This window comes from Bradyrhizobium sp. SZCCHNS3002 (genome assembly GCF_032377435.1).
Taxonomy (GTDB): domain Bacteria; phylum Pseudomonadota; class Alphaproteobacteria; order Rhizobiales; family Xanthobacteraceae; genus Bradyrhizobium.
In genome coordinates this window covers 1-57671 of sequence record NZ_JAUHHY010000017.1, presented here as the reverse complement: position 1 = coordinate 57671, position 57671 = coordinate 1, and the positions used below count along the sequence as shown (strand labels likewise).

Here is a 57671-nt window from a genome sequence, read left to right as displayed (position 1 = left end):
ACGTGTTCGCCTCCAACCATCTCTTTGCTGATGACACGCCGATCCCAGTGCTCGATCCTGGACGCGGACGAACCAAAACGGGACGGCTCTGGGTGTACGCGCGCGAGCAACGACCCTGGAGCGGACCTGAACCTCCGGCAGCCATTTATCTGTTCGCGCCGGACCGCAGAGCCGAACGTCCAGCCGCACATCTGGCCGCCTTCAAGGGCATCCTGCATGTCGACGGATATGCCGGCTTCGAGCAATTGGCCGACAAAGAGGGCATCACGCTCGCAGCGTGTTGGAGCCACTCGCGACGCAAGTTCTACGATGTGGCCGAAGCCACGGCGTCCCCCGTGGCAACTGAAGCCCTGCGTCGCATCGGCGAGCTCTATGCAATCGAGGCGCACATCCGCGGCCAATCGCCCGACTACCGTCTTGCCGAACGCAGGACCTTCTCCAAGCCGATCGTCGACGCTATGAACGTCTGGCTCGATGCGCAGCTCCGCCTGGTCTCCGGCCGCAGCACGCTTGCCGAGGCGATCCGCTATGCGCTCTCGCGCTGGCACGGCCTGACGCGCTTCCTGAACGATGGCCGCGTCGAGCTCGACACCAATCCGGTCGAGCGCGCCATCCGCCCCGTCACCCTCGGCCGCAAGAACCACCTGTTCGCCGGCAGCGATGGTGGCGGACATCGCTGGGCGGTCATCAGCTCGCTGATCACGACCTGCAAGCTGAACGAAGTCGAGCCCTACGCATACCTGCAGGACGTCCTGCAGCGAATGATCGACGGACATCCCGTCAACCGCCTCGATGAGTTGCTGCCGTGGCGCTGGAAGCTGGCTGATCATGTCAAGACCTGAGGCATGTGCAGCGGCCGGACGCTTACATCGGGCGCTTCTCCGCCTTCTGCTCCGACATGATCGTCTCCTCTGCTTGATATTATACGGCTGCACACGAGCGGTCGACAACATGGCATTGGTCCGGCTTTCGTCGTGATCTCGGGGTGATGACATCTGGTGGTCCATCCAGGAGTTCGTGCTCAACCCCGCCTGCCAAGCGGGCGCACATGTCGTCGTCAGGATCGCGGGGCAACACAGACACAGTAGCGCGCTCGACGTCTCAATCGAGCTGTCGTCGCCGGCAAGATAGCGTGCTCTCCGCATCCGCTTCGATCCACCAAATGCCTCTCCGCCGATCGGCGGAAGCTCAGCCAATCTTCTGTCGTCGCGCCGTCGGGTTGCTAAAACTCGGTTCAGCGGCACTTTCATCTTCGGCTGCGAACCGGAACACAGATCCGTCGATCCACATGCGATGCATGACCACCGCCAGCTTACGCGCAACGGCCACCACCGCGCGCTTGTGGCCACGCTTGGCTGCGATCCGGACACCCCAGGCCTTGATGCCGCACCATTGCTTGGAACGCACCAGCATTGCGCTCGCCGCCTCGTAGAGTACGGTGCGAACCTCCCCGTCGCCGCACTTCGAAATGTGCCCTTCGATGTCGATCGATGTGCCCGTCTGTATGCGCCGGGAGGTCAGCCCAAAATGCGCCCCTACGGTCTTGGACTTGCTGAACCGGTGCGGATCGTCGATCGCTGCCTTGAAGGTCAAAGCAGTCACGGGACCAACGCCTGGAATGGCGCAGAAGCGCCGGCAGAGCTCGTCCCGTCCGACCATTTGAACCAGCAAGTCGTGCAGCCTCTTGTACTCGGCCCATAGTGCTTCCCAGGCCCGTAACATGCATTCCGTTATGCCCCCAATCAGACTGTCATGAGCCACCAGGTCTCGCACCCGCGCCGTAAACGACGCCCGCTGAACCCGCGGTCCAACCAACAGACCGAACACCTTCAGCGACTGTCTGATTTCGTTTTCGATGTCGAGCAGCTTGCGCTTGAGCGTCCGCCGGTGACCGAGGAGCAGCCGTAGTTTATGGCTCTCCGGGCTCTTGACGTGGACCGGTCGATACCAGCCCGCCCGCACCAGATGCGCCAGACCGCGCGCGTCATTCTTGTCGGTCTTGTTGCGCTGCGCCTGCAGGGCCGCCGCTGCCTGCCGTGCTTCCAACAGCACCATGGGAAGGCCCAGGGACACGAGCTCACGGTGCAGCCAAGGTGCTACACTGCCTGCTTCATGGCCGACCTTGTCGAGCCGCGGCAGATACGGCGCAAGCGCTTCAAAGATGATCGCCGGATCGGTCAAAACGCTGGCTTCGAACACAATGGTGCCGTCGCGGCTGTTCATGACACAGATCGCGGTCTTGGTGCTCGAGGTGTCGAGCGCTGCTGAGAGTTTCATCGGCGGACGTCCTCTTCGGCGAATCAATGTTGATCCACCGCAATGCTGCGCCTTTGCCGTCAACACTGTCTCGCCTTGCGCGCGCCCGATTACGCCGACACTTTAATCGGCCGGGTGTAAGCGTCCGGTCTCTGCACACCTTCCCCCTCGTGTGTTGTCGTTCCATTTCGAGTTCTCTGCTGCTGTGGAGAATCTCCGGTGGGACCCAAACATTTCGAGAACAGAGCGCGCCGCGAATGGTGGTCGCTGCACATCGAAGCGCGGCGTCGCAGTGGTCTCGGGATCCGCAAATACTGCCAGCAGCAACGTCTGACCGAGAACACGTTGCGGCGTTGGCTGAAGCGGCTGGCCGGCAACGAGACTGCGCTTAAGCTCGAGAAATATCAGACGGAATTGCGCCGCGGGCGCGCCCGGGAAGAGCGAGAAAAGGCGCTCCGAAGGCAGAAGCAGCGCAGGTTCACTGTCACTTCGGATGTGCGCAACCAGGCGTCGCAGGCGTTCTGGGCGATGCATGTCGAGGCGCTGAACTGGAGCGGAATGGAGCTCCGCGCCTATGCCGCGGCGATGCAGTTGTCGCCGCATTCGCTGCGCAAATGGCGCGACCGACTGGCCACTGGGGAGGTCACGATCGACTGGCGCGCCCATCTTCATCCCTCCGCCCGTCCCGCCGTTAGCACTAGTGCTAGGAACTCACAGCCCGAACGCCGCTTGACAGCCGCCGAAATCGGCGATCCGGCGACGCCGCCGGCACCGGTTCGCCGCTTCTTCAGTGACGAGGAAAAACTCGCGATCGCCAATGAAACCGAGCTACCTGGCGCCAAGGTCTCTGCCGTCGCGCGCAAGCACGGCATCGTCACCGGGTTGCTGTTCCGCTGGCGCGCGCAGTTCGGCATCGCGCAAAAGAAGCGATCCAAGCTCGCCCGTGTTGTGCTGCCTGACGACATGCCCGCCGCACGCGCCCTGCGCGATCTCGCGCGTCCACCGGAGGGCATGGTGGCCGTCGACCTCGCTGACGGACGGCGTGTCTTCGCTCCCGCCGGAAGCGATCCGGATGTGGTGCGGACGCAGATCGAAAGCGGAGATGCAGCGCAATGATGTTCGTCCCTGCGGGCGTGAAGGTGCACCTGGCGCTCGGCTACACCGACATGCGCAAAGGCATGGATGGGCTCGCAATGCTGGTGCAGGACACGCTCAAGAAGGATCCGTTCTCCGGTCACTTGCTTGCCTTCCGCGGCAAAAAAGGCATCGATCCTGAAGGTCCTGTTCTGGGACGGAAATGGGCTTTGTCTGTTCACGAAACGCATCGACCAGGGTGGCTTCGGATGGCCAGTGATGGCGGCCTATGATGGCTCGATCACGCTCACACCGGCGCAGCTTGCGATGCTGATCGTAGGCATCGATTGGCGCGCGCCAGAGCGCATCTGGAAGCCGGCGATTGCAGGATGATCTGCAAAATGTAGTGATGAACTGAGTTGCGATTCTTCTACGAGGAGGCCGGTTCGAGTACCATCGGACATGCAGCTCGATCTCACCAATCTCCCGTCCGATCTTGAGCTTCTGCAGCGCCTGGTGCGCGACATTGCCGCTGCGATCGACCATCGCGACACCGAGATCGAGCGGCTCAAATCCATCATCAGACAGCTGCAGCGAATGCAGTTCGGCCGCAGCTCCGAGCGCATCGACCCCGACCAGCTTGCACTCGGTCTGGAGGATCTCGACAGCGACATTGGCCGCGTCGAGGAAGCGCAGCCGAAGTTCACACCGGAAGCCAACTCTTCGCCGCGACGCCGTCCGCTGCCCGATCATCTGCCACGCGAGGACGTTCTGCTCGACGTGCAAGACAGGGTTTGTGGCTGCTGTGGTGGAGCTCTCCATCTGATCGGCGAGAGCGTCAGCGAGATGCTGGATTGGGTCCCGGCGCAGCTTCGCGTCGTGCGCACAACCAGACCCAAATACGCCTGCCTAGCCTGCAACAAGGTCGTGCAAGCCGGCGCGCCGGAGCGGTTGATCGCTGACGGTCTGGCGACGCCGGCGTTGCTCGCGCAGGTGTTGATTAGCAAGTACTGCGATCACCTTCCGCTCTATCGGCAGTCGCAGATCTTCGACCGTCATGGCGCCGATCTCTGCCGCTCGACGCTCGCAGGCTGGGTTGGCGGCGCATGCTGGTGGCTCGAGGCCTTGCACGAACGGCTGTGCAAGAACGTGTTCGCCTCCAACCATCTCTTCGCCGATGACCCGCCGATCCCGGTGCTCGATCCTGGCCGCGGACGAACCAAGACGGGGCGGCTCTGGGTCAACGCACGCGAACAGCAACCATGGAGCGGCCCCGAACCTCCGGCCGCTATCTACCTGTTCGCACCCGACCGCAAGGCCGAGCGACCGGTCGCACAGCTTGTTGCCTTCAAGGGCATCCTGCATGTCGACGGATATGCTGGCTTCGAGCAGCTAGCCGCCAAAGAGGACATCACGCTCGAAGCTTGTTGGAGCTACTCGCGACGCAAGTTCTACGATGTGGCCAAAGCCACGGCGTCTACCGTGGCGACAGAAGCCCTGCGCCGGATCGGCGAGCTCTATGTCATCGAGGCGCGCATCCGCGGCCGATCGTCTGACTACCGTCTTGCCGAACGCAGGACGTTCTCCAAGCCGATCGTCGACGCGCTGAACGTCTGGCCCGATGCACAGCTCCGCCTGGTACCCGGCCGCAGCACGCTTGCCGAGGCAATCCGTCATGCACTCTCGCGCTGGCACTGCCTGACGCGCCTCCTGAACGACGGCCGCGTCGAGCTCGACACCAATCCGGTCGAGCGAGCCATCCGCCCCGTCACCCTCGGCCGCCAGAACCATCTGTTCGCCGGCAGCGATGGTGGCGGACATCGCTGGGCAGTGATCAGCGAGCTGACCACAGCCCTGCGATGGCCGCCGCCGACGGACATTCTCGGCCGGCGAGGTCGCGATCGATTGGAGCGCTCATTTTCATCCCTCAGCCCGTCCGGCGATGCCGGCCAAGTCCAACGCACCCGCGTTGTTATCTTCCGGGAACGAGGCTCGCGATCGCGAGAGAAGCCGAGCTGCCCCGCGTCGAGGTCTCTTCCGTAGTGCGCAAGCACGCCATCGTCACTGGGCAGTTGCTCCACTCGCACACACAGTGCGGCGTCGTACAAAAAGCGCCATGCAAGCTCGCCCGTGTCGCGCTGCGCCCTGTGCGATCTTGTACGTCCACCCGGAGAGCATGATGCTCGTCGACCTCGCTAATCGATCACCTATGTCCTCTCCTGCTGGCAGAACAAGGGCCCTGCGCCGGATCGGCGCGCTCCATGCGATCGAGGCGCTCATCCGCAGCCAATCGCCGGCCTACCGTCTTGCCGAGCGCCGGACGTTTTCAAGCCGACTGTCGACGCTCTGAACGTCTGGCTCGATGCACAGCTCCCCTGATCTCCGGCCGCAGCCCGCCTGCCGAGCGATGGCACCGCCACGCGCTTCCTGAACCGTGGTCGGGTTGAGCTCGGCACCGATCCAGTCCGGTGCGCGATCCGTCCTGTTACGCTTGGCCGCAAGAACCACCTGTTCGCCGGTAGCGACGATGGTGAACGTCGTTGGACAATAGTCGCCTCGCTCACCCCACCTTATAGGTTGAACGACGTCTTGCCGCGGATGATCAACGGAGATCCCGTCAATCGCCTCGACGAATTGGTGCTCGAAGCTCGGTGATCATGTCAAAACCTGAGCATGTGTAGCGGCGGCTCAGTCGCGACGCTGACTTCACACGCGACGGTGCCGCCGCGGCAGCTCACATCGCATATCGCGGTCTTGGTGCTGGATCTCAGGTGCTGGCAAGAGATTATCGGCGGACATCGCCCTCGGCGAACCAAGTCCCCCTGCTGCGCCCTTATGGCAAAAACTATCCCGTCTTGCCTACGCCTGGTTACGGAGACAGAGTCGTCTTGGGTCTCTCCGCCTGCGTCTTCGACACGATCGTCGTTCTGCTTTGTGGCGCGCTTTTCCATCGATCCGACGAACACCTCACCGGCATTCTTGCCCCGTCGATTCCACCGTCAGGTTGTCACCGCAATTAATTAGCGAGGGTACATCGGTCATTCGCTGCGCTGGTGCGCGAGCTGGTCGATGCCATGCCGCGTGCAACGGCTGCGGCTCCAGACAGATCGCTGGTAAGCCCCGACTTGTCATCTCCGCATTGATAGCGAAGACAAGATCCCGAACTGGTCGCTGACCCGCGGTAGACGGCTCGGCTACAGCGGCAGCGTTCCCTCCACTTATTCACCGCTGCATCCTTCAGCAGCTCAGCTGCCTATATCCCGAACCACGCAACTGGCCGTCTATTCTAGCAGTTGTCCGATCGGATCGCTCGGCCTATCCTGTCTAGTACATCGAAAGCACTCCGCATCCACCGATCTGTTGCAAGCCATCGTCGGCACTGGAGACTTCGCGTGTTATCCTCCCAATTCGGTGATCGTCATTTCATGCAATTGTCGCTCGCACTCGGGCGACTTGGATTGGGCAGGACTTGGCCTAATCCCAGTGTCGGCGCACTCGTGGTCAAAAACGGCGCGATCGTCGGTTGCGGTAGCACTCAGCCGGGTGGCCGCCCCCATGCAGAGCCGGTTGCGCTCAAACAGGCGGGGGAGGCCGCTCGTGGTGCGACACTCTACGTTACCCTGGAGCCATGCAGCCATTTCGGTACATCTCCACCTTGCACCGACGCTATTATAGGTGCTGGCATCTCAAGGGTTGTGGCCGCGATCGAGGATCCCAACCCCGTCGTAGCCGGACAGGGATTTGCGAAACTGAGGGCCGCCGGCATTACGGTCGTTACTGGCATCAACCTCCACGAAGCTGCTTATTGCCACGCCGGTCATTTTCGGCGCATCAGGGATCATCGCCCCCACGTCATCCTGAAATTGGCACTGTCTTCTGATCACAAGATTGGCGCTTCTGGTGGAACGCCTGTCGTCATATCGGGCCCGTCGGCTCGCGATCGTATACATCTTTTGCGCGCACAGACGGATGCAATCTTGGTAGGTATAGGCACCGTTCTTGCGGATGATCCGCTGCTTACATGTCGATTGCCCGGAATGGAATCATGTTCCCCGGTGCGCGTGGTTCTCGATAGTAATGGGTGCATTCCTGATCGAAGCCGCCTTGTAACCTCTGCTCAACAGACGCCCCTTTGGGTTTTCACCTCTGATCGCAGCAATATTGACACCTCCAATCTGCAAGCAGCCGGCGCCACGATCTTCACGGTACGCGCAGCGAGCGGCTCTGGGCTCGATCTTCTTGCCGTACTGCATGTTCTCGCAGACAAAGGCATAACCCGTGTGCTTGTCGAAGGGGGCAGCCGCGTCGCCTCGTCCTTCGTTGCCGCCAACCTGGTGGATGAAGCATGGCTATTGCACGGAAAACGCGCAATCGGCGGTAACGGGATCGATGCCCTTGCTGAGTTGCCGCTCGAACAGATAACGTGCTCCCGAAACTTCCAGATCCGACATCGTGAGTCGTTAGATGCAGATCTCCTAACGATTTACGAGAACACCCAACGTCTACTTTAATCCAGTTAGCGCTTGACCTTGCCCCCAAGTTTTATCCAGGTCTGAGTTCGTTCGGACGGTTGGATGTGCTCATGCGGGCGGCGGGAGCTGGCGCGGAGCCTTCGACACAGCGCAGCGCCAGATCCCGACGCGGATTGCAGGTGGATGCGAACTCGGATGGCGTCTTCCATCCGAGTTGGGAGTGTGGCCGACCGTCGTTATAGTCGGCCTGCCAGCATCGGAGCGCAACGCGGGCCTGGGCGAGCGAGGTGAACAGCGTCTCGTTCAGCAGTTCATCCCGCAGGCGGCCATTGAAGCTCTCGATGAAGGCGTTCTGCATGGGTTTGCCCGGCGCGATTAGTGCCAGGCGATGCGGCTCTGATCGGCCCATGTCAGGATGGCACTGCTGGTGAGTTCGCTGCCATTGTCGCTCACCCACCATCTTGGGCTTGCCGCGCTCGGCGACCAGCCGGTCCCGCTCCTGAGCGACCCGGGCGCCCGAGAGTGAGGTGTCGGCCACCAACGCCAGGCACTCGCGGGTGCAGTCGTCGACCACGGTCAGGACGCGGAAGCGCCGGCTATCGGTCATCTGATCCGACACGAAGTCGAGCGACCAGCGATCATTCGCGAGCAGCGGCACCTTCATCGGCGCTCGTGTGCCGAGGGCCCGCTTGCGGCCACCTCTACGGCGCACCGTGAGCCGTTCCTCCCGGTACAGCCGGAACACCTTCTTGTGATTGACCAAGTAGCCCTCTCGCTTGAGCAGGACGTGCAGGCGACGATAGCCGAAGCGGCGGCACTCCTGGGCGATCGTCCTCATGCGCTGCCGCAGTCCGGCATCATCGGCCCGGCTCGTCTGATATCTGACCGTCATGCGGGAACAGCCGATGGCTTTACACGCCCGCCGTTCGCTCATCCCGTGAACGCCCACGAGATGCGCGACAGCTTTCCGCTTGGCCGCGGGCGTTACCACTTCTTTCCCAGGAGATCCTTCAGCGCGGCATTGTCCAGCATGGCGTCCGCCAGCAGCCGCTTGAGCCGCGTGTTCTCGTCCTCCAGCGTCTTCAGCCGCTTGGCCTCCGAGACGTCCATTCCGCCGAACTTGGCCTTCCATTTGTCAATTGTGGCGTCGCTCACGCCATGCTTGCGGTACAAATCGGCGACCGGAACGCCAGCCTCGTGCTCCTTCAAAATCCCGATGATCTGCTCTTCCGTAAAGCGGCTGCGCTTCATGCTCTGGTCCTCGTTGGGGCCAGAACGAACTTAAAACTGGATTATGCCCGAGGGGCACGGTCACGCTCCCAAATGTTTGCTTCACCCCAGATCGGCCCTTAATAATATCGTCCTTGCTCGGCCCTACGAATCCAACTGTGGCCTACACCACGTTTTTCAGACCTATCATCACTTTCGGGCAACTAATATCCCTCCCCAACATCATACGCGCCCTTTCCTGAAAAGCCTGCGACCGCTAAAACACACCGACGAACCAGCAACTTAGCCGCATACGTTTGCCTACATATGGGTCGATTGCGGCGTGTTTGGATGGCGTCGCCCTATGACACTCGGCGGATAGGCATTCAGCCCGGCGATATCTGATCCAGAGGTTCACATATCGCGCGGTGTGCTCTTCCACCAATGCGAGCTTAGTAAGCTAAGGCGTTTGCGCTTCAAGTCGCGTCTCCTTCCACTCCGGAGACAGCCCTCTTGCATCACCCTTTCGACCGACTACGACGACATAGCGTCCTGTAGGATCAAGTGGCCGCTGAATAACCGAGAGTCCCGCGCTGGCAAGCAATTCCTCAATCCACGGGGTCGGATGCAGCCCACCGTGTGTGGTGTTCAGCATCATATGCATCGAAAACCCAGCTGCAGCCGCAGGCGAGATCCCGTCGGTATTTAGAAGCTGAGTTGCGACCACGAGTAGCCCTCCGGACCTGAGGACCTCGACTGCTCGATAAATCAAGTCGCGGACCGTCGCAGGCTCGAAATAGTGGAGACAATCGTTCAGGAGTACGACGTCGGCCAATACACCAGCAAAGCTAGCGGGCAGCGTTATATCCTTTGCCCGGAACGCACACCGTTCCGAACAGCCAAACTCACGGAACGTCTCCTTTGCAATCCGTTCTGCGCCGGGATAGTCCCACACCTCGCCCGTTACTTCTGGTTCTGCTCGGGCAAGCGCCGCGAGATAAGTTCCATGACTCCCAGCCATATCGATCACATGCTTCGTCCCTAACGGAAACGGCAAGGAGAGAAACGACGGCAGGTTGGCGACCGCTAGATTGCGCATTGCTTGATGGAACGCTTCGTTCGCCGCTTCGTCACCATTGAGCTTGTGTTCCTGGTGCCATGGCAGCACGTCTGTTGACGAAAGCGTCTCACCGATCCGTGTCCAAGTGCTCCATTGCCTGCGCTGATGCTCGACTACACCTCCCATATATCCATCGCGCGACCTCACGAGGCTTTGGTCCGCCACTAACGAATTGTGATAACGCCCCATATCGTCCTTCGATAACAGTCCGTTTGCCACGAGTGCATTGAGAAAGATCACGGCTTTACGGGGTACCCACCCCATGCTTGCGGCCAACACATCAGCATGATGCGGTTGGCTTGTTAGCTCAAACAACCCGACGGAATGTGCAAAATGCAACAGCGCTGAGTCATGAAATTGATCGACCATACGGAAGAGATCACTAGTCCCCAATTGCTTGCTGTCCATTCTAGATGTCCTCCGCCAGTCGAAACGAGATGGGATAAAGAGGCAGCCCTACTGGTCCATGGCGTCGCTGGCACCTCGCGAGATCCTGAAACCTTGTAAAGGCTCCACCACGACAGACCCGGTAGTTTCTAGCTGCGGCCAGGGTCGCAAGATCGTCTCCGATCGTTGTGCCGCCCGGATATGCTGCGTAGAAGTCCGATGTCCATTCCTCAACATTGCCCGCCATATCCAGCCCCCCAAAGAACGAAGAACCTTTTGGAAAACAGCCGACGGGTGTGGTCATAAGCAATCCGCTCTCGAGAGTGTTCGCGCAATCTTCAGCGAATTCTCCCCAAGGGAACGCACGACCGTCTGGACCGGCTGCCGCGTATTCCCATTCGGATTCCCGCGGCAGACGAAAACTACGCCTCGTAGTACGTGAAAGCCACTCGGCGTACGCCATTGCCGCTGTATCGCTCACCGAGTAAACGGGATGATTTGAAAGCGCTGGATTAAAGCGGCCAAATGCCCAAGAGGTCGGCACCTCCGGATACCCCGTCTCTCGCAGAAAGGTCGCGAATTCAATGTTTGTGACTAAGTATTTTCCAATCCGATACGGATCCAGTCGGACGACGTGCCGAGGTGCTTCCTTCGCAATCCATTCTTGTTTAACACCACGCTCCTTGTAGCGATCGGCGACGACGCTGACTAATTTAAGCGGAAGGCCAATACGCACCTCACCCCCGGCAATATCGATCATCTCAGGATCGGCGCCCCTGATTCTGGGATCTCCTAGAAGTCCCAGAAAAAGCCCGGCAGCGAGTCGCATTTCAAGAGAGGCTTCGCACGTCTCGATGATTGAAATGAGTTCCGACGGAGATGCTCCATAAATCTCCGCCCCGACGTGAGTGAGTTGCTCAACCTCTGGCGCTAAGTATTGCTCCGGCAAGCCCATCGCGGCCCGGGTCGGCATAGCATTGATTTCTTCCGCTATCGCGGAGAACGCCTCTTTAATCTTCATTTCGACTACACCTAATCGAGGCTTGGCAGCCTGATGACCCACTATCATGTCGTCGCATATCTACAACGCGAATACGCTATCCCGACACAGCTCACCTCATAGGGTATCCTGTCGTTGACATATCGAATATGACAGCGTCATGCTTCCTGCCTTTACTATCGCCGTAGCGACCGCGGCACTCTCATTTCCACTTGCTCTATCGCGCCCTCGTCCGACCGTGCCACGACTTGCGACCCAATCTGCCCCACGGCGGTTATGCCACAAAGGCCCATAGTCGTACTGAGCTCCTTCTTAATAATGTCGATCGCCTTCGCTACGCCACGCTGACCACCCGCGCCAAGACCGTATATATACGATCGCCCTATCATGCATGAACTCGCTCCTCGCGCGAGCGCCCGCATCAAGTCCTGGCCGGATCGAATACCACCGTCGAAAACAATCTCGATCTCCGACGCAACCGCGTCAGCGATATAGGGCAGCACTGAAATTGACGACGGCGCCCCGTCAAGCTGACGCCCCCCATGATTGGACACGACCAAGGCATCGACCCCGGCATTTACTGCTGCACGGGCATCCTCGACATCTTGAATACCCTTAAGCACTAGCTTTCCCGGCCATATAGAACGAAGCCACTCGACGTCTTTCCACGTCAACGACGTATCGAACTGAGCGCTTAGCCAGCCTGGTATCGACATAGATTCACGCGCGCCAGGTAGGTGGCCGACAAGATTACCGAAATTTCGGCTCTTTCCACGCAGGACACCTGCCAACCAGGCAGGCCTCGACATTACGTCAGCAATCATTCGCAGGTTGAGCCGCAGCGGTACCGCCATTCCATTTCTAATGTCAGCGTGCCGCTGTCCCATGAGTTGGCAATCAACAGTCAGAACAAGCGCCGAACATCTCGCCGCGAGCGCTCGATCAACTAACGACTTGCAGAAGCCACGGTCTCGCATCATGTACATTTGAAACCAGAACGGACCCTGGACATTCTCAGCTACGGCCTCGATTGAACATATTGACATGGTCGATAAGGTAAATGGAATTCCGGCCTCTTGAGCGGCACGGCAGGCAAGAACCTCACCATCCCGATACTGCATCCCTGTTGCACCTACGGGGGCTAGTATCAGCGGTAAGCTCGCCTTTTCCCCCAAAATTTCCGTACTCAGCTGTCTGCTAGACGTGTCGACTAAAACACGCTGGCGAAACTTAATACGTTGAAGATCATCGCGATTCGCGCGAAGGGTCTCCTCCGCGTAGGAGCCCCGATCCGCATACTCGAAGAAGGCGGTTGGCACTCGCCGACGGTGCAACTGTCTTAGATCCTCAATGCAAGTGATGTTATTCATGGGAACCCCTGGGCGGCAGCGGACTCGCGATCTCGGCAAGCCAGCATCACTGAACTTGAGTTAGAAACGCCACACGATCCTGGGCATCGGGCGCCCCTGCACTTAGATCACCACACGTCGTCCCTCGATCAGCGGAAGCCACGCCGGCGGCGCGACGCGTAAGAAGTCAATCAGGGTTCGCACAACGTACGGCTGCTCAAGCGAGCTCCGTTCAGTCGCAGACCATCGCATAGCCGGCGTAATCTGCTGTACGCCATCGTATATCCAGCCACGTGTTGACCTCTCCAGCTCGTTGAGCGCTTCGGCCAAAAGCGCAAGGTCGCGCCTTGGCCGCGGAATAGCTGATCTCTTCGCAACCCAGGTCTCATACCGTTGGCGCACTTCGTACCGTTCCCCTCCAACCAGCAGCAGCGTTCCTGACTCGCAACGATTGTGGAAGGAGATACTGGACAGACCAGAGTATCTGAGGTTCGTCTCTGCTGTAGGCACGGCTTCGACTTCAACTAATTCGAATATGGTAAGATCCACCTCCGGGACAACGATGATGCTGATCTTCCCTTCATTGAAGAGACGCTCGGTCCTCGAGAAGACCTCTTCCTCCGGTCCCCAAGCCGCCTCGTAGCCGCCAACGCCACCGACGATGCTCGGAAGCTCGGTCAGGAATTCACCGAATAGTTCGACATTTGTCTTGTCGACCGGCTGCTGCAGTTCCGCCGCCCGCTCCTGTCGATCAGCAACAAGCGCATTGATCGTGAGACTCATGCGCCTCGTGAGCGGATCGTGCCCACGGTTGAAGTCACCGTACTGAGCGATGCTGAGTAATTGGCCTCGATTCCTCTGCGCCCACTCCGGACTGAGCGCTGCAATGATCCCAACGAGCCCATCAACATCGAAATGATCGCTGGTGAAGCAATCGCATGGCATAGGCTCGCCCGCGTCCAGATAACGGAAGACACTGTCTGCCGATAAATCCGCGCGATACCGCTCAGGAGTATTCGCAGAGGGCCAGTGCGACAGAGTGAGGATCGTACCGGCGTTTTCAAAGGCATCGATCGAGACATTCCGCATCGCTGCGGAGGCTTCAAATGGAACATACGTCCCCTTGCCGAATCGTACCGGCAGGACAACATCTGCCGCGCTGGTTCGGTTCGGGAGTGGCAGAGTGGGCGCCATACCTGATGCGCCCATTTTGCGACGAACAATACCAGACGACTCGGTCGATGGCTCATAGCGCAGCCGCACCAGCGCACGCCGCCGATAGTCCAGACTACCGTATGAGGCCACGGTACATTGCCCAGCGATGCATGTCCCAAGATCGAAAAACTGGTTTTCGATGACGATAAGAGCCCGCCCGGCGACGTAGCGCACATCCATATCGAGCAATGCTGTAGCGACATCCTCGTCGACCAGCAGCCTTGCGCAATCCACCCTGCTGAGCGCTGTGCGATCTGATTCCTCTGACATGTCTAAGCCGATCGTAGTTGGCTAGCAGCAAACGATCTGCCGTGCTCGATCGCCGCCAATTCAGGTGAGTACACCTCGATCATAAGCCCGTCAGGGTCCTCGAAGTAGAGCGCCCATCTGACGCCATCTTCTCCGGCGTGAGCTCCAGGCGCCGGCCCGTTCCCCTTGACGAATTTCACTCCAAGAAGCGCAAGCCGCGCCTCAAGCTCTCGCACACCCTGGGCAGTGGTTCTAACACCAAAGTGAAACGATGGAGGGTATAGAACTTGTTCCACCTCCTCGATGAAAAACTCAAAACCAGCGAGATCTGTGACTGCCTTTCGGGGGCCCAAATTATACAAATGCCGCGCTCCCAGGGTCTCCGAGTAGAACTTAATAGCGTTCGGTAGATGTCGCGTCATAATGTTCAAGTGGTTTACGCGTGGCGTATGTAGATCGTTTCCACCTGAGACATCCGATACGACTTCCCGAAAGAGTTTTGCCGTGGCAGCGAAGACGACGAACTCTCCGATCATCTGCTCAAGCCGCAGACCCGCCTCCGACTTTATTTCGCCGTCAGAAGAGACATCGTCCGGCAACACGTCGACGGTTCTCGGAAAGCAAATTGCGTGCGCATCGAACGTAAGGCTCGTCATCAAATCGCGCACAGCCAGATGGCTACGCGGCGATCCCTGCCCGACTACGAAGGCAACCGGCTTACCGGCGAATGCTGCAGACGTTATCTCAACCACCGCCTTTGCGCTGCCGCTCGGTCCGAAGCAGTAGATCGGCAACAGAATTACAATGCCGTCCGATGTCGATATCTGCACGCGCAGCCTCTCGTATTCTGACGGATATCGGTCAAGTTGACGATTATCCGCCCATACGGCTGGCAATGAACGGATATCGACTTCGATGACCTCGCACTTTCGCTCTCTCAATCGGCTCACGATGATCGGCCCGCACTGCCGGCTGCAGGAGACCTCGCTGGCGGACAACGACATGACTACAAAGCTTGACATCTACTTGGCCCTCCTAGCTATTGGTGCTGCTGGGTCGATATTCATTTGCAATACTCTCGATGCTCGACGATGCGTCGCGCCGGACGCCGTTCCGTGTCAGACACTCACACGATAGATCTCACCATCGTACGAGCTTGCTGCAAATTCGCTGCCCGCTACTGCCGCTATGGACGACACGCCAGCAGCGGTAGGCCGGGACACGTGACACCAATCTTCAGCCGCCACATCAAAAATCGCCACCATCCCACCGTAGCTTCCAGTGGCTATCCATCTGCCGTCGCTCGACGCAGATACGCACTTGATCGAATTTTTGTGGGGCGTGTCATGGATAACTGACTCGCCACCGCTCCAGATTCGAAGCTTGAGATCCCGTCCGACACTAGCAAAGCCAGATTCGCCCAGCGCCGTGCAACCGTTAGCAATGCGGCTGTGTGCTCTGGTTATTCTGGCCAAGCAGCTGAAGTTCTCAATCGAATGAAAGCTGACGTCAGCGGTCGCGCAAACCGCAAATATCTTGCTCGACGAACAGGCCACTCCCTTGATGGCGTTGCTGTCCAACTGCACCGTCGCAAGGTAACGGAGTCCTTCGGCTCCGAGGCGGAATATCAGTCCTTCACCGGTATATGTGCCTATCACGGCGTGCGGCTCACCATTGCGAATGAAGGCGGCGCCGCAATTCAATGGAGATCTATGTTGGTAGAGGACCTTCCCCGTCTTAGCATCGAACAGCTGCCCGAGCTGGCCACCGGTGACGAGCCGCTGACCAACCGGTAAAAGGAAGTTGCAAAGGCTACCCATCGACGCCAAGGGCCTTCCGTCGGCCATAACCACGCCCGCATCACCGACTGTATATTCCACGCCTTCTACGACGCGAACAGCGTTAACGCCGGCAGGTGCCTCAACATTGCTAGTATCCCACTCGCGCGATCTCAAATCATATGAAGCAAAGGTTGATCCAAACGTCGCCGTTACGAGCCGCCGGCTATCGAGGAAGGCGCAACTACGTGGCCACACGACTGCCGGTATTTGGCTGCGACTCCGTTCTCTCAGCGTCCCATCCTCCTCTACACTCCAAAACGCCGCCTGCCGATCATAGCTCATACTGACCAACAACCCTGTCGCCTGACTCCAGACGAGGCGCTTGATACCAGCCTCGTGAGCCTGAACCCGGCCTGCTGAAGGAGAAACTGTCACGATCTCTCCATCATCGTTACCCGCCAAAATCACCCCCCGATCCGTGATAACGACCGTGTCCGTTTCGACGTTGTCGAGATCAACCGTATTCAACAGGCTCCCAGTTCGCGGATCCCAGCGACGCACCGTTCCGTCGTCGCTACTCGACACCAACGTTCCTGTCTTCGGCTCCCACACTACTGAAATGACATCCGCTTCATGCCCCTCAAACACATTAAGAAGAGCTCCATCAAGGCCAAAGCTGCGAATTTTATAGTCGCGCGAGCAAGTCACAACCATTTCCGCTTCATCAAGAAAGATTGCCATCTCGACATCATCCCGATGGTCACCACACACCGCCCGAAGGCGCATCGTCGGCACTTCCCAAATCCGTGCGGTGTAGTCACTGCTGGCGCTAACGAGGAGATCACCTCCACGATTAAACTGACACTGGTTCGCTAGGTGGTCGTGCACACCTCTCGCGGTCGATCTTCCAGGACCCGCATCCCACAGTATCACCTGATTGTCATATCCCGCCGTCGCTACATATCGCCCTCGGGATGTCGAAACTCCACTGATCGGTCCGCTGTGCTTGATCATTCGGCTCTCCTGATCATTAGCCTTACTGTTCAACCTAATTCGATCGCATGCTTGTTGTTTGCCTTCGCGACTAAGTAGCGACGGTTGTACGACGTAATATACGCGGGTGTACCTACTCGCTCGACAACGCGCACTCCATTATTCTCAAGCTGACACACCTTGTCTGGATTGTTCGTAATAAGCCTCACCGATTTCACGCCTATTGCTCTCATCATTTGCGCTGCCGGCGCGTAGTCACGCATATCGTCACGGTAGCCGAGGAACCTGTTTGCCTCGAATGTGTCGAGCCCCTCGTCCTGCATTAGATACGCCCTGAGTTTTGCATACAGACCGATTCCACGCCCCTCCTGCCGCAAGTAGGCGAGGCAGCCGCCGTATCGCGTCAGAAGCTTTATCGTGCCTGCCAACTGTTGACCGCAGTCACAGCGAAGAGACGCGAATACATCTCCGGTCAAACATTCTGAATGAATACGAAAGAGCGGCACTGACTCTGGGTCGACTCGGCCAAAGATGATCAGTACGTGCTCTTTTTCATCACCGAGATTGTCAAAGCTGACAAACGTCGCTCTCACGGCTTTGCCGCCGATCGGGATCTCGACCTTATCCCGCACGCAGACCTCAGTCGGCATTGACACCTCCCATTCGTCTTCTGTTTGGCGACGCGGTCGATGCGCGTGAAACCCACGTTTCGCATCACCCGTCTAACATCGTCGTAACGATGCTAATTGGTCCAATCTTATCATAGCTACGCTGGTCTCTTAACTACCAACTCGCTACATATTTTTGCCCGATCGACACGACCATATCTGCTGCGGTTGATGGCCGACATACTCGCAGTGATTTACGCGATGCATTTCATACACCGCCTTGGTCTCGCTCAGCTTTCGCTCCTGCCATTTGACGTCCGGCTCGATTCGAAGCCGCCACCCCCACATATGGAACGTAAGCCTCCAGTGACGGCCGCCTTGCGCCGGAGCTGAAGCTTGTTGACGCTATAGGACTAGTCCCGGAGCTAGTGCTATTGCCAAAGCGGAAGTGGAAGTGATCACGTCGGAGCGACGACGGCGGCATTGGTCGCGGGCTGACAAGGAGCGGATCGTGGCTGCAGCTTTGCAGCCGGGTGCGACGATCCTGAGCGTGGCGCGAGCGTTTGGGGTGCATTCCAGCCAGGTGTTCCGCTGGCGCCAGCAGCTGCGTGGCAAGGAGGCGCTGCCTGGCTTTGCCGCCGTGACGATCGCTGCCGATCCGCACGCGGCGGCAGCCCGCACGCAGGGGCTGATAGAAGTCGAGATCGGAACCGAGACGAGGACCCGGATCAGCGGCCCGGCGGATGTCGCGACGGTGACGGCAGTGGCCTCGGCGCTTCGGGCGGGATCGTGATCGCGATTCCAATTCCCTCCGGCACCCAGGCCTGGCTGGCGACGGGCCATGCCGACATGCGCAAGCATTTCGACGGTCTGGCACTGCTCGTTCAGGAGACGCTGAAGCGCGATCCGCATGGTGGCCATCTGTTCGTGTTCCGCGGCCGCTTTATCTGGCCACAGACGGTGGATGGAGCGGTGACGATCACGCCGGCGCAGCTCGGTTATCTGCGCGAAGGCATCGACTGGCGGCATCCGCAGCGAACGTGGCGCCCGGAGGCTGTTGGTTAGCGCTCGAACGCGACGGCGTTGATGCACGCCGGTCGGAGCTGTGATTCCATCTCCTGCGATGATCACAGCCGATTCGTTCCTCGATGATGTAGCGACGCTGAAGGCGCTGGTGCTCGCGGGCCAGACCGAGCTCACCAAGGCGACGGCCGCCCAGCTCGCGGCAGAAGCCAAGGCACGCAATCTCGAAGCCCCGGTCCGCGCCTGCGCGCTGCTGATCGAGCAGATGAAGTTCACGATCGCCAAGCTCAAGCACGTGCAGTATGGGCCCTCATCGGAGCGCGCTTTGGTGCTCGATCAGCTCGAGCTCGAACTTGCCGATCTCGAGCAAGATGCTGCCGAGGCTGAAGCTGCCGCACAGACGGCAGTCGAGCGGGCCAAGGCCGAGAGAGTCGACATACGTCCGTTCGAGCGCCGGCGTCCCGCACGGCGGCCGCTACTCGAGCACTTGCCGCGCGAGCGCATCGTGCATCCTGCACCGGCCAATTGCCCATGTTGCGGTAGCGACAGGCTGCGCAAGATCGGCGAGGACTTTACCGAGACGCTGGAACTCGTGCCACGGCAGTGGAAGGTGATCCAGCACGTGCGCGAGAAGTTCTCCTGCCGCGCCTGCGAGGCGATCACGCAGCCGCCGGCGCCGTTCCCGCTGACGTGCGGGACCGCGTCTGCCGGCGCACATCCTGTTCGCCAAATACGGGCTCCACCTTCCGCTCACCCGGCAGAGTACGACCTATGGGCATAAGGGCGTGGCGCTCGACGTCTCCACGCTGGCCGACTGGGTCGGCGCGACAGCTGCGACCCTGACGCCCCTGGTCCAGGCGATCAAGGCGCACGTGCTTGCAGGCGAGCGCATCAATGCCGACGCCACCACGGTGCCGGTTCTGGCCAAGGGCAAGACGCGCACGGGGCGCGTGTGGACCTATGTGCGCGACGATCATCCCTTTGCCGGGCACGCACCGCCGGCAGCGATGTTCTTCTACTCGCCCGACCGCACCGGTGCGCATCCCGAGGCGCACCTGGCCGGGCTATGCCGTGCCGATGCAGGCGGGCGCCAATGCCGGCTTCAACCGGCTCAACGAAGCCTCGCGCAAGCCCGGCCCGATCATCAAGGTCGGCTGCGGCGCGCATGCACGGGCGCAAGTTCTTCGAGCTTGCGCGGCTTAAGAAGGCGCCGATTGCGATCAAAGCCATTGCGAGATCGACGCGCTGTTTGCGATCGAACGCGAGATCAAAGATCTGTCGGCCCAAGAGCGCGAAGCCGTGCGTAACGAGCGCAGCCGTCCGCTGGTCGACGAGCTTCACGACTTCCTGCGCGAACGCCGTACCAAGCTATCCGGCAAAAGCGAGACCGCCAAGGCGATCGACTACAGCCTCGAACGCTGGGAGGTGTTCACGCGCTTAATCGACGACGGTCGCCTGTGCATGACCAACAATGCGGCCGAACGCGAGCTGCGCGCAACAGCCGATGGCTTTACACGCCCGCCATTCGCTCATCCCATCAACGCCCACGAGATGCGCGACAGCTTTCCGCTTGGCCGCAGCGGCCGCCTGAGCCGCGTGCTCTCGTCCTCCAGCGTCTTCCGCCGCTTGGACTCCGAGACGTCCATTCCGCCGAACTTGGCCTTCCATTTGTAAATGCTGGCGTCGCTCACGCCATGCGTGCGGCACAAATCGGCGACCGGCACGCCTGCCCGGCCCGATCTATCGTTCGCTTTTTTGTCGGCACGTCCTGTTCATTGAAGCGCCAACCCTCGTGTACTTTGGAAAAGACGCCAGCGATCTTCGTTGTAAAATTCGGCTCCCCGATAAAATTCTGATCTGTAAACGCCCTTCTCACGCGAGCAAAATCCTCGTCTGAAAGCTCGCGCGCGAGGATTCCTATCGCCTGTTCTATCGAAGCCATTAATACGTCGTGTCCGGGACGCAATGTCTCGTCTGTACCCGGCGTTGATACCTCACTCATCGGGAGTTCCGCGGTCCCGTTCGAACGAGCGTCATTGCTGGCCCGATACCTCTTAAGTTCACTACGCAGCTTGCTCACGCTTAGTGTCTCTCCCGCCTCAGCGCGTTCAATTGCGGCACGTGTGATTTCGAGTGGAGTGCTCGATGACGACAACAAATACAGTATGACTGGCGGCAAACGCGCAACGCTTGCGCTTTTGTCAGCAGCCCACTGCGCTACTCGCATGTATGCTTGAGCGGTACGAGCCGGCATGCCAACTTCGCTCTCAACCCACACGATGAATGATCCGTGAGAAAGATACCTCTTCGCACCAAGCAGCGCCTTTCCGATCTGGACAATTGAGCTTGTGTACTGTCGACGAATACGATCACTCTCACCTAACAGGAACGTAGCCACGGATTTCGGCAACTGTGCATAGTCAAATCGTGGGCCAGCCTGACGTCCGCTTTCTATGCAGACTTCTGTTTTTTGTTCGAAGGACGTGGTCAATGCTCTTCCTGGCATCTGAAGCACCAGTGTCGTTCAGCGTCTTGGTATTTTCATACTCCTCTTAAACCTACTGGGCTGGAACATACAAGCCACCACTTCTGGTAGTCCCCCTAACATTTTCGCATGCCGGGAAACGTCTCCTCCACAAATCATCGCCCGTCCCGCCGGGAGCAGAGCAACTGTTCTGACGTTCCGCTTGAGCTCAGCCGGCTCCTACTAGTGCTGTGCGAGGCCGATCAAGACACGCCACAGACCGCAACTACTTACGGCAGACAGAAAGGTAATTTTGCGCTTGGACGCCTAGCCCCTGTACGCTACCTTACGTTGATACGGTGGGTCGCACGGGGAAAACCATCACATGGATCAATCTCAAGATAACTCCGGCGGGACGATCAAAGGCCCGCCGCGTGTCACGGTAATCAACCAGCTCGGATCGGCGGTTCACTCTGCACTCGAAGACCACTGGTCTCGCCCCAATCTCATCGACGATTCCTCCGGCTGCGATCCGTGGGAGTTCCGACGCGACGCAACCGTTCTCTTGACGCGACCGCAGGCCGGCTGGCGGACGGCTCCGGCTCAAAAGCCTCAAGGTTGGCCATTCGCATTACGTTGGGTGCAAGTGGCATCCACGGCGCTCGACTTCTTCCCGGGCTGGATTCTTGACGTGCCGCTGGTGACGGTGGGACGCGGAATTGCTGCTATCCCAATAGCGGAGTACGTCATCGCGGCCATTCTCCTGCAGGAAAAGCGACTTATTGAAATTCGAGTACGTACACCAGAGAATTGGAGGCCGGCGTCCTTGGGATCGCTGTGGGGGAAAACAATCGGAATCGCTGGATTCGGATCGATCGGCCAAGCGGTCGCAGCGCGTCTTGCTCCGTTTGGTGGCTCCATAAGGGTGCTTCGACGGAGCTCGCGCGACAATGCCGACCGAAATGTCGTTTCGGTGTCGGACATTGGAGCTCTGGTTGAGGGGGCAGATCACCTGGTAATAGCCTTGCCGCTAACAGACAGTACAGTTCATCTGATCAATCGCGAGACTCTCCGTAAAGCAAAGCCGACATTGCACATCGTCAACGTCGCCCGAGGTCGCATAATCGACCAAGTTGCATTGCTTGAGGCTCTTGATGCCGGGCGAATTGGGGCAGTAACACTAGACGTCTTTGATCCCGAGCCGCCACCCGCGGGTGATCCAGTTTATCGTCACCCCAACGTTTACTTAACGCCACATATCTCCTGGTCCGGTGGCGATAGCGGACGGTTATTGACTGAGAAGACGCTCGCGAACTTCAACGCCTTTGTGTCCGGTATGCCCCTCACTGACGTCTTTGATCGAGCTATCGGCTACTGACTGACGACACGTCGGAGCAACGCCTGATAAACGGCGCTATTCTTAGAATCTGCAACTTCCGACTAGCGACGAGCACGGAGTCGGGCGAGGACTGCTGATGAGACCATCAATCACGCGGCGATCCCTTGTTGTCTGCGCTGCCACGACCTCTGCAGTAGCGATTTACTCGCCGTACATTCGCACAGCCCATGCGGCGGGTAAGCTTTCGGTCGGGCTATGGCAACATTGGATCCCTGGCGCCGATAACGCCTCCACAGAACTCGTTAGGGAGTGGGCCGAGCGAGAAAAAGTTGATGTTCAGATCGACTACATTACGAGCCAGGGAGGCAAGGATCGTCTAACCATTGCGGTAGAAGGCAGAGCCAAGACCGGCCACGATATTCTGCAAATGCCAACCTGGTGGCCGATTGCAAATGCTGAATTGCTCGAACCGTTGAACGATTTAATGGATCACTTGATAGGGCAGAATGGCCCAGTGAACGACGCGGCGCGCTACCTAGGACATCAAGGTGGAAAGTGGCTTGGCATTCCGACCTGTGTAGGTAGTCAGATTAAGGGCCCCTGTTCTCGAATTGATTTAATGAAGAGATACGCGAACATCGATGTTCAGGCAATGTACCCACCAGGCAGACCGCCAGAAGCGGCCGCGTGGAACCTCGAGACGTTTCTGGCAGCGGCAGAGGCATGTCATAGGGGCGGCTACCCCTTCGGAATCGGAATTGGGGAAACGCCGGACAGTATCGACACTGCTGGGGCAATCTTCCATTCTTTCGGTGCTGATCTTGTTAATGCGCGGGGTGACATCACAGTCAGGACGGATTCGGTTCGGGAGGCGGTCGAGTACTATAAGAAGCTGATTGGCTTTTTGCCTCCCGACGCCGCAGCCTGGGACGATGCATCAAACAATAAATGGCTTATATCCGGTAGAGGCGCGCTGATCCTGAATCCGCCGAGCGCCTGGGCGGTCGCCAAGCGGGATGCAGCCCATATCGCAGAATTGTGCTGGAGCCACGGATTTCCAGCTGGGCCCAGAGGTCGGTTTGCTCCTTATTCGCCGTTCTTTTGGACGGTGTGGCAATTCTCCAGGAACAAGCAGGCAGCAAAGAGTCTGCTGGCATATCTTTCGCAGAAATCATCAGTCGAAAAGATGGTCGTCGCAAGCGGCGGCTTCGACTTGCCTGCCTTCAACAACATCAATGATCTAGATATCTGGAGGGACATCGGGCCGCCGTCGGGAACGCTCTATCATTATCCGAATCCTCACCACCATCAGATCCTCTCGGTTGCTGCGTCGCCCGCGCCGCCCAAGATAGCCCAGCAAATTTACGCGGGGGCTGTCCAAGTAAAGATGTGCCTTCGCCATTTCCAAGGAGAGCCTATGGAGCAGACGCTCGCCTGGGCAGAGAGTGAGTGCGAGGGGTTTATGAGGAATTGATATGATACGATCCGAACGCAATTAGAAACGTTTACGACTAGCGTTCGTCCATTTAGCCGCATCTTACCTGTCCAGCTGTTTACGCGACATTCGAGTATTGGCCGCGTGGAATTTAAGTTTGACTGTCCGGAAGGACGCCGTCCGAGGTGGCCTTCTATGAAAGCCGCCGTGGTCCAGCTAGTAAGGCAGCGCCCTCCTGAAGAGTTGAATCTGCCAGCTGGAAATGGAACGTGTGCACCTTCGCATTCACCACCGTGATCCACTAGCGCGCGTTGAAGGTCGTTTCTTGATAGGCCTCAATACGTCAAAAAGTCGCTTGGGCTGCCACGAACCAGTACGACGATATAGTTCCACATCTAACCCAGTGTCCTCTCGTTGCCTTGCGTCCAGCTCCATCAAAGTAGCGAGTTCGCTGCGCTTCCGGCACCAGGTCTTCAGCGCACCCCAAACGTATACTCGCATAGCAGGCTCTGCTTTCTCTCGCCGTCTAGTAGGCGAACTTAGAGGTAGCTAACGGAGCGCCTTGCCATCGACGCTCTCCTACCAGGCGTCCGGAAATAACGAGCGGTTCCACCGGACATCCCGCATCGCACGATTGGCACTAACCTCTTGAGCTGATAAGCTAGACTTGGCCGCGTTCCCCGAACCTTGAACGGAGCGATGTTGACGAGATATCCGTACATCCACCGCTGCTGCTCATTCTTGCGGACTAGGAGAACGGACGCCTGGTCCTTTGAACCAGCAACACCGCCACCAAACCGACCTATGCGCGTGCGAGCTGAGGTTGTTGCGAACAGGTCAATCGGCGCGGTAGGATACGGGCAATGCGGTCGTTCACCCTTCCACCCTGGTCGTCTCGCAGCTAGACGTTGGACGTCCTAATTTAGATAGCATAGTGTTTCTAAATTCGATATGAGTCAAGACAACACACGCTCCCAGGATAGAATCCTTTTTCATCTGAAGACCCGCGGCCCTCAGACGGCAGCAGGGCTCGGGGCAATGCTCGGCATCACTCCGGCTGGCGCACGAATGCACCTCGTGAATCTTGTAGATGCTGGGTTAGCAGAGACCGAGAGCCAACGTGAGGGGCGTGGACGACCGAAGCAATACTGGAAGATAACGGAGCTCGGCCACGCCCGTTTTCCGGACCGTCACTCAGATCTGACTATCGAATTGGTGCACTCGATACGGAACGTCTTTGGTGACCGCGGGCTGGAACAGCTGATCGAGCACCGTGAGCGCGCCAGCATTGCGAATTACCAAAAGCTGATCGGATCAAAGCGGTCCCTCAAACAGAGACTGGAAGCTTTGGCACAAATACGAACAAACGAGGGTTATATGGCCAGCGTCTCCGAGATGCCTAACGGAGACCTGCTGCTTATTGAGAATCACTGCCCGATTTGCGCGGCGGCCGCCGCGTGCCAGGGTCTGTGCCGTTCTGAACTAGCCGTGTTCCGAGCGCTTCTCGGGGCCGAAACAAAAGTAGATCGGGTAGATCACATTGTGGCCGGCGCTCGTCGTTGCGCCTATAGTATATCGGGTCGCTCGCATATCGGGAAAAAGTCTTAGTTGGAGGTTGCACCCGGCGGGACGGATTGCGCAACTTTCGAGCGAAAACCGGGACCCTTGCCATTTTCTCTTGTGCCAATTGACGTCGTGGCACGCAGCACGGATCGAAAATGCCCGAAGCTAGGTCTTGAGAAAACGGAAATTGACGAACCCCACCATTCAAGCCGCACGCAGCTTACGCAAGTGAATTGCTGTCGCAGCGGCTAATACCGCAGACACGACGAAACTCGTCGGCACCCAGAACGCCGCCTCCACCATACCGTCGTTGGAAATTGCGCTTGTGAGACCACTAGCGTTGGCGACGATTCCCGCGATTGCCCCACCCAAGGCAAATCCCATCTGTTGGATCGTCGGTACCGAGGAAGCTGCAACTGTCTCGTCGCCCGCCTCAGCCCCTTCCATAATGCGTTGCGCGACAATGGGCCAGCACTGACCTATACCTGCCCCAAGCAGGGGAATTGTTGCGATCAATAGCAGCACGGTGGAGCCTGGCGCGAGCCAACTCATCAAGACCAGACTCAATGCCATCATCAGAGGACCAATCACTATCAAGCGATCAGGCCAAGGACCTGACGCGCCAGCACTGATCATGGACGCAACCGTCCAAGCGAGGGAAGCGGTAGCAACCGAGAAACCGGCAGCAAGCGGATCGAACCCGTGAATCTGTTGGAGAAACATCGGCATATAGATCTGCAGGGGACTGAAAGCAATACAAAGCAGCAATCCTAACCATAGGCCTACACCTGTTTGAGCACGCCACGAAAAAGCGTTTCTTGGTAGCATTGGTGTAGGCGCATGGCGATTCAGCCGCAACATTGCTGCAAGCGAAATCATAGCCAAGACAAGAAGCCCTAGTTTCGAAATTAGGGAGCTAACAACCGACGCAAAGGACGTCGCAGCTATTGAAACGCAGATTAGGACCACGCGCGCCGTAGGTACGCGGGAAGCGTGAGACCGATTGATTGTCGCCGGCAGGATAATGAAGGCGCCAATTGCTAAAGCGGCGGCAGCGACCAAGGTTGCGACAAACGCGGCACGCCAACTGCCGAATTTGGTGAACATGCCGCCGACCAATGGGCCGACCATCACGGACACGCTCCAGCTGGTCGACATCAATGCGACTGTCCTTGACCAGAGCCCCTGGGGAAAAGCTCCACGGACAAGGACATAGGCAACGGCGGTTTCTAACCCACCGCCAAATCCTTGAATCAGCCGGCCAACGACGATCCAGACCATTGCCGTCGCCGTGGAGCATAGAAGTGCTCCGAGGCCAAAAGTTAATACCCCAGCGCAATAGACCGTACGAGTACCAATGGCGTTCGCAAGCGCTCCGGCGGAGGTTGCCGCGACGATAGATGAGGCCAGATACGCGGTGGTCGGCCAACTGATCATCGCGACGCCACCAAGTTCACCGACGATGGACGGAAGCATCGTGGCCAGCATGAGAACGTTCATGGACTGTACAAGGACGCCACCAAGTAGGATGCTCAGAATAGGGATCCGTTTCCAGGTAAGCAGTGATTGCCAGCTCCGGCCGTCCAATTCTTGCCGCATGCCAGTGACCTTTCTTCAGCAAAAGCGATTGCCAACGCCCGGCACCACGACCATTTTAATTACCATTTTGTTTCTAAAATAACCGAATAAGTCAAGCGACAATAGCAGCGAAAGATAGTGTGCTGCTCCGGCCAAAAATGTTGAGCGGATGAACGGCCGCACGCAGTGGGCTTTTACTCACCTGAGCGCATCTTATCAGCGCGCTGGGCCGCCGGATCTCTTCAAGAGTGAAGATCACCATGACAGATATGGGCGGACGACGCGAACGGGGAGTCAAGAGGTGTCACCGCAGAAATTGCAGCTCGTCTGGCGGGTGAGTTCATACGGAAGCTCGAGGCCTCCGCCGAATCGCAAACGAACCTGAGCAGTGAGCTATCGAGGTGCGCTCAGTGTCGAAAAGTCGCCACGGCCTGCGGAAGGCGACCGGCCGCAGCTTGGCGGAGGCCGGCGCGACGGCATAGATGATCATGTCCATGGCCACACCACTCTTGCAGAGGCTGAGCGATACACTGAGGAGGCTGACAGGCGAGCCTTGCGGTCGATGCCCTGGCCCGCCTTGAAGGACACAAGGCGAACGACTTTCCCCAAACGCAATCTGCCGGTTTGGAAAACGACCAAAAACTCAAGAAAATCAGCGGGGAAAGGCAGAGCTGGCGCTCCCAAGGGGAATCCGAACCCGTGTTTTCCCGAGGGCTGGCCCAAGTCGTGCGATCGATAACGCCAGCGAAGGAGCGAGCGGCCCCGCCCTGCCGGCTGATCGCTTTCAGAAGATGTGGCTATCGGTGGCGACCAATCGATTTGACTAGGAGCAAACACCGCCCTCCGCCCAATCCGCGCTTTGTTAGGTGCACCGACCTTTGAAGCTTGTTGATAACGGCAAGACAGAACGACCTGTCCCTTGATTTGTCCCTCAAACCACGATCTTGCGAAATAATGCATAGAAATCAATTCGTCAGGAGTTCAGTTCGAATCTCTCCGAGCGCGCCAGAGCCATTGACCAGCCCTGCGCCCGGACCCAATGCGATCCCACCCTGCGGGCGGCCTGTCCAGATGCCCCCCACGATGGCCGCAGTTTCGATGCCGGGACCGACGGGCTCAAGCGGTCGCGACGTCGTGAGTGAGCCGGCCGACCTGGATCAACGGCTGTGTCGCATCGCCGACGCCGCCGAAGACCTTCAGTTCGATCTCGACACGGGCATGGCCCGCGGTCGTTGGCCTGGTCGTCCCGCGCCACGTATCGATCATCTGCGCGAACGGGGCCACGAAGGTCGGCTTCACACCGGGATCGACCACCGATGGGGTCGGCGTCAGCAGGTTGATCGGCACCCGGACGCGCGGGATCGCCGGCTGGCCGGCCACGATCTCATAGCTGTACATGCCCTGCATCGCGACCTCGTCGCTGGTGCTGCCATTGCCGTTGGCATAGAGCGCGGCGAAGAATGTCGTCAGGCGCGCGTCGAGGTCACCGGATGCGCCCGGCATCGCGTCGAGCGGGAACGACGTATAATTCAGCTGGGGAACCACTGTGGAGGCGAACCGCACCTCGGGCGTCTGGAACAGGAATGCCGGGTTGGTGCTGGTGGTCTTGAGATCGGCCAGCGGGAACAGCGCGAGATTGCGCTGCACGAACACCGAGGCCCAGCCGCTCTGATACAGCAGGACGTCGAGCGTCGCGACCGACACCGTCCGGGCCGGCAAACCACGTGCCTCCGCTTCGCCGAGATAAACCGTCTTGCCGTCGACCTGACGCGTATAGACGTAGGCGATCTGTACGCCTGCGGGCAGCTCCGCCGGCGGCACCGCCTGGGGCGTATAGAGCTCGGGCGCGATGATTGCGATGACCGGCGCCGGGAGCGTGGTGGTGCCGTTCGAGATCGTATTGGCTACCGCATTCCAGCTCGCCGCCATCCCATCGATGGTGATGTTGACCAGATTGGTGCGCGCGTGTCCTTCCGCAGTGCCGTCGAGCGTCGACAGAAACTTCACGATCACATGTGCCGGTGCGGCCGCCAGTCTTGCAGCTCCCACGCTCTCCCGCGCGTAGGCATCCGCGACCTGCCTGGTTTCCAGTGCAAAGGCGGCGGTCGCCTTGCGCGCAGCCGCCAGCGTCGCCGGATCGGGTTCGGCGCCATCGATGCCGACCAGATACTGGTTGAGATCGCGCAGGATCGCCGGATAGTTGGTCACGAACTGCGCCAGCGCGGTGAACAGATCCGGCTCCCCGCTCAGCCTGGCCGAGCGGCGCAGCATTGGCATGGTCGGACGGTTGAACTCCACCGTGCAGGACACCGCGTCTGCTGCCGCCTGCTGATAGAGATAGTCGAACGAATAGCACCAGGCGCTCAGCTTCGACGGATCGGTCGCGCCCTCGCCGGTGAGCTGCAGCGCCTGCTGGGCGGAGACCGTGGGCGGCGTCGGCAGGTCGCGATTGACGACCGGAATGTTGGCGACCTGCGTTCCCAACGGATAATCGAACGGTCCATTGACAAAGGCGAGCCATCGCGAACCGACATAGCCGTCGATGCCGGGGACGGTGCGCCGCTCGAACTCGAGATGGGTGAGCGACAGCGTAAGCTTCAGCGGCACATAGGCTTGATCGATGACGTTCTTGGTCGCGAACACGAAGGCGAGCCGCGGATCGTACCAGGTCTTGCTGGCGGGATCGTAGACCTCGCCGAGCGGGATGCGCGTCGGCGTGAGCGTGAAATTCTGGTTGTCCGTGGCGCCGTCGATGCTGCCTGCCGGCTGGCCGTAGAGATTCGGCGGACCGGCGGGATTGTTGTCGCCGCCACCGGTGACCTCGGTCAGCCCGAACACGACGGCCGCACCGGCCCGATAGGCTGCGCCGAGCTGGTTGAGCAGCTGCTGGCGCAGCTTCTCAGCTGCGGCAAAGGCGGTCGAGGGATCGCCCGCGCTGGTCGACAGCACCGGCAGCGTCTTCAGGCTGATCGTATCCGCCAGCAATTCCTTGGTCGACAGCACGCGTCCCAATGAACCATCCACGAGCGGATCGGTCACATCGTCGATCAGGTCGAGGATGAAGGCGTGCGGCGCATAGGCCGCCGACAGGAACAGATCGATCGCGTCCAGCGTACTCTGGAACCACTGGTTCAGGTCGGCGCCGTCAAGATGCAGCGTGTCGATCTCGCCGGTGTCGTAGCGCGTGATCGTCACATCGCCGCTCGTCAACGCCTTGGCGATCGGTTTCGGCGCGAAATAGCTCGGCGACGTGCCCAGCTTGAAATGGATGCCTTTCCCGGCCGCCTTGCCGAAGCGCACCGCCCAGAGCTGTTGCGCGCCGTCGGCCGCATCCTCGCCGTCGCGGGACAGGCCCTGCCCGACCTTGAGATACCAATCGGCCGTGGCGAAAATCGCCTCGACCGCTGTGCTGAACACCGTATAGGACACGTTGCCGTCGCCGTCGGCCCGCGGCAGGATCGCTGCGACCACGCCGGTGCCGCCCTGCAACGCCGCCACGGCCGGATCGACCAGCAGCGGATTGCGGCTGAGCGCGAGCGTCACGTCGAGCTCGAGGATGTTGCCCGCAGCGATCGCATTGACGTCGACAGGAAGCGACAGCGTCGCAGCGGGGGCTGCGGGCGCCTGTCCCTGCGTCACGAGCTTCAGATACAGCAAGCAGGCGCGCACATAGCCGCGAATGATGTCCGCCTGCGCATCGGTGAGGTCCACGTCGGGCTTGGCTAGCAGCGAATTCGACAGCCGCATTGCCACCGCGTTGCCGGAAACGCCCGGCACCTTCACGGAGACATTGGCGGAATAGTCCTGATGCAGCTGATAGTAGATCCGGGTGTAGAGCGAGAGATCGTCGGCGGCCCGCGCCGCACCGTCCGGCCCTGCATAGGCGGCGGCGTTGAGCGACAATGCAAGCTTGAACGCCGCACCGCTCGCGGATTCATAGGTGTAGCTGGCGTTGGTATTGATCCAGGACCCGAGCCCGATCAGCTCGTCGCGGTACAGCATCGGCACCGCAGCCCCGTTGAGCGCGCCGCGATACCGTTGCGGCGGCGCCTCGAACGGCGTCACCGTGGTGTTGCCGAAGATATCGCGCCATTGCAGCGCGACCTGCGCCATGGTGCCGACACCGAGATAGGGATTGGCCGCCTTTGGCGGCAGATTGGAATCGGACGGATCGGGCGCGGCGTTGACCAGCGCGAACTGCGCCCCGATGCCGATCGACTGGCGATAGTCGAAATCGGCAAGAGCGACCTGCGCCAGCCGGTTGCCGCGCGTCGTCGCCGAGCGGGCATGGCTCTCGAACGCACTGGCCTCGTTGTCGTCGTGATCCTGCGGACCGAACGGCATGCCGAGCGGACTGACCTTGTAGAAGACGTTGCCGGCGAGCCCGGCAGCAAGCGAGGTGTAGAGCTGATACATCGTCTTCTTGGCGAAGTCCGGCGCGGCGGGATCGTCCGGCGGGAGGCCGAAATTGTCGCGCGTCAGGGCGAACCCGATGTTCTGCGGTGGCAACTGGTCGCGTAGCGAGAACAGCTGAGGATCGAGATCGAGCACGGCATTGACCGGGAACAGTCCGGGCGCAGCGCTGGCGCCGCGGGCGATCAGGTCGACGTCCAAGCCGTAATAGGCGGCCATGCTGGCAAAGCTCATTCCGGGCGCGGCCGAGGAATTGACCTGATGGGTCAGCGGCGGGATGTAGAACACCGCCGCGAGCGCAACGGCGACTTGCGGATTGAATGCGGCGATGTCCTGGCCGGTGATCGGACGGACTGCACCGGCGGAGAACAGCCTGGCGAGCTTGTCGAGCGTGGCCTGCGCATCGATCGCCCCGCCGGTGCCGCGGACCAGATCCGCGTCGGTGAGCTGGCGGACCGCGCCCACGATCGGCACCAGCGCGTCCGCGGCGAGCGGCCTGGTCGCGTTGACCTCGGCGATCCGTCCGGGCCCGGGGCCGTAGATCGCCGCGAGCGCGTCGAGCGATGCTCCTGCTGCGACCGGCGCCGTTGGGCCGGTCGAGGCCAGCGACACCGTCTGCACCAGGTCGCTCTGCGGATCGACGGCGTCGGTCGTCACGAAGGCGTTGACGAAATCGGGAAGCGTGGTGCCGAAGGACTCGCTGCCCTGCGCCGCGAACGTCACGACCATCGTCACGACGCCGGAGCCCGAGGAATCGAACACGGCCGCCGGCAGGCCCTCCTCGCTTTCGACGTTCTCGTAGTAGAGATAGTAGCCGCCGCTGCGGACCGTGCTGAGCTCCCACATCAGGCGGATGAACTGCGCCGGAGAATTGGCAATGCCGCGCGGCGGAGCATCCTCGGCACTCAGCATCCGCCGCAGCGCCGCCGCCGGATTGGTCTCGGTCGACAGGTTGGTCTGGGTGATGAAGGCGAGGAAGTTGGCGTCCGCCGGCGTCACCAGCATCGGCGCGCCGGGTCCGGACTGGTTGTAGAGCAGGAAGACGGCCGAGGCGATGCCTTCGCCCAGCGCATCCATGGCGGTCAGGATGCGCTGCAGCCGGACCGCATCCTCCGAGCTGGGTCCGACCAGCTCATAGACGAACGGCAGCGACGGCGCGGATGCCGGACCGCTCGGCAGATCGCCTGCGCCCGTGCCCTGAGCAGCCAGCGCCGCCGCATCCGGCAGACGCTTGATCTCAATGTCGAGCCGCGTGCACCAAGCCCAGCGCCCCAGGTCAGCATAGTCGGTGCGTGCGGTCGCGGGATTGCTGCGCCCGATCTGCGGCTGGAACTTCGGCAGCAGCGCGAACGTCGAACGTAGATCCGGCATGACGGCGCGGATCGACTGCTCGCGCGTGGCGACCAGATTGGTCTGCGCCGGCGGCAGGCTCCACAGCGTCGGCTGCGTCTGCGCACCGGCATCGGCGGCCGCGGCCACGCCGCTGCGATTCGTCAGCGCCAGCAGACTCGCGACGGATCCGCTCGACCAACGCGCATAGCCGCTGGCGGTGAACGGCCGCGGCTGGCGCTCGGCAAGCGGCAGCGCCGCAAACGTCGGGCTCGGAACGAAATTGCCAGGCGTCCTGGCCCAGCTGACGACGACGTTCAACGCGGCAAAGGCCTGGCTCAGATCAACCTCCATGCTGAGGCCGGTGCCGGCATTCAGCATGATGAAGTCGAGCAGGACACCGTGGCTCTGCGTCTCGCGCGCGAAGTCGATCTTGTAGCCGCTGGCAGAGCTGGGCGTCGGGAACTGCTGGCCGGTGAGCTGATAGACACCGTAGCCCGACTGCGTCCTTGGATAGAGGAACGCAGGCGACAGCGTCAGTCCATCCTGGACCGGCAGCCGCAGCCCATAGACCAGGAAGCGCGAGACCATGCCGGCGGTCTGGCCGACCTGGCCCGTGGCCGCGATCGCCGACCACAATGCGCCGACCGACAGAGCCTGAAGATTAGCGACGGTGAGCAGGCCGCGCTCCGCCTGCACCGAGAACAGTCCGGCGACACCGCGATTGGCGTCCGCGACCGCAACTGCGGTGGTCTGGAACAGGCTCGCGACCGTCGCCAGCGTATCGGAGGACGGGCCGGATGTCCCGGCGGTCCTGTAGGTGATCGGCCAGATCGCGAGCGGCAAGGTCGGCTGCAGCAGGCCGGCGGCGCCGTAGAGCACGCTCTGTGCGGCGAGCGCGTCGATCGAGATCGCGCCGAGTTGCAGCGCGATTTCGTCGAAGCTGTCGCCCTGCCGCGTCACATAGATCTGCTCCTTGCCCTGGCTGTTGGTGAGCAGCAGGATGACGCCGCCCTGCAGCATGTGGCGTGACCGGTTGGCCACGATCAGGCGGTCCGGCGTCGTGGTCCAGCGCGGCGTCGGCGCCGCGTCGGAATAGCGGCCAGCGATGCTTTGCAGGGTGTCGCCGGTCTGAACGACGTATTCGAGGTCGTCGATATGCAGCGACAGCCCGGCTCCCAAGGCATGATCGACGTTGGGCTGGACGATATCGGCAATGGTCAAGGCGTTGCCGACGATTCCGTTCAGCTCATCCAGGATGGCACCGATGCTGCTCGTCGCGGTCAGCGGATAGGCATAGCTCTGCAGCGCGTCGGCCGCGGCCTGGAGCAGTTGGCGCGCGATCAGCGTGAACGTGTCGACGAACACCAGGGCCGCCATCGACTCTGCCGAGTTCGCATCGCTCTCCGCGGCAAGCCGGCGCGCTTCCTTGTTCTGGGCCTGGATGTCCGCAGCTACCTGCGCGAACAGCTTGCTGACCGCGGTCGCATAGCCGGGCGTTGCCGTGGTGTAGGTCTCGAACGCGATCGACGACGTCTGGCCGCCGGACACGCCGGGGACCTGCAGCTTCAATCCGTCGAACACCGGAAACAGCACCGAGCCGGCATCGAGCTTGGTCTTCAGCCCCGAGGATTGCGCCGTCGCCGGATTGAAGATGTCGAGCGTGAAGGCGTCGGCCAGGAACTGCAACAGACCCTTGATCGACAGGAACGGATCGGCCGTGTCGGCGAGGCGCGCGACATAGGCCTCGAGCTGGGTAAGCGTCACCGACGTGGCCAGCGTCTCGGCGAGCTCGGCCGCATCCCCGCTCTCGTTCCCCAGTGCATCAATGATCCAGGGGAAGTAGACCTCGGCCAGCACGTCGAAGGACGTCTTGGTGGCGGACGGCGCGCTGGCCGCGGCATCCGGCGCGTCCATCGCGAGCAGGAGCACGAATGCCCCTTGGTTCGAGGCTGCGTCGGTGGCTTTCTCCGGAGCAAGCACGGTGTACTGCGCGCCCGCCATCAGCGACAGCTTGGGCTTGTTGCCTTCGACGGCGGCAAGGCCCATGCGATGAGCGGCGGCCGGCGCGAGCCGCTTCGGTCGCGGCTTCAGGCTGCGCGCCAGCCGCATCGCCGCGTCCGGTCCGCGGGCATACGCCCGCTGCATCAGCAGCGCGTCGGCGCGTGCCCCCTGAACCTCCCATGGCGCCGTGCTGGTCTGTCCGATCACGAAGGTTGCAGACACCTGGGCCGAGAAGGACAGGCTGATCGAGATCGAGAACAGGCCGAGGTTGATCTTGACCTTCAGGCTGATCGTCACGCTGGCGCTGGCGACCACCGGAATCTCGCGATAGCTCTCATAGGTGAGCTGGATCGACAGCACGATCTTGACATTGACCGAGGCCGAGATGATCGCGAAATCGACGCTGCCGTAGAGCAGGCCGATGATACCGACGGTGCCCGACAGCTTGAAGTAATAATCGCTTTGCAGCGCACCGCTGCTGGCGCGCGACGCCAGCGTGCGCGTGGCGTTATAGGGATGCCACGGCGCCACGACGCCTTCAACGATGCCGAACACCGTGAGCGCGAAACCCGCCTTCAGCGGCCCCTTCTCGAAATTGTAGCCCAGGCCGAGCTGCAGCCCGATGCCGAACTCGATCACCGGATCGAAGGTGCCGAGATTGGTCTTCGGGATCCTTGTCGAGGTCGCGTTGGAGAGCTTGCCGATGTAGAAGCCGCCGGCGCCCAGCACCGGAACGCCGTAGACGATCACCGAGATCGAGAAGGAACGGCGGAAATCGAGATTGTAGGGGAAGCCGATGTCGATGAAGAAATCGCCGTTGGTATAGACCTTGATCCCGAGCTGCGGCAGCGTGATCGACACCGCGCCGAAATTGAGATTGCGGATGATGTCCGGGAAGGTGAAATCGATCTGGTAGACGCCGATGTCGTCGGTGATCTTCTTGTAGAGGATGTCGACGACGAGATTGGCGAGCCCGCCCATCTTCTCGCCGGCGAGTGCCAGCCGCAGACCATAGAGATTGGGGTCGTTGAACACCAGCATCGCATCGATCGACCAGGCGCCCGCCACCTTCATCAGGCCGAGATGCCCGGCAATGAGCCAGTTGTTGGACTGGTCGTAATAGGGCAGCCCCGGTGTCCCGCCGTCGTCCGCATTGGGATCGACCGGATTCATCTTGCCCGTCGTGCTGGGGACGGACTGCAGCGCGCAGATCACCTCCTTGGTGCTCTCGAAGCTGGAATGGCCGGTGATGCCGATGCGCTGCCCGAGCACCAGCAGGAACAGCTTGAACCATTCCTCGCCCCGGCCGGGCACCGAGGGCAGGTCCTTCACGTCCTGCCCCTTGGCCGGATCGAGCAGATTCTTGAACGCCGGATCGTCGGCGACGAGCGGGCTCGAGCCCTCGATAGCAAGCGTCACCTTGCCGTCGGTGTCGCGACGGAAGGTCAGCGCGGTGATGCTGATGAAGCCGAGGTTGATCGGGCTCGACAGCTCGTAAGTGGCCGACAGGCGTTGCGAGAAGCTCTCGCCGTTCTTGAGCGAGACGTTGACGCGTAGCGCATCGAGCGAGATCTGGTTGAGGAGATCCCACGGCGAGTCGAGGGTGAAGTACGGATTTCCGAGCGTGCGCACCAGCGCCTGGATTAGCGAGCCGATGCTCCAGCCCTTGAGGCTGAACGTGACCAGTTCCTTGTCGCTCTCCCAGGCGGCTCGGAAACCTTCCCACTCGACGAACAGGATGTTGTTCGAGCCCGCCTCGGTCGTCTTAAACTCATAGCCCATGGTGAGCTTGAGATTGATCGCCGAGTAGACCCAGGTGCCTTGCGCGAAGCCGGAGAACTGCTGCTGGGCCGGCTTGTTGCCGTCATAACTGACACCGAGCCGTGCCGGATCGATGCCGACGGTCTGATCGCCGAACGCGAATGTCCACTCGAAGCCGACGGTGATGTCGTAGCTCGTCTCCAGCTCGCCCTGCTCCGCCGGAATGGTCGCGGTGATCGCGAATTCGGAGATGGTGAGGTCGCCGGGCAGGAAGCTCGGGAAACCGTAGGCGCTGCCGGGCGAAAAGAACTGGTTGATGAGGTCCGAGACCTCGAGCGACTCCTCCAGCGAGGCGGCGAGATCCCACCGCTTCGGCGTTTCGAACCCGTCATAGGTCACGCTGACCTTGGTGTGCAACGGGCCGACATCGAGGAAGCCGCCGACGCTCGACTTCCATTGCGTCTGCGAGGCGGTTTGCAGCGCGCCTCCTCGCGAGGTCCGTAGCATCGGCAGCGGCGCCGCCCGCAGCAGCGTCGTCGCGTTGCCCCCGTCCGGCGTCTGCGTCGGAGTCTGCGCCGCGATCGAGACCGTCCCCTCTCGCACGGCAAGGATCGGCTGATCGTTGATCTTGAGCAGATTGAGGGTCAGGCTGAAGCCGGCATCGAACTGAAAGCTCTGCGCGCCGTAGTCGACCGCGACCGCGATGTCGCCGAGCTCGAAATCCCCGACATTCTCGACGTCGAGCACAACCGCGCCGCTGGACAGCGCCGTCAGGAAGTCGCTCAGCTTGGCGGTGCCCGCGAAGGACGCGTAGAACTGCTTGGCTGACGTGAACTGGACGGTGAACACGCCGTCGCCCTCGCCGTCCGGTCCCTTGAAGACGCTCGGTGCCAGCACGAACTCGGTGGTGAAATCATAGGTCTGCTGTCGCTTGGTGCCGTCGAACGGATACGCCATCGACCATTGCAGCGAGAAGCTGGTGATCTTGAAGTCGAGAACGCCGGTCGCCGGCAGGATCTGCCAGCTCGTGTCCTTTGAGCTGCCGATCTCGATCGAGACGGCCGTGATCGTCGGTGAGCTGCCGAGCGTGCCGGCGATCGAGAAGCCGTTGAGACCGACGAAGGCGAGGAACTGCTGCAGCACGTCGGGAGTCGCGGCGAGATAGCCGCCATTGCCGCCCATCACCTCGATCACCGTCGCCGGCGTCAGCGGATCGCCGCCTGTGACCACGGCGAGCGCCACCGAATAGTTGGCATCCGCGCCGGGCGTGATCTCGACGTCGAGCTGATAGGAACCGGTACCGCCGATGTCGAACTGCGAGGAGATCGCGAGCGTCGGCGCCTGGTCGCCCGCATCCGGATCGACGAGATCAGCCAGCACCAGGACGCCATCGACCTCGTCAGCGCCATCGGGCACAGGAATGGTCAGGGCCAGGCTCGGATCCTTGACCGTGAACTGCGACGCTAGCTTGAATGTGCCGTCCTGGATCGCCGCCCGCAATTGCCCCGGCGGGAACAGAACGGTCTCGCCGTTGAAGATGCCCATGTTGAGGGCGCCGCTCAGCAGCAGGTCGCCGGTCGGCGCGGTGAGCCCCGGAAACAGCAGCAGGAACGGCTTGGCGACGTCCGGCAGCGCGACCTTGGCGTCGAAATTCTGCACCGCGCCGCCGCTCACGGCACGCCCCGCGGAGTCACCGTACGGATAGCTGCCGGTCGCCGTCGAGAACACGAAGCTGACGTTCTTCAGCGTGCCGAACTGATTGAACGGGAAGCCGCCCATGAAGGCGAAGCTGCTGGTCCAGGTCCAGTTCGACGGCGTCGCCTCGGCCTGCACGATCAGTTGGTCGCCGTCCACCGTGAACACGAGCGTGGCCTTCGCGGCCAGCGGAGCGGTGGCGCCGATGAACGGGATCGTCGCCGACTGCACCGTGAACGCCGCCCCTTCCACGGGGCCGACGTCGGATTTTTCCACCGTGACCTTGAAATCGGCCGCGGTCTTGAGGAAGAAGGCCTGGCTCAGCCAGGTGTCGTAGTCGGCGGGGACCTTCACGGCGGGATCGGCGAGGCCCGCCGTCAGGAAGGCGGCATCGAGCGCGAACGCGGTCTCGCCGGCGGCGGCTTCGACAGCGGCGCGGAGATTGTCGATAGCGCTCATCAGCCGGCGCTCCCTTCAGATGTCGGCAAAGACGCCGAAATGATCGCTGGTGTTGCGGACGCGCCCGTAGTTGCTCCAGCCGGTCAGATTTCCGGCGCCGCCGATCCCGGGATAGTTCGCCGCCGTCGGCGCGCCCGGCCATCCCATCGGCGCCGCGGTGAACTGGTTGGCCAACGCGACCGTGCCGAGGGGAGGATTGTCCGGCGGCGCCATGACCCCGTTCATCGGCGTGCCGGTCACCGTGTTCATGATCGTGGTCTGATAGTTGTGCATGCCGTTGTGCGGCCAGACCAGGACGTTGTCGATCGAGTAGAACGGCGCGGCGACGAAGTTCGAGCCGACATAGCCGTAGCCGGGATAAAAGCTCTGTCCCGGCCCGCCGCCGTTGGACCAGAGGAATTTGGACGCCGCCGTCTTGTCCTTGCCGCGGATATGGGTGGAGAAATAGCCCTTGTACTGGTCCAGATTGACGGGAACGCCCACCGCCGTCGGACTGACGAGCAGCGTGTAGGCACCGGGTCCGCCGGTGAGCGGATTGTAGAGACCCGAGGCCGTTCCGTTGACGGCGAACAGATTGACGTTGAAGTCGCCGCCGATCACCCGCGTCTCGTTCACACCCAGGGCGCCGACGACGTCGTTGATCGTCGACATCGTGGTGATGTAGTTCGCCGCCGCGGGGTTGTTCGGCGGCGAATGGATGCCGAAGATGGTGAGGTCGCGCTGGACGTTGCCGAGATTGTCGGCCTCAGTGAACGTCGCCATGAACGGCTCGCGCAACCCGGCGAAGGCAACGGGCGCGCCGAGCGTGGTGGTGAAGGCGATGCGCGCGGCCACGACGTCCTCGTTGAGCCCGCCATTGTGCTGAGCGGCCGCAGGAATCTGCCGCACGCCACCAAGCCCCGGGGGGACCAGCATTCCGTTGACGTTGACGGCACCGAGAGGCACCAGCATGCCGTTGTACGGCGTGGCGACGCCGCCGCCCGGCGGCACCGACATGCCGCCATGCCCGCCGGTCCAGATGTTGGGCCCGGTGAAGTAGCGGTTGAGGGTGCCCGCAGTGTTGGTGCGGCGATAGAGAATACCGACCGTTTCGGCGCGCCCGCCCACCCCGGTGTAGAGCGGCGGCACGGCGTTCCATCCGCCCGCCACCATGGTGGCGGGGTTGTTGAGCCCGAACTGCACCATGGCGAGCGCATTGATGCCGCCGGTCTGGCTCGCCAGCGCGTTGGGCGCATTGTCGCCGGAGCTCACCTCGATGATGACGATGATGTCCGGCTGGGTGGCCGTCAGCACGGCATTGATCACCGCGCGGCGCTGGATCGCGCTCTGCATGTCGTTGAGGCCGCCATGCCCGCGCTGCCGCTTGATCGAGGCCGAAAAGATCTTGTTGATCGAGAAGTTCTCGATGTTCCAGAACAGGATCCGCGTCATGTTGACGGCTCCTGCAGCTCGGGCTTGTTTGCGGCGAATGCGAGCGACTGCTCGCAGCCCGGATTGTCGTCGGCGACGTAGGCGGCATACCAGCCGAGGCTGCCGGTGTTGTCGGGATCGCCGAACAGGAAGAACTGGATGTTGGCGGACGGCGGCAACTTGGCGATGCCGAAGATCTTGATCGCGATATCGTCGATCCGCAGGCAGTAGAACCACTTCGGCCCGTCTTCCGGCAGCTTGCGTCCCGATGCGGTCGGCACCGGCTGGCGCAGGATCGAGATCGCGCCGACCGCAACCTTGATGACGCCCTGGATGCTGAACAGGCTGGCGCCGGGCGCCGCGCCCGGCAGGCTCATGCCGATGAAGACCGCATGCTGCGCGTCCGAGCCGGTGGTGACCGGCGACCATGCCGCAAGCAGTTGCGACTGGAAGCCGACGCCGGAGGCGAGTGCTCCCGGGCCGCCCAGCGTGATGTCGTAGACGACGCCGAACCAGGGTCCCTCCAGCTCGGTCAGGTTGAGCTGCGAGGTCACCGGCAGGAAGCCGAGATCCGACGGCTTCTGATCGCCGGTCGCGTTGACGAAGCTCTTGAGCTGCAGTGCGAAGCCGCGGAACAGGCTGGTGTCGCGCATCCTCGAGCCGTTGAGATTCCAGGCCAGGTTGCCGGTCGCGACCTGGAACCGCTTGGCTCCGGGCGTCGCCTGCGGATAGGTCATGCCGATCACGAGGCCGGAGAAGGCAAGCCCGACGCCGAGCGCTTCCTCCGGCGTGTCCGGCGGGCTGCCGAACGAAAGCAGGTCGAGCGTCTCTCCGATGGTGCTCTCAAGCGCCGTGAAATCGAACTGTCCCCAGACCAGGAAGTTGCTGGCCACCGTGGCGCCCTGGTCCTGGGTGCCAATCGTGTTGAACTGCACGCGGTCGAAGGCAACGGCCGGTAGCACGTTCGACGGGCTGGTCAGCACGTTGGTCGTGTTCTGCTCGAAGACATAGGCGCCGCGGCCGCCCTGGTCGACATAGCTGCCCTTGAGCACGATTCCCGTGAAGGGCTGCGGCGTGCGGCGCGAGTACAGCCGCGAGACCGGCGCGCCGAACAGCGCCGCGACCGACAGCTGGACGTGGCTGTCGAACCGCGTCAGCCTGGCGTTCTCGAACAACGACTGCAACTGCAGCACGGTGAAGTCGAACTCACCGCTCATCTGCACCGCCACCGGCACGTCAGGCGCAACGCCGTTGGAGATGTTCATTGCATAGCGCGGATCTTCGTAGTCGATCAGGCCGAACAGGCTCGAATTGCCCGGGGGCATCGTGATCCGGCCGCTCCGGCCATCGACCGTGACGCGGCTGACGGTGAAGCCGAAATGATGGGCGTTGAAGCGGGTGAAGTCGATGCCGGCGGCAAGCCCCGCAATCTCCGGCGGCATGTCGCGCTGGCCGAGATCGGCCGCGAGCACGATGACGCCGGTCCAGTTCGGATCCTGCGCGATGCGCGCGAAATTCTCGTAGAATGGGCCGGACGCTCCCTTCGAACGCACGACGGCTTCCGCGATGTAGTCCTGCAGCCATTGCGACAGGCCGGTGTAGGACAGCGCGGCGGTGACCGGCGGCGTGCCGGGCAACAGCGAGAACTGCTCCGCCGACGTCCAGCGATTGGCATTCGTGACCCGCTCCAACAACGAACCGGAGCAGAACTTCATGATGACAACGTTGCGGTAGGCGGTCGCCGACGCGCCGGCGCCGACCGCCGCGGTCATGGTCCAGCCCGCGATGTTGACGGTGTTGGCGAACTGCGCGCCGGTGCCGAACGGCTCCGGATTGACGGCGACGAGAAAGAGCTGGTTGGTCTGCAAGGCGTCCTGCATCGCCTGGGTCGGAGCAGATAGCGCGAATGGCAGGGTGTTGCCGTCGCGGTCGATCGACTGCGCCATGCTGACCTTCAGATAGGCACCCGTCGTCGGATCGCCCGCGATGATGAAGCCCTGCGGCGTCGTCCCATCGGTGCTCGGGCCGTCCGGCAGCGTGCCGCGCAGCGCGTGAGCCCGCGCCGCCTGCACGCGCGCCGACCACGTCTTGCTGCCATAGCTCGAGATCAGCGACTTACGGGTCGCGGCCACGATCTGGCTTTCGAACTGGACGAGCGTAGCGCCATCGAGGCCGCTGCTCGCAGCAGCTCCATAAGGCACCAGCGGAAACGTCTTGTCGCTGCCCTGGGCAAGCGGCATGAATGGCGGCGCCGATTGCAGGATCGCGACGTCCTCGGCGCCGGCGCCGGCCTCAGCCGCAGCGTAGATCGCGCTGCCTTCGGGCTCTGCGAGATAGTCGACGGCGCCGCCTCCGGAGACGATGGTCACCCAGGAGGTCTGATGCTCGTCCGTCAGGCGCGCCGCGACGGCACCGCTCGTGGGACGGTTGAGGTCCGCCGTCTCGAATGGAAACACCGGCGCGTAGCCCGGCTTCGAGGGAATGCCGTTGAGACGATCGTTCTGGGCTGCAGGCAGGCTGACGTCGTACGCCTTGAAGCTCAGCGCTTCCGATCCGAACAGTCCGCCCATCAGCTTCGCCAGCTGCCCCGCCGAGCTGCCATCGGCGCCGAGCGCGTAGTGGCCGGCCAGGCTCAGATAGGTCGTGCCTGTCTCGACCGCGGCCGTCTTGGCGGCGCTGGTCGCAAAGGCGAAGCCCCCTGCCCCGAGCGCCGGCGCCGTATCCGCGCTGCCAGCCCCGAGCGGCGTCAGTTGCACGACACGCCCGCCGGTCGTGCGGAATTCGCTGGTCAGCGCCGGCGCCCCCTTGATGGCGAAACCCGAACGCAGATAGCCCTGCTCGAGCTGCTCTCGGCCGATCGCGCGGTTGGCCGGATCGCCGAGGTCGAAGGCGCCTGCGATCGAAAGCTGCGACGGCAACGCCGCCACCGTCATGGCGGCATATTGCGCAGCTTGCGGCGACGTCGTCGCGTTGTTGTTGATGACGTAGCGGACGCCCTGCTCCAAGCCCTGGCTGACGAACGCCTGCTTCGAATCGAGCAGCCCATCAAAGGTGACGCAACCGGTGTTGGCACCGCCGAACGGCACGTAGGCGTAGATGCGATTGTTGGAGGTCCGCGCAAGCCGAATGCCGAGCGGGTTGTCGCCCTTGCCCGAGAAGCCGACGAACGGAGGCGAGCTCAGCGCCGAGCCCGACAGGCGCAGCGCCCCACCATCGATCTCGATCCGGGTCTGATCGAGAATGTAGAATTTGGCGTTGCGGGCGAACCAGAGGTTCAGGTTGCCCGAGACCTGGTAGACCGGCGGCAGGTTGATGAAGGAGATGCCGTAACTCTCGAAGTCGCCAAACCTGACCGGATTGGCCGAGGCCAGCCAGACGACGGCGCGGTTGCGCGTCGCCTTGCTGATATAGGTCCGCACACGCTCGGCGAACCCGCCGGGATCACGATCAAGATCGGCGGGCCGCTGCGTCGCGAAAATATAGCTGCCACCGTACTTCTTCAGCGAGTCATCGTAGTTGATGAACGGTGGCAGCGACGAGCCCGTGCCGAGAAGGTAGCCGGCCCAGCCAACCGAGCCGGCAACCCTGGTCTCGTAAATCGCAGAGGAGTCGACCTGCTCGAACTGCGCTGACGCGGACGCGTCCATGCTCGTATCACCCGATCGGGAAAATGCCGAGCAAGGTGCCCGCCAGTGAATAGAGAGCGCGATCGTCGATGATATCGCCCTTGATGATGGTCACCGTATATTGCGCCGAGCCCAGCGCAGCATATTGCACCGTGATGCCCGCCTTCCACGTCGTCGCGCCGATCGTGATATCCGCGGCGAGAACCGCGGTGATCTGGGACTGCGAGACGATCGGCGTCCAGACCGGGATGCGGCCCTGGTACTGGAACGAAACGTAGGTCGTGTTGTTGGTGTCGCCGCTTGGCGTCGTCACCACGTTGCTGTTCGGACTGGTCGGCGTATTCACCGTCGGCAGCGCCGTGAAGGCGGCGCGCGGATACTCTTCGGTCCGCGTAGTCGCGGGCGGCGCTGCCTTGACATCCAAACCGATCGGGAAGATGCCGAGCGTCACGCCCTGGAGCAGGTAGAGCCCACGGTCGTCCACGATCTCGCCCGAGATGATGGTCACGGTGTACTGGGTCGATCCCAGCGCCGCATACTGGATCGTAATGCCTTTGCGCCAAGTCGTTGCGCCGATCGTGATGTCAGTCGCCAAAACGACCTGAGGTTGCGCCTGCGAGACAACCGGCGTCCAGACCGGAATGCGCCCCTGATACTCGAACACGAGCTGCGTCGTGTTGTTTTGATCGCCCGTCGGCGTCGCGACGACCTCGGTGTTGGGGCTTGTGGGGGTGGTGACAACGGCGGGAGCCGAAAAACGAAGGCCTTCATGATGAGCCATGGCTATCTCCTTTTCTAAAACACAGATTGAAACCCGCAGTACGCAACCGCCGGCGCGGCTGAAACGAATGGAAAATCAACTAAGCTACCAATGATTGAAATCTATCAGAGGTTGTGGCGTGTAACAGGGTTCGCCGCGGTGGTCAATCGGGCCAGATCACAGTCTTCCCCCCACGCCCGGTCACATTCTGGTGTTTACATTTCAGGCGAAGCCGGGCGCCGCTCAGCGGCTGACTTGTTTCCGGAGCATCTGCATTGCACGCTTCATCGCTGCGGACCGGATGAACGAGCCGAGCACGAATCCGGTAAAGCTGCTCTCCTTTCCGGAATCGACAATCTCCCCGCTCATCGTGACCGTGTAGTAGCGACCCATCGGGTGCATGGTCACGGTCAGTCCCTTGCGCAGGACGATGCCTGCAATGGCAATGTCCTCGGTCAGCTCGACCTCCACTTCGCCAATCGACACCAGCGCTCTCCAGCACGGGATCGTACCGTTGAAAAAGAAGGTCACCCAGGTGCTGTCATTCGTGTCGAACGTTGCAGCCACCTGCGCATTGCAATTCGTCGTCAGCTGGGTGTTGACGGTTTGATCGGTGAGCTGAGATGGCGCAGCGAGCAAGGCGACTCCCGTTCTCTTCAGGCGCTCAGCGTCGTGCAAAACGACCCGCTAGAGGGTAACAAATAACTAGCTGTGGTCGGTTTGCGAGTCCATTTGCAATCCGGCCCCTGCACCAGTCCGGACGGGGGCTCTGCATCTCACGCAGGGGCGACCATGCCCCTGGCCGTCACGTCCCGCGGATCGAGGAGTCCAGGCGGCTTTTCGCAACCGGCCCGATCCGCTGCAAGAGCTGCTCTTCCCAGGTTTCCTCAAACTCTAGCAGCCCTGTTGCCCGCTCCTTCCCCCCCGCCGATCGCATGCCGCGCGCCGGGAAACGCCTCGACCGGTGGTCGGACGCTGCTGACGGCAAAGTTGATTTTTCCATATTTTTCAATCCGTTGTCGTGACTGCAACGTGAGATGCCGCCGCGGCGGACGTCGCAAGCGGCAGACGCCGGAATGATCAGGCGCAGAATCATCTCCGGCCTGGACGCCTGATCGTCGCTCGGCGGGCGGCAATCCCGTCTCCGGCGGCGTGCGTCGGGTTGCCTCCAGGCCCTGCTGTTTCTACAACAGCCGGAGCGCCTCCCAAGCATCAGGACCATCCCCAAAAGTGAACGAGCAACGCTTCATCGGCTCGCTGACCGGCTTGCGCTTCGTCGCGGCCGCAACGGTCGCCATCGGCCATGGCGCCCCGTCGTTGGCGCAAGGCCCGCTGCCGGAGCTCATCGCACAAATCAGCAGCATCGGAATGACGATGTTCTTCGTGCTGAGCGGATTCGTCCTGTGGCTCAACTACGCCGAGCGCTTCCAGTCGCAACCGCTCGGAAGCGCTCTTCGCGAATTTGCCATCGCGCGCTTCGCCCGGCTCTACCCCATGTACGCCGTGATTGCGCTCGCAGTCGTCGCATACATCGTGATTGCGCGAGGTCTTTCGGCCCCGTCGCTCGGCTTCATCCTCACGATGACGCAAGCCTGGTTTCCCGTGCAGAACGGCACCATGCTGGTCGCAGTCGTGCCATCGCTGCAGCACCTCTGGTCCATCAGCGTGGAGCTGTTCTTCTACCTGCTGTTTCCATTCGTCTGCCTGCTGTTTGCAGCCGTCGTCCGGCTGCAAACGATCATCTGGATCGCGCTGGTGAACATCGTGACGTTCGCGCTGACGATCGCGGCCGCCTTCACCTTCGGGGATGCGTTGCTGCGGGCCGTCGCGCCGAGCCTGACGCAAAACGGGATGCAGTGGCTCACCTACTACTCTCCCTATCTTCACATCGCTCAGTTCCTGGCCGGCTGCCTTGCCGCCATGATCTACAGGAACCGCGCCGATGCCAGCGTCGGTGACGGGGAGCGGCGCTGCGTGAGGCTCCTGTTCTGGCTTTCGCTGGTGAGCCTCATCTGTGCGCCTGTGCTGCTGTTTCTGCAGCCTCGTCTGCCCGGCTGGTCATTCGCGATCGAACTTGCCGTACGTCTCATCGAGATCTCGGGATTTTCGATCGTCTTCGTCGCCGCCAGTCGATACGGCCATGCCCCCTGGCTGTCGTCCAGAGCCCTGATCATTGGTGGCGAATGCAGCTATTCGATCTATCTGCTGCATCCCTTTCTCATTCGGCTTGCGATGATCGGAAAGTCAGATGCTCCTGGCGCTCTTGAGCTCGCACTGCGGCTCGGTCTGTTCGTTGCGATTGCGACGGCGATGGCCTGGATCACCTACATGCTCATCGAGGCACCGTCGCGGGCATGGTTACGGAGAGCCTTCCGCACCAGCGCACCACGCGACGTGATCCATGCGAGGCCGGTCTGAGCGCCGGAGCTTCGTCTTGCTCCTGATACAAGGCACGGCTCGCGACAGCCGGCGGTCCGACCCACGTTCTCGCGCCGGTGATCAGCCCTCGTATATTCACCTGCTGACACAGGCCTTCGCCTGTCTGCTCCATTTGAACGCGGTTCCGCACGGCGGTCTTGGCCGAGCGCCCGCGGGGCATTCGTTCCACACCGGCGCTCCCACCTCCCAGCCATTCACGACGCAGCCGCCATTCGGCGCGACGTGGCACCCTGGGCCGCAGGACTCATTGGCGTCCATCCGGCCGGCCCCTGCCGCAAGGCCGGTCAGTAGCACGACCGAGAACATCAGCCTCATCGCTTCGCTCCGTTGCCTCTGAGACGACGAGCCCATGCGACTGCGCCCCAGCTGAAACCATGAACGTGCCAAACCGTTCCTCAGTTTGTCGCAGCCTGCTCGAGCTGCTTTCGTCGGAGATCGTCGCCGCCAGCCTGTGACGAAACACCGCGCCGCCACCACACTCCAGCCCCACTACGCGCACGACTGCGCCATATCCGTGCACGGGAATGGGAAACCATCGTAGCGAGAAGGTTTTCACCATGTTGGGCGATGATTGCGCAGCCTGGGCGAGCCGGAAGCGGAAAAGTCACCTCTCCACGCCAGTTTGATCGTGGTGAGGCGCTGGGGCGCGCGCTTAGAAGCGGGACGAGCCAAACAACATCAAGAACCGGCGGCACGAACTGCCGGCCAGCCTTGGATCGTCCGGATGTATGCCGGACGGGCCCGTGGCGAATGCAGGGAGCGACAGATCGACATCATGACACGAAAGCTTTCAGTCCGCGAAGTCATTGCCAGATCTTATCCCAGTTGGGACTATGCCATGGCGGATCGGTTGATCGCATGGCTCGATCATTGTGGTTACGAGATCGTGGAGAAGAAGCCGGAGCGCACCGCGGCTCTCGTGACCGATGACGCGCGGCCACACGTGATCGGCGCTTGATGAATTGAGCGCCTTTCGCCGGGGCGCGGTGAACGATCAGCGCTCCTTGAGCGGCAGCGCTCGGGCGCCGCAGGAACTGTGCATCCCGTCCTGGGGTTCAGGATGACAAGACCAACGCTCGACGTTTCATCGAGCACCATGAGATCAGGGAAGGATCACCAATGTCTCGCAAGCTCACGCCACGCCAGGTCATCGCACGCTCCTACCCGACCTGGGATTACGCCATGGCCGATCGCCTGATCGCCTGGCTGGACGATTGCGGCTACGAGATCGTCGAAAAAGGAGCTGCGCATGTGGGCGCAAGCCTCGTGCCTGCGGCGCCGGAATCGACACCGTCGCATGAAAGCACACATTGATCCCGTCGCGATCACCGAGACCGCGAACGGGGTCTCCGGACACTCATTGGCATGAGACAGCCTGGCTCAGGCAAGCAGTTGCTTCTCGATTTCGTAGACCGGAAGCTTGACCAGATCCTTGTGGACCTCGCCATGCAGCGCCTTTCGTACCGCGTCGGAATAGTCGGCGCGGATGATCCCGAGCGCGCGCGGCGACGCCACCATCGTGACGGCTTTGGTTTCGCCTGAAATGACAGCATGATGCAGGCGATCGGCAAGCTGCTTGAGAAAGATACGCTCAGCCTGATCATGCCAATCCGTCTGATCCACTGAACTCCGAGCATTGCCAAATGACGGCTGCACCGAGCCGGGAGCGTCAGTGCCCTGAGCGCTCGTGCGGTCGTTCTCCTGTTCACGGACCTCTTTGGTGTGCAGGTTCGGAAACATGCTGTCACCGACGTTCTCGAGGATCAGCGCCTTGCGCCCGTCGCACACTACGATCCAATCACCGGTTCCGACCTTCATCTTGTCCATGAGATTACTCCATCATCCGAATTACAGCGAAGAATGTGCCGGCGAGCTCATCGGGAGAAGCCGCCGCAGCTATATGCCTTCTTCGAAATCTTCCAAGGAAAGGCCGAACTCCGAGAGAGCCTCCTCCAGATAGTCGCCGAGCATCGGCGTTTCGATCAGATACGTCGCCGTGCGATTGTTGTGCGCCTGAGCGGCCTGCGCACGAAGCTCATCCCAATTGTCCAGCGAGCCGTCACCCCGGCCCAGCCACATCAGCGTGACCAGATCGATCTGTTCGTCGACATTGAGGCCCCTGATGAAGCTGACGAGCTCCGACCGGTCCGTTTTCAGGCCTCGCCCACCGGTACCGGGCGCCGTGTCGTCATCTGCCAAATCTGCCAGCAATTCGGGTTCGGCCGCTTCCATTTCGTGCTGGTGGATCTTGGTCACGACGAAGGCGACCTTCTCCGGCGAGATCGAGAGGGTGGGCGTGGTAGTCGTCATTCAGCGTCTCCTGGGTCCCCGGGCAAACGCCCCCAGGTCCCGTGCAGAGACGCTAGGCGTTCCGGAAGGAGCGCACTTTGCGCAAGATCAAGGCAGCGTAGCGGCGTGAAAACCAGCGCAGCACCCCGCGCGAGCCCCGGAGCGCGATTGCAGCGGGACCGCTTGGATCGACCAGGGACCGCGGGCGATCGATACTACCAAGTCCAATCGAGAGAGCCGACATGCGGCTGCTGCGCGACCAGAATCATCGGTCTGCCCGGATGAGCTTTTGCGGTCCTTCGCTTTTTCGCCTCTGCAGCCGGCTTGCCTGTGTCGGCAATCCGCGTCGCGCGAGGCTTCTCGGCGGACTTCACGGCCGCAACCTGCGGGTTGGTCTCGACGGCGCTCATCTGCGCGAAGGCGTCGCGGGCACTGGGCTTGGCCACTTCTGCCGCAGGCTGCTCCGCCTTCGCGAGCTTCACCGGAGCCGGCGTGGCGATCGAGGTGTCCATCACGATCCGCTCCGGCCACTTTCTGGTGGACTGAATGCGCACCGGGGGAAGGTCCGACGCAGACGACAGGCTTGCAGGCAATGGTACGCTGGGAAGCACGGCATCCGCCAGGACCAGCAGCGCCAGCAGAGTTCCACCGACGAAAAGAAAGTAACGCAGAATGGGCATAATTTACCGCTCCGTCGGCACTTGCGCCGACATCCACCTAACGGAGGATCATGACAGTATGTTCCCGCGTCGAACGCTCGGGTTCAAAAACCGTGGGAGACTAGCGCGACATAATTAGATTTTCGTCGCTGCAACCAGCGCGCATTTGGCCGCGCTGACGTTAACGTTGACGAATCCGACATGGACCGCCGCGAAGGTCTTCCGGCTGCGCGGCCCGACTTGGCCGGGCACGATCCGTCGGCGGTCGCTGACATGGCTACCGTCCCGCCGGCTGAAGGCGCAGCTGATTTCGACGTCCTTGATTGCGAAACTGTTGGCATTCCGTACCGTGAAGGTCACCAGCGCCCTCGACCCAAGACCGCCGCGCCGCCAGGACTGGGAACTGATCCGCAGGCTGGACAGAGCGGCCGGGTCGAGCGCAGGGGATGAAGCAGGCGGTATCGTCGGCGACAGGCTGGCATTGGCGTCCATGACGGTCCGGCCGGAGCCGACCACCGGGGACGAATCGGGGTGCGCGCTGGACTTGGCCGCCGGGCTGGGCACCACAAATGAGAGCCCACGCGACGTCTCCGTCCCGTCTTCATCCCCTTCATAGCCGCTGCTCGGGGAGGCCGATCCGACCCGCGTGAGGCTGGAGTCGGCCACCTCCTCCTCTTCGACCGACATGATCAGCCACCCGACGACGCTGAACATGATCAGCGCGAGGATCGCCACCCCCGACACCGCGGCTCCCAAAGGGATGGACGCTCCGTCGCTTCGGCGCATGGCCAGCGACGCCGTGGCATCGGGCTTGCGCCCCAGCAAACGAGAGAGACCCGCGCTCATGTCTGCACCATCGGCTGCCCGGCGGGGGCATCTGGAAGCTTCAATCGGCAAACATCGATAGGGTTGCATGCAAAGCCGACAATTGGAGGGCAGGCCCGGATACCGGTCGGTATGCCGGGCTGGCGCGGCCGGTGACGGGCCGGTAAACATCCGACCCGTTGCCGGCACCTCGAGAAACGCCGCCGCGCCGCAGCCGGTTCACCCTTTCGAAAGATCTCGACGATGTTGAATGTCACGTGGGACCACATCCATCTGCGCAGTCCGGACCCGGAAGCCACCGCTAATTGGCTTCACGACATTCTCGGCGGCGAGATCATCCGCAATCCCGGCCGCATCGACGTCAGGCTCGGCGGCGCCAGCGTGTTCATCGCCAAGGTCGAGCCGAACGACGGCGTCAACGCGCCGCCTGTGACGCCGCACCAGGGCCTCGATCATTTCGGCCTCACCGTGAAGGACATTGACGCCGCGGCCGCCGAGCTCAAGGCCAAGGGCATCACCTTCACGACCGAGCCGACCACGATCCGCCCCGGTGTTCGCATCTGCTTCATCCGCGGGCCGGAGGGCATTTCCATCGAGCTGCTGGAGCGCGACAAGAAATACACCTGAGCGCCGCCCCGTCCGGCTACGACATGCTACCCGGCATGAAGCAGCGGATCTGGAGGCCCTGATAGCCGCGCATCGGCCACACCATCGTGCGGCCGACCCGGTTGGGCTCCGTGATGACAGCGTCGTCGGGAACGTCGAGCCATTCACCCTCGATGCGGACGCGGTAGTGACCGCCCCTGCTCTCCCAGTCGACATCGCTGACGGCGCTGCCATCGGCGTCCGAACAGCACGGGCCCTTGCCGCTGCGCAGGCCGTCGAACCATGCCTTCATCTCCGGCGACGAGTTCGCGTACTGGCCGCGATCGCGCGCCAGTGACGGTGGCGCGGCGAGTGCGATCAGCAGCGCCGCACTGCCGACCTGGACAGGTGGCTTCCATCGCGCGGCCGCCTGCGGCCTCGAGACCGTCCTGCTGATGTCGGAGCGATCAGCTCGATGCGGCTCACGGCCGCGGCAAACAATCCATCTGCTCATTTCCATCTGGTCCATCTGGCTCCTGCACCACCCCAGGGTGCACGGATAGAAATGCATCAACCGGGCCAGATTTCGTTTCGATCTCGGCTTCGTGAGAGTCAATCCGGGGTTTTACGCAGACCGCCCTATTCGGCCGCCTGCTCCAGCGGCGCGACCCGCGGCAGAATGATCTGGACGCGCGTGCCGGCGCCCGGCTCGGAGTCGAGATCGAGCCGGCCGCCGAGCCGGCTGGTCACGATGCTGTAGACGATGTGCAGGCCGAGCCCGGTGCCGCCCTGGTCGCGGCGCGTCGTGAAAAAAGGATCGAAGGCGCGGCGGCGAACGTCGAGCGACATGCCGCAGCCATTGTCGGAAAAGATGATCTCGACATTGTCGCGGCCGGACTCACGCGCCCTGATTTCGATCACGCCGCTCCTGCCGTCCGGAAACGCGTGCGCGACCGCATTGAGGAACAGATTGGTCAGGACCTGCCCGTACGGCCCGGGGTAGCTATTCATCACCAGGTCGGGCTGGCAATCCACATTCACCGTCAGGTTCTGTCTGCGCACGCCCGGGCGAAGACTCATCACCACCTGCTCGGTGAGATCGGCGAGATCGAAGCTGCGTTGATCGGAGTAGTTGCGGTCCGCCGCCACCTGCTTGAACGACTGGATCAGCTCGGCCGCGCGATTGAGATTGGCGACGAGCTGTCCCGCGGCGCTGCGGCTCATCTCGATGAACTCAGTGAGACTCGACCGCCGCAGCTCGCCCCGCGTGACCGCCTCGCTGAAGCGCTCGGTCTTGCGCTCGAGCGCGGAAGCGACCGTCAGGCTGATGCCGACGGGGTTGTTGACCTCGTGAGCAACACCGGCGACCATGCGCCCGAGCGCCGCGAGCTTCTCGGCTTCGATCAGCGAGGCCTGGGTCTCGCGCAGGTTCCGGAGCGCGGTCTCGGCGGCCTCCTTGGCCTTGCGCATCTCCAGTTCGCTCTTCTTGCGCTCGCCGATGTCGAGCGCCACCGTGACGATCTTGTCGACCTCGCCGTCGGCATCGAGAAGCGGTAGCTTGTTGACCAGCCATTGCCGCATGACGTTGCATGAATCGAGGTATTCCTCCTCGTAGAACCCGAGGCCCGCCTTCGTCGCCAGCACGCGCTTGTCGTTCGAGTCGGTCTTGTTCGCGCCGTAGCGCGACATCAGCTCGCCCGTGGTACGACCGAGCGCATCCTCGGGCTCGACGTTGAAGATGCCGGCCATATAGCGGTTCATCAGGACATAGCGCAGCTCGCGATCCTTGACGTTGATCACCGCCGGCACCGTGTCGATGACCTGCTGCAGCAATCGCCGGCCTTCCGCGATCGCATCCTCGGCGCGCTTCTGATCCGTGATGTCGCGGACAACGCCTTCGTAGCGAACCACCTCGCCGCTCTCGTCCCGCACCACCGTGGCGCTGTCGGAAAGCCAGCGGACCTCACCGGTGCGCCGCCGCACCTGGTATTCGAACTCGCGCACCATGCCGTCGCGCCGCATCAGCCGCTGATAGCGTTCGCGCGCCAGGGGATGGACATAGATCGTATCCGCGATGTCGTTGACGCTCTGGATCAGCTCGCTCGCGGATTCGTAGCCCATGATGCGCGCGAGCGCCGGATTGGCATTGAGCACAAGACCGCTTGGTGTGGTCACATAGATGCCGTCGATCGAGGCTTCGAACAGCTTGCGATAGCTCTCCTCGGCCAGCCGCTGCTCGGCCAGCGCGCGGACCGCCGCCTCGCGCGCCGCGTCGGCGTCCTGCAAAGTCTGCCGGAAGACCTCGGCCGCCCGCGCGATGTCGCCGATCTCGTTCTGAACGTCGGTCTGGGGGATCGACGCCGCCTTTTCGCCTGCCGCCAGCGCCCTGATCGAGCGTGCGATCGAGGCCAGCGGCCGCACGGTGCGCCGGACCACGAAAGACGCAGCGAAGATGCCGATCAGAACGCCCGCCGTGCCGAAGATGATGCTCTGCCATTTCGTCTCCGCCAGGGTACGGGCGAAGTCGCGCGACAGCACCTTGCCCTGGCTCGCGCTCAAGGCGCGCAGCAACTCGGTGACCCGGCCGATCAGCCGCCCCTCGATGCCCAGCACCTCCTTGTCGAGGCGCGCGATCTCGTCCTCCGTGCCGGCAATGGCGATGATCGCCTCGGCATAGCGGTCGGCGGCCGCGCGAAGCGCGCTGTCCTCGATCGGCATTGCGCGCATGCTGCGGGCGGCCTGCTCGGCGCCGGCCGGGTCGCGCGCCAGCAGCGCCGCGCCGACCTGGTTCTGCACCTGGAACAGCGCCCGCGCCGTGCCGCGATCGGTCAAGCCGGCGATGGCGTCCTCGAAGCTCTCGCGCGCCGCCGGCAAACCCGACAGCAGCTCGGCACGCCGGGCGATCAGCGCGCTGATCCGGTCGATGCCCTCGCGGTAGTTGGCGAGCCGCTGGGCGACGCCATCGATGGTCGCCTGCTGCTCCGGCGCGAGCTGCAGGCGCGTCTTCTTCAGGAGCGCGCTGAGCTCGGTCGCTGCCTCCATGGCACGGTCGGAGCGCGAACCGGGATCGGTGACGAAATCACGCGCCGCGAGCCGCAGCTCGTTCATGCGCTGGTCGATTTCCTCGGCGAGATCGCCGACACCCTGCAGCCGCTGCAACTCGGCAAAGGTCGAATCGATGTGGCGGATGGCGATGACGCTCGCCATGCTGGTCGCGGTGATGACGGCCAGCAGCAGCAAAAAGCTGCCAAAGATCATCCGCCCGATCGTCATCGATCGGAGGCTGCTGCAGGCCGTGTCGAGGTCCGGTAATCTACTCATGGGATCCGATGGTCGGAACCGCATTATATACGAGCCGCCGCGCGGCTGAATGAACATATAGAGAACAACTCTCGTCCGCGCATCATCCGCCGGACGAAAAATAGCCTGTGCGGTTAACCGGCCGCACCGAACTCGAATACCTCCCCATCATAGCCGGCCTCGCGGGGGATGCGCAGCTGGCGACCGCCCTCGGCGGTCCTGGTCATCACCGGCATGACGGTGACGATCTCCATGTCGCGCGCCGCCGCCAACGCCCCCGCCACCGCCGGCTGTTTGCCCAGACGGATCAGGTTGCGGGTCGTCGGAAACGGCAGCTTGAACCGGCCGTCCTCGCCGCCGGCCAGCGCCTCGCGCGGCGAGACCCAGACGGAGTCGGTCGATTCCCGGCCGTCATGGGCGCCGAGTTGGTCCGGCGGCGCGGCCGCCAGGAAGAACCAGGTGTCGAAGCGCTTCGGCATGCCCTCGGGCGTGATCCAATGCGCGTAGGGAACCAGCGCGTCGAGCGCCAGCACCAGGCCGTGCGCCTCGATGACCTCGAGGAAGCTGGCCTTGCCTTCGCACAGCGCCAGGCGATGTGCAGCCTCGATCTCGCGGGCGGCAGCGGCCTCGATCAGCGCGTCCGCGCCGCGCGCTCGCGCCAGCAGGATGCCGCTCTCCTCGAACGTCTCGCGCACGCCGGCGATGCGGAAGCCGAGCGCCTCGGCGTCCAGACCATCGTCGCCGGCATAGAGCTCCGGCCTGCCCGCGACCTCCTGATCGCCATTGTCGACGCTGCCGCCTGGAAACACCAGGGCGCCCGAGTTGAACTCGATCTGATGGTGGCGCACCATCATGAATACCTCGATCTCACGTGCGGCTGCGCTATCGCGCAGCAGCAGCACGGTCGAGGCGGGACGGACGGCGGCAGCGTCAGCCATGGTCACTCCGCGGCGGTGGCTCGGGGTTGCAGATTGGCGCGGGCGTCGGTGCGGGCGACACGCGACAGCAGATAGTCGACCTCGGCCTTGGCGGCCGCCGTGATCGCCGAGGCCGGCTTGCGCTGCGCGCTGGAGGCGATTGCGCCGCGCTTCTGCAGCACGTATTTGCGCACGGCAAGGCCGGCGCCGGGCTGCTGCTCGTAGCGGACCAGCGGCAGATGCGCGTCGAACAGGTCGTGCGCGGCATCGCGCTTGCCAGCCTGCGACAGCTTGACGACGTCGACCAGCATTTCCGGGAAGGCGTAGCCGGTCATCGCGCCGTCGGCGCCGCGCTCCATCTCGAAGTCCAGGAACAGGCCGCCATTGCCGCACAGGATCGACAGCGGCCGCAGCGAGCCGTCCTTCTGGAAGCCGCGCAGCGCCGAGATCTTCTCAAGGCCCGGCCAGTCCTCATGCTTGAGCATCACGCAGGACGGACTGTCCATGACGATCCTGCGGATCACCGCCGGCGTGAACTGCACGTTCAGCGTCAGCGGATAGTCCTGCAGCACCCACGGAATGTCCTCGCCGATCGCCTCCTGGGCCTGCTTGAAATAGCCCGTGATCTGATCATCGGTGCGCAGGGTCGGCGGCGGCGCGATCATCACGCCGGCAGCGCCGGCATCCATCGAGGCGCGCGCCAGCGCGCGCATCGTCGCGAAGCCCGGCGCGGAGACACCGACGATGATCTGCAGGTTCTTGGCGCGCTTGGCAAAGCGCACCGCAACCTGCTCGGATTCCGCCGCGTCCAGCTTCGGCGCCTCGCCCATGATGCCGAGCACCGTGATGCCGTCGCAGCCGGCCGCGGCATAGAAATCGACCAGCCGGTCGATCGAGGCGTCGTCGATGCGGCCGTCATCATGGAACGGGGTCGGCGCGATCGCGAAGGTGCCCTTGGCGGCGGCGGTGAGCTTCATCATCTGTCTCCAATCTCTCTGGCGTCATTCCGGGATCGTCCGCAGGACGAGACCCGGAATCTCGAGATTCCGGGTTCGCTCGCCGTCGCGAGCGCTCCGGAATGACGACCTGAATACATCAAAACCGCCGTGCGGACTTGGCTATCTCGGCCTCCGAAAAGAATATCTCCCCTGCATGGGCGGCGATGTCCTCGGCCTTCCAGGCCGACGACGGCGGTTTCCATCCGTCCATTTCCATCATGCGCAACTCGCGCACGCCGCGTGGGCCGGAGACGCCGAGCACCTTGCCGGTCTGATCCCCCGAGAGACTGCTGACCATGTAGAGCACGGCCGGCGCGATGCCCTCGGGCGTCAGCGCCGCGCCCGGGTTCTCCTTGTAGCGCGGCAGGTCGGCCGTCATCCGCGTCAGCGCGCCGGGCGCCAGGGTCCACACCCGGATGTTGTACTTGCGGCCCTCGATTGCCAGCACGTTGGACAGGCCCCAGATACCGCCCTTGGCGGCGCCGTAGTTGGACTGGCCGAAATTGCCGATCAGGCCCGAGGTCGATGAGGTGTTGACGATGACGCCGCCGCCATTGTCGCGCATCCAGCGGAACACCGGCAGGGTGCAGCAGAAGGTGCCTTTGAGGTGCACCTGGATCACCTTGTCCCAATCCGCTTCGCTCGACTTGGCAAAGGTCTGGTCGCGCAGGATGCCGGCATTGTTGACCAGGATGTCGGCGCGGCCGAAATGCCGGATGGCGTCGTCGAACACAGACTGCCCGCCGGCCATGGTGGAGATGTCGGCGGCGTTGGCGACGGCGTGGCCGCCCTCGGCCTTGATCGCGGCCACCACCTGCTCGGCCATCGACAGGTCGGAGCCGGAGCCGTCGCGCGGCCCGCCAAGGTCGTTGACCACCACCGCCGCGCCCTCGCGCGCGAACAGTCTGGCGTAGGCCTCGCCGAGGCCGCCACCTGCGCCGGTGATCAGCGCCACCTTGCCGTCGAGCAGTCCCATGGGTGCGTCCTCCGCTTATGTTCTTGCTTTCTCCGTCATGGCCGGGCTTGACCCACGGCTGTCCGGTTCAGACAGACTGGACATGGTGCATGGCGTGGATTCTTCTGCGGT

Annotated in this window: 43 protein-coding genes and 2 pseudogenes (1 of these 45 running past the window's edge); 17 read left to right on the top strand and 28 right to left on the bottom strand. The window is 62.0% G+C overall.

The window, feature by feature from the left end; all coding sequences use genetic code 11:
- A protein-coding gene (gene tnpC / locus QW845_RS28795) for an IS66 family transposase (protein ID WP_315804880.1) crosses the window boundary here: on the top strand, window positions 1–842 show its 3' portion. It extends 685 nt beyond the left edge of the window; 842 of the gene's 1527 nt are visible here — the last part of the coding sequence; the start codon falls outside the window, past its left edge; its stop codon occupies window positions 840–842.
- 346 nt (window positions 843–1188) lie between these two features.
- Here tnpC (QW845_RS28795) and QW845_RS28790 read toward each other — a convergent pair whose 3' ends face one another.
- Window positions 1189–2277, bottom strand: coding sequence for an IS110 family transposase (locus tag QW845_RS28790; RefSeq protein ID WP_315804879.1), 1089 nt, complete (start codon window positions 2275–2277; stop codon window positions 1189–1191).
- A gap of 198 nt (window positions 2278–2475) precedes the next feature.
- Between QW845_RS28790 and tnpA (QW845_RS28785) the strand changes: the two genes are divergently transcribed.
- The 7 genes from tnpA (QW845_RS28785) to ribD all read left to right on the top strand — a co-directional run bounded on the left by tnpA (QW845_RS28785) (window position 2476) and on the right by ribD (window position 7841).
- A complete protein-coding gene (tnpA, locus tag QW845_RS28785) occupies window positions 2476–3372 on the top strand; it encodes an IS66-like element accessory protein TnpA (RefSeq protein WP_315804878.1) in 897 nt (298 codons plus the stop codon).
- Window positions 3369–3623, top strand: a complete 255-nt coding sequence (gene tnpB / locus QW845_RS28780; RefSeq protein ID WP_409997980.1) for an IS66 family insertion sequence element accessory protein TnpB — start codon at window positions 3369–3371, stop codon at window positions 3621–3623. The genes tnpA (QW845_RS28785) and tnpB (QW845_RS28780) overlap by 4 nt, the downstream gene beginning before the upstream one ends.
- The gene (gene tnpB / locus QW845_RS34215) at window positions 3529–3723 is read left to right on the top strand and encodes an IS66 family insertion sequence element accessory protein TnpB (RefSeq protein ID WP_409997982.1); all 195 of its coding nucleotides are present in this window, start codon (window positions 3529–3531) and stop codon (window positions 3721–3723) included. The genes tnpB (QW845_RS28780) and tnpB (QW845_RS34215) overlap by 95 nt, the downstream gene beginning before the upstream one ends.
- A 69-nt stretch (window positions 3724–3792) precedes the next feature.
- A complete protein-coding gene (gene tnpC, locus QW845_RS28775) occupies window positions 3793–5373 on the top strand; it encodes an IS66 family transposase (RefSeq protein WP_315804877.1) in 1581 nt (526 codons plus the stop codon).
- A gap of 133 nt (window positions 5374–5506) precedes the next feature.
- On the top strand, window positions 5507–5680 hold the full coding sequence (locus tag QW845_RS28770; protein ID WP_315804876.1) for a hypothetical protein: 174 nt from the start codon (window positions 5507–5509) through the stop codon (window positions 5678–5680).
- Window positions 5681–5727: 47 nt separating this feature from the next.
- Window positions 5728–5985, top strand: coding sequence for a transposase (locus tag QW845_RS34210; RefSeq protein WP_409997981.1), 258 nt, complete (start codon window positions 5728–5730; stop codon window positions 5983–5985).
- Between the two features lie 770 nt (window positions 5986–6755).
- A complete protein-coding gene (gene ribD / locus QW845_RS28765; protein ID WP_315804964.1) occupies window positions 6756–7841 on the top strand; it encodes a bifunctional diaminohydroxyphosphoribosylaminopyrimidine deaminase/5-amino-6-(5-phosphoribosylamino)uracil reductase RibD in 1086 nt (361 codons plus the stop codon).
- Window positions 7842–7872: 31 nt separating this feature from the next.
- Here the strand turns inward: ribD and QW845_RS28760 are convergent, their stop codons facing one another.
- The 9 genes from QW845_RS28760 to ribA form a co-directional block, all read right to left on the bottom strand.
- Complete coding sequence (locus tag QW845_RS28760) at window positions 7873–8736, bottom strand: IS3 family transposase (protein WP_315804875.1); 864 nt, start codon at window positions 8734–8736, stop codon at window positions 7873–7875.
- A gap of 50 nt (window positions 8737–8786) precedes the next feature.
- On the bottom strand, window positions 8787–9053 hold the full coding sequence (locus QW845_RS28755; RefSeq protein WP_315804874.1) for a transposase: 267 nt from the start codon (window positions 9051–9053) through the stop codon (window positions 8787–8789).
- A gap of 418 nt (window positions 9054–9471) precedes the next feature.
- Complete coding sequence (locus QW845_RS28750) at window positions 9472–10539, bottom strand: methyltransferase (protein ID WP_315804873.1); 1068 nt, start codon at window positions 10537–10539, stop codon at window positions 9472–9474.
- A gap of 1 nt (window position 10540) precedes the next feature.
- On the bottom strand, window positions 10541–11539 hold the full coding sequence (locus QW845_RS28745) for a formylglycine-generating enzyme family protein (protein ID WP_315804872.1): 999 nt from the start codon (window positions 11537–11539) through the stop codon (window positions 10541–10543).
- A gap of 155 nt (window positions 11540–11694) precedes the next feature.
- Window positions 11695–12888: an alpha-hydroxy acid oxidase gene (locus tag QW845_RS28740; protein WP_315804871.1), complete on the bottom strand. Its 1194-nt coding sequence runs from the start codon at window positions 12886–12888 to the stop codon at window positions 11695–11697.
- Between the two features lie 102 nt (window positions 12889–12990).
- Entirely contained in the window at window positions 12991–14352 is a 1362-nt protein-coding gene (locus QW845_RS28735; protein WP_315804870.1) for a DUF6687 family protein, read from the bottom strand.
- A gap of 2 nt (window positions 14353–14354) precedes the next feature.
- Window positions 14355–15353 (bottom strand): NAD(P)H-dependent oxidoreductase, encoded by a 999-nt coding sequence (locus QW845_RS28730; RefSeq protein ID WP_315804869.1) that lies wholly within the window; start codon window positions 15351–15353, stop codon window positions 14355–14357.
- Window positions 15354–15449: 96 nt separating this feature from the next.
- A complete protein-coding gene (locus QW845_RS28725; RefSeq protein ID WP_315804868.1) occupies window positions 15450–17126 on the bottom strand; it encodes a WD40 repeat domain-containing protein in 1677 nt (558 codons plus the stop codon).
- 29 nt (window positions 17127–17155) lie between these two features.
- Window positions 17156–17755 (bottom strand): GTP cyclohydrolase II RibA, encoded by a 600-nt coding sequence (ribA, locus tag QW845_RS28720; RefSeq protein ID WP_315804867.1) that lies wholly within the window; start codon window positions 17753–17755, stop codon window positions 17156–17158.
- Window positions 17756–18161: 406 nt separating this feature from the next.
- On the opposite strand from ribA, the gene tnpA (QW845_RS28715) reads away from it, so the two are divergent.
- From tnpA (QW845_RS28715) to tnpC (QW845_RS34205), 3 genes and pseudogenes are all read left to right on the top strand, one after another.
- The gene (gene tnpA / locus QW845_RS28715) at window positions 18162–18506 is read left to right on the top strand and encodes an IS66-like element accessory protein TnpA (protein ID WP_315804866.1); all 345 of its coding nucleotides are present in this window, start codon (window positions 18162–18164) and stop codon (window positions 18504–18506) included.
- The gene (gene tnpB / locus QW845_RS28710) at window positions 18503–18778 is read left to right on the top strand and encodes an IS66 family insertion sequence element accessory protein TnpB (RefSeq protein ID WP_409997979.1); all 276 of its coding nucleotides are present in this window, start codon (window positions 18503–18505) and stop codon (window positions 18776–18778) included. The genes tnpA (QW845_RS28715) and tnpB (QW845_RS28710) overlap by 4 nt, the downstream gene beginning before the upstream one ends.
- Before the next feature lie 40 nt (window positions 18779–18818).
- A pseudogene (tnpC, locus tag QW845_RS34205) lies at window positions 18819–20245 on the top strand (IS66 family transposase); the annotation flags it as partial.
- Here the strand turns inward: tnpC (QW845_RS34205) and QW845_RS28690 are convergent.
- A pseudogene (locus QW845_RS28690) lies at window positions 20231–20466 on the bottom strand (transposase); the annotation flags it as partial. The pseudogenes tnpC (QW845_RS34205) and QW845_RS28690 overlap by 15 nt on opposite strands.
- Window positions 20424–21242: a DUF3102 domain-containing protein gene (locus QW845_RS28685; protein ID WP_315804864.1), complete on the bottom strand. Its 819-nt coding sequence runs from the start codon at window positions 21240–21242 to the stop codon at window positions 20424–20426. The gene QW845_RS28685 and the pseudogene QW845_RS28690, both read right to left, overlap by 43 nt.
- A 343-nt stretch (window positions 21243–21585) precedes the next feature.
- Between QW845_RS28685 and QW845_RS28680 the strand changes: the two genes are divergently transcribed.
- Together QW845_RS28680 and QW845_RS28675 are read left to right on the top strand one after the other, a co-directional pair.
- Complete coding sequence (locus QW845_RS28680) at window positions 21586–22578, top strand: NAD(P)-dependent oxidoreductase (RefSeq protein ID WP_315804863.1); 993 nt, start codon at window positions 21586–21588, stop codon at window positions 22576–22578.
- 97 nt (window positions 22579–22675) lie between these two features.
- The gene (locus QW845_RS28675; RefSeq protein WP_409997978.1) at window positions 22676–24013 is read left to right on the top strand and encodes an ABC transporter substrate-binding protein; all 1338 of its coding nucleotides are present in this window, start codon (window positions 22676–22678) and stop codon (window positions 24011–24013) included.
- A 1728-nt stretch (window positions 24014–25741) separates the two neighbouring features.
- Here the strand turns inward: QW845_RS28675 and QW845_RS28670 are convergent.
- The 7 genes from QW845_RS28670 to QW845_RS28640 all read right to left on the bottom strand — a co-directional run bounded on the left by QW845_RS28670 (window position 25742) and on the right by QW845_RS28640 (window position 45668).
- The gene (locus QW845_RS28670; RefSeq protein WP_315804862.1) at window positions 25742–27136 is read right to left on the bottom strand and encodes an MFS transporter; all 1395 of its coding nucleotides are present in this window, start codon (window positions 27134–27136) and stop codon (window positions 25742–25744) included.
- Between the two features lie 1095 nt (window positions 27137–28231).
- Window positions 28232–38776 carry a LysM peptidoglycan-binding domain-containing protein gene (locus QW845_RS28665; protein WP_315804861.1) on the bottom strand — a complete coding sequence of 3515 codons (10545 nt, stop codon included), beginning with the start codon at window positions 38774–38776 and terminating at the stop codon, window positions 28232–28234.
- Window positions 38777–38791: 15 nt separating this feature from the next.
- Window positions 38792–40207, bottom strand: a complete 1416-nt coding sequence (locus tag QW845_RS28660; protein WP_315804860.1) for a hypothetical protein — start codon at window positions 40205–40207, stop codon at window positions 38792–38794.
- On the bottom strand, window positions 40204–43833 hold the full coding sequence (locus tag QW845_RS28655; protein WP_315804859.1) for a hypothetical protein: 3630 nt from the start codon (window positions 43831–43833) through the stop codon (window positions 40204–40206). Before QW845_RS28655 ends, QW845_RS28660 begins: the two co-directional genes overlap by 4 nt.
- Window positions 43834–43840: 7 nt before the next feature.
- Window positions 43841–44593: a hypothetical protein gene (locus tag QW845_RS28650; RefSeq protein ID WP_315804858.1), complete on the bottom strand. Its 753-nt coding sequence runs from the start codon at window positions 44591–44593 to the stop codon at window positions 43841–43843.
- 222 nt (window positions 44594–44815) lie between these two features.
- Window positions 44816–45211 carry a hypothetical protein gene (locus QW845_RS28645; RefSeq protein ID WP_315804857.1) on the bottom strand — a complete coding sequence of 132 codons (396 nt, stop codon included), beginning with the start codon at window positions 45209–45211 and terminating at the stop codon, window positions 44816–44818.
- 166 nt (window positions 45212–45377) lie between these two features.
- Window positions 45378–45668, bottom strand: coding sequence for a hypothetical protein (locus QW845_RS28640; protein ID WP_315804856.1), 291 nt, complete (start codon window positions 45666–45668; stop codon window positions 45378–45380).
- A gap of 134 nt (window positions 45669–45802) precedes the next feature.
- Here QW845_RS28640 and QW845_RS28635 point away from each other — a divergent pair, with 134 nt between their 5' ends.
- The 3 genes from QW845_RS28635 (at window position 45803) to QW845_RS28625 (ending at window position 48325) form a co-directional block, all read left to right on the top strand.
- The gene (locus QW845_RS28635; RefSeq protein WP_316216072.1) at window positions 45803–46990 is read left to right on the top strand and encodes an acyltransferase; all 1188 of its coding nucleotides are present in this window, start codon (window positions 45803–45805) and stop codon (window positions 46988–46990) included.
- A gap of 796 nt (window positions 46991–47786) precedes the next feature.
- Window positions 47787–47969 (top strand): hypothetical protein, encoded by a 183-nt coding sequence (locus QW845_RS28630; RefSeq protein WP_315804960.1) that lies wholly within the window; start codon window positions 47787–47789, stop codon window positions 47967–47969.
- 161 nt (window positions 47970–48130) lie between these two features.
- On the top strand, window positions 48131–48325 hold the full coding sequence (locus tag QW845_RS28625) for a hypothetical protein (RefSeq protein ID WP_315804854.1): 195 nt from the start codon (window positions 48131–48133) through the stop codon (window positions 48323–48325).
- 66 nt (window positions 48326–48391) lie between these two features.
- On the opposite strand, the gene QW845_RS28620 is transcribed toward QW845_RS28625, so the two are convergent.
- The 4 genes from QW845_RS28620 to QW845_RS28605 all read right to left on the bottom strand — a co-directional run bounded on the left by QW845_RS28620 (window position 48392) and on the right by QW845_RS28605 (window position 50805).
- On the bottom strand, window positions 48392–48838 hold the full coding sequence (locus tag QW845_RS28620; protein WP_315804853.1) for a host attachment protein: 447 nt from the start codon (window positions 48836–48838) through the stop codon (window positions 48392–48394).
- A gap of 69 nt (window positions 48839–48907) precedes the next feature.
- Window positions 48908–49321: a DUF3775 domain-containing protein gene (locus QW845_RS28615; RefSeq protein ID WP_315804852.1), complete on the bottom strand. Its 414-nt coding sequence runs from the start codon at window positions 49319–49321 to the stop codon at window positions 48908–48910.
- A 194-nt stretch (window positions 49322–49515) separates the two neighbouring features.
- On the bottom strand, window positions 49516–49980 hold the full coding sequence (locus QW845_RS28610) for a hypothetical protein (protein ID WP_315804851.1): 465 nt from the start codon (window positions 49978–49980) through the stop codon (window positions 49516–49518).
- Between the two features lie 114 nt (window positions 49981–50094).
- Window positions 50095–50805 carry a hypothetical protein gene (locus tag QW845_RS28605; protein WP_315804850.1) on the bottom strand — a complete coding sequence of 237 codons (711 nt, stop codon included), beginning with the start codon at window positions 50803–50805 and terminating at the stop codon, window positions 50095–50097.
- A 222-nt stretch (window positions 50806–51027) separates the two neighbouring features.
- Here QW845_RS28605 and QW845_RS28600 point away from each other — a divergent pair, with 222 nt between their 5' ends.
- Entirely contained in the window at window positions 51028–51411 is a 384-nt protein-coding gene (locus tag QW845_RS28600; RefSeq protein ID WP_315804849.1) for a VOC family protein, read from the top strand.
- 16 nt (window positions 51412–51427) lie between these two features.
- On the opposite strand, the gene QW845_RS28595 is transcribed toward QW845_RS28600, so the two are convergent.
- From QW845_RS28595 to QW845_RS28575, 5 genes are all read right to left on the bottom strand, one after another.
- Complete coding sequence (locus QW845_RS28595; RefSeq protein WP_409997977.1) at window positions 51428–51883, bottom strand: hypothetical protein; 456 nt, start codon at window positions 51881–51883, stop codon at window positions 51428–51430.
- Window positions 51884–52008: 125 nt separating this feature from the next.
- Window positions 52009–54690 carry a PAS domain-containing protein gene (locus tag QW845_RS28590; RefSeq protein WP_315804958.1) on the bottom strand — a complete coding sequence of 894 codons (2682 nt, stop codon included), beginning with the start codon at window positions 54688–54690 and terminating at the stop codon, window positions 52009–52011.
- A gap of 113 nt (window positions 54691–54803) precedes the next feature.
- Window positions 54804–55607: an NUDIX hydrolase gene (locus QW845_RS28585; RefSeq protein ID WP_315804848.1), complete on the bottom strand. Its 804-nt coding sequence runs from the start codon at window positions 55605–55607 to the stop codon at window positions 54804–54806.
- A gap of 2 nt (window positions 55608–55609) precedes the next feature.
- Window positions 55610–56563 carry a dihydrodipicolinate synthase family protein gene (locus QW845_RS28580; RefSeq protein ID WP_315804957.1) on the bottom strand — a complete coding sequence of 318 codons (954 nt, stop codon included), beginning with the start codon at window positions 56561–56563 and terminating at the stop codon, window positions 55610–55612.
- A gap of 118 nt (window positions 56564–56681) precedes the next feature.
- Window positions 56682–57560: an SDR family oxidoreductase gene (locus QW845_RS28575; protein ID WP_315804847.1), complete on the bottom strand. Its 879-nt coding sequence runs from the start codon at window positions 57558–57560 to the stop codon at window positions 56682–56684.
- Window positions 57561–57671 lie beyond the last annotated feature (111 nt).

What these genes read in the sequence shown, in the direction of transcription:
- QW845_RS28790 (WP_315804879.1), bottom strand. Translation starts at nt 2,277, where the DNA reads ATGAAACTCTCAGCAGCGCTCGACACCTCGAGCACCAAGACCGCGATC.
- tnpB (WP_409997980.1), top strand. Translation starts at nt 3,369, where the DNA reads ATGATGTTCGTCCCTGCGGGCGTGAAGGTGCACCTGGCGCTCGGCTAC.
- tnpC (WP_315804877.1), top strand. Translation starts at nt 3,793, where the DNA reads ATGCAGCTCGATCTCACCAATCTCCCGTCCGATCTTGAGCTTCTGCAG.
- QW845_RS28770 (WP_315804876.1), top strand. Translation starts at nt 5,507, where the DNA reads ATGATGCTCGTCGACCTCGCTAATCGATCACCTATGTCCTCTCCTGCT.
- ribD (WP_315804964.1), top strand. Translation starts at nt 6,756, where the DNA reads ATGCAATTGTCGCTCGCACTCGGGCGACTTGGATTGGGCAGGACTTGG.
- QW845_RS28760 (WP_315804875.1), bottom strand. Translation starts at nt 8,736, where the DNA reads ATGAGCGAACGGCGGGCGTGTAAAGCCATCGGCTGTTCCCGCATGACG.
- QW845_RS28755 (WP_315804874.1), bottom strand. Translation starts at nt 9,053, where the DNA reads ATGAAGCGCAGCCGCTTTACGGAAGAGCAGATCATCGGGATTTTGAAG.
- QW845_RS28750 (WP_315804873.1), bottom strand. Translation starts at nt 10,539, where the DNA reads ATGGACAGCAAGCAATTGGGGACTAGTGATCTCTTCCGTATGGTCGAT.
- QW845_RS28745 (WP_315804872.1), bottom strand. Translation starts at nt 11,539, where the DNA reads ATGAAGATTAAAGAGGCGTTCTCCGCGATAGCGGAAGAAATCAATGCT.
- QW845_RS28740 (WP_315804871.1), bottom strand. Translation starts at nt 12,888, where the DNA reads ATGAATAACATCACTTGCATTGAGGATCTAAGACAGTTGCACCGTCGG.
- QW845_RS28735 (WP_315804870.1), bottom strand. Translation starts at nt 14,352, where the DNA reads ATGTCAGAGGAATCAGATCGCACAGCGCTCAGCAGGGTGGATTGCGCA.
- QW845_RS28730 (WP_315804869.1), bottom strand. Translation starts at nt 15,353, where the DNA reads ATGTCAAGCTTTGTAGTCATGTCGTTGTCCGCCAGCGAGGTCTCCTGC.
- QW845_RS28725 (WP_315804868.1), bottom strand. Translation starts at nt 17,126, where the DNA reads ATGATCAAGCACAGCGGACCGATCAGTGGAGTTTCGACATCCCGAGGG.
- ribA (WP_315804867.1), bottom strand. Translation starts at nt 17,755, where the DNA reads ATGCCGACTGAGGTCTGCGTGCGGGATAAGGTCGAGATCCCGATCGGC.
- QW845_RS28685 (WP_315804864.1), bottom strand. Translation starts at nt 21,242, where the DNA reads ATGCCAGGAAGAGCATTGACCACGTCCTTCGAACAAAAAACAGAAGTC.
- QW845_RS28680 (WP_315804863.1), top strand. Translation starts at nt 21,586, where the DNA reads ATGGATCAATCTCAAGATAACTCCGGCGGGACGATCAAAGGCCCGCCG.
- QW845_RS28675 (WP_409997978.1), top strand. Translation starts at nt 22,676, where the DNA reads ATGAGACCATCAATCACGCGGCGATCCCTTGTTGTCTGCGCTGCCACG.
- QW845_RS28670 (WP_315804862.1), bottom strand. Translation starts at nt 27,136, where the DNA reads ATGCGGCAAGAATTGGACGGCCGGAGCTGGCAATCACTGCTTACCTGG.
- QW845_RS28665 (WP_315804861.1), bottom strand. Translation starts at nt 38,776, where the DNA reads ATGAGCGCTATCGACAATCTCCGCGCCGCTGTCGAAGCCGCCGCCGGC.
- QW845_RS28660 (WP_315804860.1), bottom strand. Translation starts at nt 40,207, where the DNA reads ATGACGCGGATCCTGTTCTGGAACATCGAGAACTTCTCGATCAACAAG.
- QW845_RS28655 (WP_315804859.1), bottom strand. Translation starts at nt 43,833, where the DNA reads ATGGACGCGTCCGCGTCAGCGCAGTTCGAGCAGGTCGACTCCTCTGCG.
- QW845_RS28650 (WP_315804858.1), bottom strand. Translation starts at nt 44,593, where the DNA reads ATGGCTCATCATGAAGGCCTTCGTTTTTCGGCTCCCGCCGTTGTCACC.
- QW845_RS28640 (WP_315804856.1), bottom strand. Translation starts at nt 45,668, where the DNA reads ATGATTCTGCGCCTGATCATTCCGGCGTCTGCCGCTTGCGACGTCCGC.
- QW845_RS28630 (WP_315804960.1), top strand. Translation starts at nt 47,787, where the DNA reads ATGACACGAAAGCTTTCAGTCCGCGAAGTCATTGCCAGATCTTATCCC.
- QW845_RS28625 (WP_315804854.1), top strand. Translation starts at nt 48,131, where the DNA reads ATGTCTCGCAAGCTCACGCCACGCCAGGTCATCGCACGCTCCTACCCG.
- QW845_RS28620 (WP_315804853.1), bottom strand. Translation starts at nt 48,838, where the DNA reads ATGGACAAGATGAAGGTCGGAACCGGTGATTGGATCGTAGTGTGCGAC.
- QW845_RS28615 (WP_315804852.1), bottom strand. Translation starts at nt 49,321, where the DNA reads ATGACGACTACCACGCCCACCCTCTCGATCTCGCCGGAGAAGGTCGCC.
- QW845_RS28610 (WP_315804851.1), bottom strand. Translation starts at nt 49,980, where the DNA reads ATGCCCATTCTGCGTTACTTTCTTTTCGTCGGTGGAACTCTGCTGGCG.
- QW845_RS28605 (WP_315804850.1), bottom strand. Translation starts at nt 50,805, where the DNA reads ATGAGCGCGGGTCTCTCTCGTTTGCTGGGGCGCAAGCCCGATGCCACG.
- QW845_RS28600 (WP_315804849.1), top strand. Translation starts at nt 51,028, where the DNA reads ATGTTGAATGTCACGTGGGACCACATCCATCTGCGCAGTCCGGACCCG.
- QW845_RS28595 (WP_409997977.1), bottom strand. Translation starts at nt 51,883, where the DNA reads ATGAGCAGATGGATTGTTTGCCGCGGCCGTGAGCCGCATCGAGCTGAT.
- QW845_RS28590 (WP_315804958.1), bottom strand. Translation starts at nt 54,690, where the DNA reads ATGAGTAGATTACCGGACCTCGACACGGCCTGCAGCAGCCTCCGATCG.
- QW845_RS28585 (WP_315804848.1), bottom strand. Translation starts at nt 55,607, where the DNA reads ATGGCTGACGCTGCCGCCGTCCGTCCCGCCTCGACCGTGCTGCTGCTG.
- QW845_RS28580 (WP_315804957.1), bottom strand. Translation starts at nt 56,563, where the DNA reads ATGAAGCTCACCGCCGCCGCCAAGGGCACCTTCGCGATCGCGCCGACC.
- QW845_RS28575 (WP_315804847.1), bottom strand. Translation starts at nt 57,560, where the DNA reads ATGGGACTGCTCGACGGCAAGGTGGCGCTGATCACCGGCGCAGGTGGC.